Below are 57,671 nucleotides of genomic sequence, written 5' to 3'. Positions count from 1 at the left end.
CATATTCGGCCTTTAACTTGTTCAGGTCGCGTTTGAGCGTATTACTGGCCTGGCGAAGTTCGGAAATCTCGGACTCGGTCAGTTTAAGATCTTTATTGAGCAGGTTAATTTGCTGCGATTGCGCGTTAATCTGCTGATTAAGTGCTTTGAGCTGCCCCAGGCCTACCTGTTTTTCGGATGCGGTCTGATTGAGAATGGTTCGAATCTGCCCCATTTTCTCCAGGTTTTGCTTCTTCTCTTTTTCCAGTGTCTGCCGATTCCGTTGGGTTAGCTGTGCCATTCCAGGTATTGCCAACAAATATAGGCTTACCAGTAAGCCCAGGCTCAGTTGGAAAGAAACAGGCATCGAAAACGCTTTAGATTGCATAAGGGCTAAGAAACAAAATTACTTACGGCCGACGTTGATAACTGGCTGGAATCGTGAATGGAAATCCTGGAGCTTTATCAACCAGTTCAACTTTATTGTGTTTAATCCGTAGCAATGTCTGGTAAAACTGACCATCTGTTCTCGATTGGTAATCAAGCGTTACCAGGCTTGTATACGGAAACAGAAAGTTATTCAGCGACGTAAAATCTTCATAATCCAGCCGCAAGGTGTTTTTTGTTGGCTGTTCGGTTACCATCAGTTTTTTTAGTTTCCGATCCTGCTCACCAATGTAGTTTTCGACCAGTACTTTACCCTCGCTCTGGCGTAACAGTAAATAATCCCGTTCGTTTTTGATTTTCTGAGCCGGGCGTTTGGGCAACGGTAAATTACCAACGATCAGTGCCTGTAATAATTCGAAATTCATGGCGAAATTGAATTGCTTGCTCAGAGTCGGAAAATCATAAACGGAGTACTCTTTATGAATTTTATTGATAATTGTGATCGAGTCGCGGGTAATCAGTCCGCGCACTGCTTCGATTCCTAATTTGGATACTGACAGCCAGATCAGACTGTCTTTGCGGACCCGGATGTTGATGTTGGCGTTATCAATATCCTGATTGGGGCTTTTGAATGAAATTTTTGATTTGGCCGTCAGAAAGCGAAAGTCGATCTCGGCCACGTTAGCCCGTGCTTCTTCAATGCCTGGACGTGTTGGGCGAGGTGTTGTGGCTATTGAATCGACCGGTCGAACTGGTGTTGGGTGATCCGCCACCGAAGAGTCGGGCGTTATGGTAGTCGATGAGGTTGGTGTTGAAATGGTGGCAGTTGGTTGAGAGCTGCTCGAATGAGATAGATGCCGACGTCGACAGCTTTCCGAGTTTACCAACACGCCCAGAAGAAGAACAATTAACAGGTATTTATTCATTTGGGTGGTTTTCGGCATTCAGTATTTGACTTTCGGTCTTCAGTTTTGGAGGGCTTTGGGGTTATTTACTAACCGTCAGCAGCCTTAATCGTAAACTATAAACCGTAAACCATACGTCAGAAACCGTTTTACAACTTTCCGGTGGCAATTTTCTTTTCTAAATCGGGACTGCCACCACCTTTTGTTTTCGCAAGTTTCCATTGCTCGGCCGCCTTGTCGGGTTGGCCAAGCTGATAGAGAACATCGCCATAGTGTTCGATAATCGTTCCGCTTACACCCGCCGGATCGGCCACTGCTTTTTCCAGATATTGCTTTGCCTTGGCATAATCTTTCGAAATATAGAGCACCCAGGCGTAGGTATCCAGGTAGGTTGCATTGGTTGGATTCCGTTCTACGAGCTTTTGAGCCAGCTGCAAAGCCCGTGGCAAATTTGCTTTCCGCAATGACAGAAAGTAGCTATAGTTATTGAGAACGTGATCGTTCAATGGGTCTACTTTCAGCACCGCTTCGTAGGCTTCGTCGGATTTTGCGTGATCGCCAAGGCCATTATAGGCATCGCCTAATTGGGCTTCAATGCCTTTCTTGAGTTCGTTGTTCGAGGTAGCAGCCAGCAATTTTTTACTTTCTTCCAACGCATCGACAGCTTCCTGATACTTCCGCTTATAGAGATTGGCCGATCCATTCGAATACCAGAAAAGCCCTTGTGTCGGAAACACTTCGAGCGCTTTTTGGGAGTGATCGAGCAAACTATCTACCTGATTCAATTCACCATCTAATTGCAATAAGGCGCCCCAAACCTCATAGATTGATCCATCTAAACGAGCCGCTTTGGCGTAGGCGTCACGCGCTTCAACTTTCTTGCCCTGCTGCATCAGTAAATCCGCAACCATCACCTGTGTTTTGGGGTCGTTTGGCGAGGTTTTAGCTAAATTCTGCGCCATACTGAGCGCATCCTGTTGGGCCGTAGGGTTTTCTCCGGTCATGCCAACGTAACTCGACAGAATGCGGGCTTTTAACCCCGCTTCCAGATTCGGATTGGAAAGGACCTGATTCAGTTCTTTGCTAACGCGGGCCATATCGCCCTTTTTTCGATAAATATCGGCCAGCAGAACGTGTGCCTGAGGTAGATCTGAATTAAGTTTCAGCGCTTTATCGATCCAGGTGATGGCCTGGTCAGTACGGTCGTTGGCGATGAGTAGTTCGGCACCTTCGAGAAGATAATCAGGATCACCTGGCTCCGAAGCAACTAATTTCTCGGCCTCTTCAACCGCTTTGTCAATTTTATTCTGCTTAAGGTAGATTCGCTGTTTCTGACGCGTAATTTCTTCATTCAGTCCCAACTCCCGTTCTACCTTGTTATAGGTATCGAGGGCTTTATCAGGTTTTTCGTCGAAAAGGTAAATCGCGGCCAGTTCAACGCCATACTCTACATTTTCGGTGCCTTTTTTTAGCAGCGTTTCATAGAGCTCTTCGGCTTCAACATAGCGTTTCTGTTTGACATAAAGTTCTGCCAGCAGGAGGGCGTAAAATTTATTCTCTTTATCCAGCGAATAGGCTTTAGAAGCATAAGGAATGGCTTCGGTGGTTTTGCCGGTTTTTATCAGGGCATTCGCCGTTGAGTATTGTGCAGCTGCATTGTTGGGGTATTTCTGCAGGATTTTGCCAAACTGGGCAATGGCTTTTGCCGGTTCATCGGTCATCATAAACCGCATTCCTTCAGCAAATAGCGTTTCTTCTTCCATCCGAACCGTGGTTGTTGAACCTGATCCGGGTTTGGCAATGGTCGAGTCAGCTTTGATGCGTTTACGTTGCGCTACTGCAGGCGATGCCGTAAGCCATAGCACCATACTCAGGCAACCAACTAACCCGATAAGTCGATGATTAAGAAGAAATCTGTATGATGTATTCATGTTGGTCTGCGTGTCGTAGTGCATCATTAACGAAAAACGCGGCTCAACCCGTTCTATTGCGCTTTTAGTTTAAATAAAGCCCTAAGGCAAAGGTAGTTCAAAATGATTGAATGTTGGCAACCCATGGATGAACTGAACGGGTAAGAGCCCAATTAGGTGTTGGTATGTTTACATAAATCCCAGCAAATTCTTTGCCTTTATGACCAGAACCGTTTCGCCGTTTTTTAGAAATATACAATCTGGTTCTGGCTAAACAGAACATTATGTGATAGACGGGCCTATTAATTACTGAATAGGCCATTGCCAGGCTATTCCCGGAGGGAAAGTCATTGATATAATTAACCTTTCTGGACAGGTACGGTTAATCATTTGCTACGTAAAAGCAATAAATTAAAAACTCAACGAATGGAAACGCTGTATACAGCCACCGTCAGCAATGTCGGCGGGCGCGAGGGGGATGTTAAATCGCTTGATGGTATTCTGGAAATGGATATCCGTCGGCCAGTTGAAATGCATGGAGAAGGTGGAAAACCTAACCCGGAAATGTTGTTTGCTGCGGCCTATAGCTCCTGCTACAACGGTGCACTAATGGGCATTGCCAAAAGGAAGAAAGTTATCCTGCCCGAACATGCTGTTGAGGTTAGTATCTCACTCAATAAAGACGGAGAGAGTATGTTTCTGTCGGGTAAGATTGTTGTGAAAGCACCCGGTATGGATCACGACGAACTTCAGCAGCTGGCCGAAACGGCACACGCTGTTTGTCCCTACTCCAAGGCCGTAAAAGGAAATATGGATATAAAAGTAGAAGTATTGGTCTAAAAGCGAGGAGCAGGGAAAATCGATGGTGTTCGTTCTCCCTGCTCCTGTGCTTAACTTACACCATCATACACCTGCACGCGCTCCCACAGGTGAGAACAACTGGCCACAAATGCCTCGTGAATCGGATGCACCTGATACGCATCATGAGCTGCTTTGTCGGTAAAGACAAACGTTAGCGTGAAATCGTAGGAGTGATCAATTACGGGTCGGCGGGTTTCGGCGGGCGTACCGATGTAGGCAGCCGAAATTTCCTGTACAGCTTTCAGTGATTCCAGACCAGCCCGGAGAGCATCATGGTCATCCCGGTTTTCGGGATGTTTAAGCCAGAAGAAAACGGTATGAACGAACATTTGGGTTTATAGTTATCGGTTTACAATTTATAGCTTTTGTAGGCCGGTGCGAAACTACCATAAACAGTAAACCGAAAGCCATAAACGACTCAACTAAATTTTTCCAACTGCTTCACCAGTACGCCAAAATCTTTAGGATAGGGGGCTATAAATGTCTTCTCTTCGCCGTCCAACAGGCTGAATGTCAATGAATGAGCGTGGAGCGCAACACGATGAATTAACGGTTGCTCTTCGGTGCCCTGCTTAAGATTAAACTTACGCTTCACATCCGACAGAAAGACGGGTTCACCTCCATAGGTCGGATCGTTGACAATTGGCGCTTTCAGACACATCAGATGGACCCGAATCTGGTGCATTCGCCCCGTAATGGGCATGCACTCGACCAGCGTGGTCGTACGATAGGCTTGTAGCGTATTGAAAATTGTTTCAGCAACCTTGCCTTTCTCTCGGTCAATTCGGACAGCCGTTCCGTCCTTGATGGGCGAAATGGGCAAATAGACCGAAATGCCGTCGAAATCGTGTACACCATTCGTAACGGCATGATAGCGTTTCGTAACCTCACGGTGCTCAAACTGCATTGCCAGATGCCGATAAGCCTCCGGATTTTTGGCGATGGCCAGAATTCCCGATGTTTCCTTGTCCAGCCGATGGCCGAGTTGTGCATCAGCATGGTAGGCTTTTGCCATGCGCACAATACTTTGACCACCCCGGTCAACCGTGCGTTCGTCGAGCGAGGCTACGTGAGGTGGTTTATTGATCAGTATATAATCATCGTTTTCGAAAACGATGAGGTCTTCAAAGTTCAGTTTCATGAAAAACCGTTTTTGGTTTTACGATTGTCAATTTAGTGAAGCCGGCCTAGTAGGGCCGAATACCGTAAACTCAAAACCGTAATTACAAACACAAAAAGCCTCCTCCGTAGCGGAAGAGGCTCACTGATAAATATCTTGCGAAAGACTATACCGACAGCGTACCGCGCTCGTATGCCTTGCGGAGCGTTGCTTCCAGACCGTTTTTGTTGATGGTCTTAATGGCCGATGTAGCCACTTTCAGCGTAACCCACTCGCCGGTTGATTCGACGAAGAACCGCTTCTTTTGCAGGTTCGGGAAAAATTTACGCTTGGTTTTATTATTGGCGTGAGAAACATTGTTTCCCGTACGCGTGCGCTTTCCTGTTATTTGACAAACTCTGGCCATTACCGTACTCGTTTTCCGTATGAGGGCGCAAAATTACCTAATCTATTCATAATCTGCAACTCATTACTCCTTTTTTTTGAATCCATAGGGGCAATGACGGCAACCATTTTTGCAGCAATGACCTCGTTTGAGATGATAGGCGGCAGTAAAAACAACAAAACCTTCGGGTGTATAGTAATAATCAGTTTCGTCTAAACCTGCAATTTTTTTCTTCTCTGGCTGCGATGACATGCTTTTGGGCATATGCCTGAATAACTGTATTTTTGAAGCAAGCGGCCTGTTTGATTTTGGGTATTGAGTTTTGGCATTGACTACTGGTTAGGCACAGTATCAATCGACCAACGGCTAAAATCCAGCATCTGGCGCCTAAATATATTAAACTTATTTCACAGCGAGCTATGGAAACGACAACACCGATTTCAGCCGCCGATCAGGCCATGCAACTGGAATGGCACTACGGTGCACATAATTACCATCCGATTCCGGCCGTATTGACGCGGGGCGAAGGTGTCTTTGTGTGGGATGTGGAGGAGAAACGTTACTTTGATTTTCTGTCGGCTTATAGTGCGGTTAGCCAGGGTCATTGCCATCCACGGATCATTAATGCAATGATTCAGCAGGCGCAACGGCTAACGCTTACATCGAGGGCATTTTATAACGATAAAACGGGTCTGTGCGAAAAATTCCTCTGCGAATATTTTGGCTATGATAAAGCGCTGCTCATGAATTCAGGAGCTGAAGGGGGCGAAACTGCTCTTAAGTTAACCCGCAAATGGGCCTATAAAGTGAAAGGCATCCCGCAGAACCAGGCTAAAACCGTCTATGCTGCCGGAAATTTCTGGGGGCGTACCCTGGCTGCCATTTCATCATCGACAGATCCCAGCAGTACAAACGACTTTGGGCCGCTGGTTCCCGGCTACATTATCATTCCCTACAACGACCTGAATGCATTGGAGGATACCTTTAAAAGCGATCCGAATATTGCAGGATTTATGGTTGAGCCTATTCAGGGCGAAGCTGGCGTTGTTGTACCTGACGAAGGCTATCTGCGTGGTGTTCGCGATTTGTGCACAAAATACAATGTCCTGTTTATTGCCGATGAAGTGCAAACCGGAATTGGCCGAACGGGTAAGCGGGTTGCCTGCGATCATGAAAACGTAAAGCCTGATCTGCTGGTATTGGGTAAAGCCCTGTCTGGTGGAACAATGCCCGTATCGGCGGTGATGACGTCTGACGAGGTAATGCTGACTATTAAACCTGGCGAACACGGCAGCACCTATGGAGGCAACCCGCTGGCATGTGCTGTTACGATGGAAGCGCTTCAGGTCGTTGAAGACGAGAAACTGGCGGAGAACGCAGCTGCGATGGGTGACATTTTCCGGGCTCGTATGACTGCGTTGAGCCATAAAACCGACCTCGTCAAATCTGTTCGTGGGAAAGGCTTGCTCAATGCCATTGTCATTGCCGAACGGCCCGAACTTGGCTCCGAAACGGCCTGGGAAATCTGTCTTAAACTAAAAGACAACGGTCTGTTGACCAAGCCAACTCACGGCGATAAAATACGGTTTGCTCCTCCGCTCGTCATTAACGAAGACCAGATGCACGAGGCATGCGACATTATTGAAAAGACGGCGCTGGCATTTTAGCCAATAGCCTGGAGCAAAGTAAAGCGGTAGGCGATGGGAGCCTGGGTCAGTAGTACCCATTTCTCCTGTTCGCCCACCGCTTTGCCTTACTAGTTGTTTATTCCGCTTTCGTACCGTCGGCATTATAAAAAACGCCACCTCCCATTGGCTGACCATTTTTGAAGGTTGCCACCAAACGGCCGCCATCTGCGAAATAGTAGGTCCCTTTGCCATTCGGTACGTTTTTCTGAAACCAGCCCGCATACTTATCGCCGTTCAGGAAGAAATAAACGCCGTAATCCGAACGAAGGTTATCCCGGAAGTTACCTTTGTACTTTACCTTACCATCGGCGTAATACTCGACTCCTTCGCCGTGTTTATCGCCTTCTTCAAATTCACCGGCATAGCGTTCGCGGGTGGGATACACGAAGGTTCCTGTTCCATCCTGGCAGTCGCCGGAAACACAGCCTACTGTTGCGCGGGCGGTGGAAGTGGGCGCAACAACGGGTCGCGATGGGGCAGCTGTTGTATTGGTGTTCGTAGCGATAGGCTTGGGAGCCATCGCTGTTGGGGTCTTAACGGCTGTCCGATTTTTGGGGTACATCGCTTCAGCTTCCAGCCAGCCTTTTCGGATCGCTTCGATGCGGACAGGTTTGGCCGGGTGCGTTGATGTGGCATGTTCGTCGCCGAGTGCCCTGACGGCTACGGTCGCTTCATCGAGCGATGCACCCAGCTGATGCAGAACAAATCCCGAAAACTTATCGGCTTCAATTTCCTTGAGCGGCTGACCGCCCCGTCCATCAATCGTGTGCCCCTGAAGGTGATGGCCGATTTCGTGTGCCATGATACTGATGGCCGACCAGTCGGTTTCGGTTTCTTCTTCGATACCTTGCATGAAAGCCGCATCATAAATTATAAAACGCTGGCCTTTAACAACTGTGGCAAAGCAATTGTCGGTATTGGCACATTCCATAACCTTGAAGTTGCGCACCAGGCCAATTGGTTTTAATATTCGGTCTACCACACGTTCGGCGTGGCCGATAGAGGGCGCGTTCGTGTTTGCACAGATAACCTGCGGACCATTGTTTCCGCCCGTGTATTTGCAGATGAATGTTTCCTGTGCTGGCGTTTGAGCCATCAGGGGGCCGCATAGGGCCATACTTACTAAAATAGTGGGTAGTGATAAAGCCGTTTTTACAGGCATAACCGAGCAGCGTTAATCGTTCAACACGGCAGAATAACGAACAAGTACGGGCTGCTATTTTAGGGCATATGAGTAAAGTGTCAAGATAGGAATCGACGAATGCCTTTACTGGTTTCATCTGTAAATCTCTCATTCGCTACACGGGAGAGATTTACAGATGAAAACCTTTGTGAACCAATTGCTTACCTTAAAAAAATCAATTTTTAAGGTAAGCAATTGCAGAATATCCATTGAACCACTGCCATTTACCTTAGCTAAAGGTTCACCGATTGGCTCAACGGGTGACCAGCATTACTTCAGACTAATCGTTGACTCTACCAGAATCTCATCAATAAAATAGTGGTCATGTGAAATGACGACTACAGAACCGTTAAAACTCTTCACCGCCGTTGTCAGTATTTCCTGACTAAGCACATCCAGATTATTGGTAGGTTCATCCAGAATGAGTAAGTCGGGCGTATTATTGCTGATTTCTAAACAGCAAAGTACCAGTTTCATCTTTTCCCCTCCGCTGAGTCCAGCGCATTTCCTGTCCCAACTCTCCCTGGGAAATTGATGCTGGTGCAACATCATTTTCAGGTCATGCTCCAGCAGCGGTCGCGTATTGAATTTTTGTGCCTGCTCAATAACCGAAAGCTGGTTGTCAATGATCGAATAGTCCTGGTCGATGTAGGCATGCTGGAAATCAGCCCTGAAAAGTACTCCGGCCGACGGCTGTAAATTACCTGTCATTAGTTTCAGAAGCGTCGTCTTGCCGGAACCATTATTTCCGGCTATCCTGATTCGATCGCCAGAACGAATTTGAAAGGTCAAAGGAGATTGCCAAAGGTACTGGTCGTTATAGGAGAAATTTATAGCCCTGGCATCGATCAGCACCTTCCCTTTGTGTAAATCAGATTTTCGTAAATCGAGCTTTAAGACCTGATTTTCCTGAATTTGGGACCTGATTTGTTTAAGGTTATCCGCAATGCCATTTATTTTCTCGGATTGAACATCTTTCAATTTAGCGGTACTTTGCTCGGCTTTGCGTTGAAGTCCACCGGCAATAATGCGGGGTAACGATTGTTTTTGTCCCTGTGCCTTTCCCCGGACTTCTTTCTTCTGACGTTGTTCTGCAATATCTCTGGCTTTCTGCTGGGCTTGTTTCAGCGTTTTCGCCTGCTCGTCCAGTTGATCGTGCAGCGCATTTAATTTGCCAGCTTTCTGGTCCTTATAGAACTCATAATTTCCGCCATAGACCTCAATTCCACTTTTACTCAGTTCCAGTGTTTTGTCCAGTAGATTTAACAGTGTACGGTCATGGCTAACCACAAGAATGGTTTCCTTGCTCTTTATGATGAACTCATAGAGTAAATCACGGCTTTCTGAATCCAAATGATTAGAGGGCTCGTCAAGGAGGATGATGGCAGGAGAATGAATGACTATTCCCGCCAGAAAAACCTTTGTTTTCTCTCCTCCGCTCAATGAATTCATGGTCTGAGAAAGATCCAGATGCTGTAAATGCCAATAAGCCAGTGCGGTAGTTACACGTTCTTCAATCTCCCAGTCATCATCGAGAGCGGTAAAATTTTGAGAAGATGCATCACCGTCGAGAATGGCCTGTAAGGCGTTCAGCTTCTCCTGTATTCCTAATGCTTTTGCTACTGAATAATCATCGAATTGACCTACATGCTGGGGTACGTAATAGGGTTTTCCCGAAAGAATAATTTCGCCTTCGAGCGGTAGAATACTGCCTGCAATTAGTTGCAGAAAAGTTGATTTGCCTGCGCCATTATTGCCTACTAAAGCTGCTTTTTCGCCAGTAAGTATGGATACGTTAATGCGTTGAAACAGCACCTCTCCATCGGGATGTATATAGGAAAGTGACTTAGCTACAATACTCATGATTGTACTAAATTGAATGTGATAAACGAATGGGAAGAATAGAAATACGGATAGCCAAACAAGCCCGTGATGGCGTTTGCTATCTTATTGACTGAGCAATTCGACATTGCCCCTTATGGAAGGAGAATTACATGAGATCTAAGTAATTGCCACTACACAGAGGGGCTGTGTAAGTAGCCTATTGACAATTTTTTGCCAAAACGTTCCGCTGAGCCGGAACAGATGATGGTAGATAACCATCGATCTTACTTAAATCCTACATGGAAAGAGTGATTCGTCTTTAACGATGCAAAGATAATGCTGGTAAGGCATAAAACAACCATCCTCGTGGTGATGTGGTGTCGGTTTCTTAAAACCGACACCACATCACCACGAGGAAAAACGGCGGCAACGAGCTTCCTGATACTTAAAATAAGCAAGTTTTTACGCGATTGGCCGGGCCGGTCGATAAGTCAATTCCCTGAATAGGAGTTGCTCCTGTGGATTTTTGAACATCCGCCTAAAGGGTCCGTTCTACCATTCATCTGATTAACTATTGCTTAATAGACAGTATGCAGACGACACTCTTACCTCCTGAGATCCTTCAGAATGAGGTTTCGTTGCCAGTCAAACGATTGGTTACGTTATCCGTAAACGGCGAGGAAAAACAACTCGAACTAGCTCCCTGGACAACCTTACTCGACGCGCTACGAGAGTATATGAACCTGACCGGCACCAAAAAAGGCTGCGATCATGGACAGTGTGGTGCCTGCACTGTGCTGGTTGATGGGAAGCGGATTAATTCGTGTCTGACGCTGGCGATCATGAAAGAAGGGGCCGAAATAACGACTATCGAAGGAATTGCCAGTGAAGGCGACAGTTCTTCTATTCAATTACATCCGCTTCAGGCCGCTTTCATTGAGCATGATGCCTACCAATGTGGCTATTGCACGCCGGGCCAGATCTGTTCGGCCGTAGGATTGATCAACGAAGGGCGGGTGCGCACTGCCGACGACATTCGGGAGTTGATGAGTGGTAATATATGCCGCTGTGGTGCATATCCCCACATTGTAGATGCGATTAGTGAGGTAATGCAAATTGATATAAAGCCCTGATGTTATGAATAGCTTTTCTTACGCCCGTCCCGATGCCATTGAGATTGCCGTAGACGATTTGGCAACTCACCATGGGGCTAAATTTATAGCTGGTGGTACGAATCTCCTCGATTTGATGAAGGAGAATGTCGAACGGCCCAATCGACTCATCGACATTAATCGGCTCCCGCTTAGCACAATTGAGGATACTGAAGACGGCGGTCTGCGGCTTGGTGCTTTAGTAACAAACGCTGATACGGCCTATAATGAGCAGGTAGAAAAGCGTTATCCACTCCTGTCGCAGGCTATTCTGGCGGGAGCGTCTCCTCAACTGCGAAATATGGCTACGAACGGTGGAAATCTCTTTCAACGCACACGCTGCTATTATTTCTACGATACGGCAATGCCCTGCAACAAGCGCCAGCCCGGTTCTGGATGTGGTGCCATGAACGGCTACAACCGTATTCATGCTATTCTGGGTACGAGTGAGAGTTGTATCGCGACGCACCCATCGGATATGTGCGTTGCCTTACGTGCGCTCGATGCAGTTGTCCGCGTATCGGGACCATCGGGTGAACGAACCATTCCAATTGCTGATTTTCATCGGTTGCCAGGCCATGAGCCGCAATACGACAATACCATACAGCCCGGCGAATTAGTGGTCGCTATTGATTTACCCGCAAAAGGGTTTCCTGAGTATCATACCTATCTCAAACTTCGCGACCGCGCTTCGTATGCCTTTGCCCTGGTATCGGTAGCTGCGGCTCTCGACATGGAAGATGGCCAGATTACCGATGCCCGAATTGCATTAGGTGGTGTAGCGCATAAGCCCTGGCGAAAGCAGGAAGTAGAGGCTATGCTGATTGGTAAGCCAGCCACTAAAACCAATTTTCAGCCCGTAGCGGAAGCGTTGGTTGAGGGTGCGCGGGGATATGGACATAATTCATTCAAAATTGAACTGGCTAAACGTGCCATCGTGCGGGCGTTAGAGCAGGCCGCTAAACTTGAACCAACCGTATGACTCAATATATCGGAAAGCCACTGAGCCGTGTTGATGGGCTCGATAAAGTGACTGGCAAAGCTAAATATGCCGGTGAGTTCAATGTGCCGGGTTTAGCCTATGGATATGTGGTGTCCAGCGCTATTGCCAAAGGCAAAATAAACCACATCGATACACGTGATGCCCTTCGTCTTGATGGGGTCTTACAGGTCTTTACGCATGAGAACCGGCCTAAACTGGCGTGGTTCGATCTAAATTATAAAGACCAGGATGCACCCCCTGGTTCACCATTCAGGCCACTGCATGATGAGAAAATAAAGTATAGTGGCCAGCCTGTTGCGCTGGTTGTGGCCGAAACCTTTGAACTGGCCCGGTACGCAGCTTCGCTGGTTAAGGTCGATTATACCGTTGAACCGCACGAAACGGATCTGGAAGCAAATCGGGACGAAGCTCGTAAACCCAAGCTGGGTGTAGCGAGCTTATTGAAGCCACCACCGCCTAAACCTCGCGGCCATTTTGAGGAGGCTTTCGCTGAATCGCCCGTGCAGGTGATGGAGGAGTATGTTCATGCTATTGAGCATCACAATCCTATGGAGATGTTTGCCACTACGGTGGTTTATGAGCGGAAAGGGAAGCTGACGATCTATGACAAGACCCAGGGCGCGCCCAATAGTCAGTTATATGTGTCTCAGGTATTTGATATACCCTTTAGTGATGTGCGCGTACTATCGCCTTACGTTGGGGGAGGTTTCGGATCGGGGTTACGTCCTCAGTATCAATTGTTTTTGGCAGTGCTGGCCGCTCGTGAACTGAAACGATCGGTACGGGTGACGCTGACTCGCCAGCAGATGTTCACATTTGGGCATCGTCCGGCTACAATACAGACGGTAGCTTTCGGTAGTTCTTTCGACGGCACGATGAAGGCCATCCGTCACGATGCCATTGCAGAAACCTCACAGTTTGAAGATTATACTGAAATAGTGGTTAATTGGGCGGGCATGCTCTATTCCGCAGAAAACGTCAGGCTTACTTACGAGCTGGTTCCACTGGATGTATACACGCCACTCGACATGCGGGCACCAGGTGGTGTAACGGGCCTGTCGGCGATTGAATGTGCCGTAGATGAACTGGCCTATAAGCTCGGGATGGACCCGCTCGAATTGCGTCTGAAAAATTATACAGACCGGGACATGAACGAAGACCTGCCCTATTCGAGCAAAGAGCTTAAAGAATGTTTTCGTCAGGGTGCCGAGCGATTTGGCTGGGCTAAGCGTAACCCCGAACCCCGATCAATGCGAAACAATCATACGCTCATTGGCTGGGGAATGGCAACTGGTATTTGGGATGCTATGCAGATGCCCGCTCGGGCAGAGGCCGTTCTGATGGTCAACGGAAAATTGCGCGTAAGCAGTGCTACAGCTGATATCGGAACCGGAACATACACTGTTATGACGCAGATTGGCGCTGATGTGCTTGGGATTCCGGTGGAGGATGTGCTGTTTAAACTGGGCGATTCTGATCTGCCCTTAGCGCCCATTCAGGGTGGTTCCTGGACGGTGGCAACGGTCGGCTCTGCTGTAAAGGTAGTTTGTGAAGATCTGCGTAAAACGCTATTCAAACTGGCGAAGAAGATACCGGGCTCTCCGTTTGCGAAAAAAAGCCTTGACGAAGTCGAGTTCATCAACAAATCCATTCGTCTGAAAAGCGATCCGACCCAATCTGTTTCATTGCAGGCTGTAGTCGATTCAAACGGAGGCCGGGCAGTTCGGGAGATCTCGACTTCGTTTCCGAATATGCTGGAACAACGAAAATACGCCCGAAATACCCATTCAGCAGTATTTGTCGAAGTACAGGTCGATGAAGAACTGGGAACGGTTCAGGTAACGCGGGCTGTGAGCGCCATTGCGGGTGGCCGAATTATGAACCCCAAAACTGCCCGTTCCCAAATTATTGGTGGCATGGTTTGGGGGATTAGTAAAGCACTTGAAGAAGAAAGTGTGATGGATCACAATTTTGGTCGATTCATGAATCATAATCTGGCCGAATACCATGTAGCCGTTAACGCTGATATTCATGATCTTGACGTAATTTTTGTTGAAGAACAGGATACAATCGTGAATCCTCTCGGAGCGAAGGGCCTTGGCGAGATCGGCATTGTAGGTATGCCAGCCGCCATTGCCAATGCCGTTTTTCACGCTACTGGTAAACGAATTCGGGACTTGCCGATTACATTGGATAAACTCCTGTAAATAAGTGGATTTAGTAAGGGGAAGCTTAGGCGATTCCCACAGCCTTCCCCTTACTAAATCCACTTATTTAAATCGTTGTACGGCTATTTTTCCTTTGGCTCCTACAGCATAGCAGGTACCTTTTGCACAGGCGAGGGAGTGGAATCCGTCCGTATCGAGTTTTTGCCACGTTTGGCCCTGATCGGCCGATAAACTCGTGCCCGATGGCCCTACTGTAAGCAAACGATCACCAGGAATAAGCGCAATAGCTTCTTTAAGACCAGGCGGGTCGGTTTGGGCAACGAGTTGCCAGGTGTCACCACCGTCGCGGGTGATGGCTGCATTGGGGCCGGTTTGTTGCTCCTGTTTGTAGTTACCACCAACAACCATTCCTACTTTCTCGGTAAAAAACTGCATTCCGAACAAACCCGTAGCATCGCCAGCTGGTAACGGCGTATTGCTGACGCTCCAGGTCCGGCCCCGGTCATTGGAGCGAAATACGCGTGAATTGATGGCTCCACCCGAGGCAATCCATACGTTTCGTTTGCCCTGTATGGCAAGGCTGGTGCCACTGGCTGCAAAGGCAGCTTCATTAGGGTGCATCAGGGGTATATTGCCGGGAGGCACAGGTTGCCACGTTTTTCCACCGTCGTCGGTCGTGAGGATGAACCATCTGTTATCGACTGGATCGCTGAAAATAATGCCATGCTGTTTATCCCAGAAATCCATTCCGTCGAAGAAAATACCGGGTTGCTGCGTTCTGTACAGGAGCGCCCATGTTTTTCCGCCGTCAGTTGTTTTGTAGATGCGAGCCTGATCTTTTTCGGCTGGGCCAGCACTCATTAAGTAAGCGGTTTGCCCATCAATGGCCTGTACATCGCGAAAATCGCATGACTGGGCGTTCGGAACACTACCCGTTTGCCAGGTTTGACCGCCATCTGCTGTGCGAACAAAGTTGCCTTGCGTGCCGCCAATCCAGGCAACATTAGACCCTGAGACGCTCACTGATCGAAAGCTGGCAGTAGTTTGAACTGGTTGTAATTGCCATTGGGCAATGGCAGGAACGAAAGAAGAGAAATAGGCTAAAACAATAACTATACGTTGCTTCATGGGAAAGAGATTGTCTGTAAACGGGCAATTCGTTTGCCTTATGACAGTCAATCAACCCAAATGTAACCTAAGGTGTTACACCAGATGGCAGTGGGGATGTTTGCTGAGAGGCTGCTTTAAGCCGGATAATTTCCTGTTCGAGACTGTTTGTTTTGAAATAATAGTAAAGTCCGAGGATCAAAAAAATCTTGGATAGAATAAACACGGCAATAAAAGCCGGGCGCCAGTATTTATGCACCCGAATGTGGGTATCATCTACCTCAACATCGATGTAATTGGGCTTTGTGGGCTCGTCTGATGAATCTGGTTTGAAACGGGTGTACTCTTCCGGATCGCGCTTTTTGAGCTCGTTCTTATTGATTTTTTCCAGAATTGCCTTCCTGACGGCCGGTGGCGGAGGAACAGCGTTACGCAAAAAATACTGCTCCATTTCTGTTTCCAACTCATTCAAATGAGATAATATTTCCGGATCAGTAGTCAACAAACGTTCTACCTCCTGCTTCTCATCGTCAGACACCAGGCCTAATAGATATGATTCTAAAACGCCATTTGTCAAATAGTTATAATTCTTCAAGGCGAGGACAGTTAAGATGTACGAAGATACTTAAAATAATCGCGAATGGACTTCATAACATCTGCATATGGCATTTGCAATCGTTCGGCAATCGCTCCGAGCGCATAGCCCTGACGAAACGATAGATCAAAAATAAGCTTCTCTGTATTGTCGTTCCCGGATTGTTGTGATTCAGAGGGTAATGGATTGGCTGAGGTTGCGATCCTATTGGCTTCGAGCGCTTTGGTACGGGCTAGCCGAATTATATTACAGGCCAGACTTGTCGGCGCTTTCAGGCACTGATCCATTTCAGGAGAGGCAAATAAATCGACTAAAACCTGCTGTGCCAGCTCAGGTTGGGGAATTATCTGTAGGATAACGCCATACGCCATAGCCCCAAATTTTTCGTACAACGCAAGTCGCTCAGTATCCGCAGAACTGCCCTCGGAAGCAGACGTTCCGTCTAATCGTTTTAACGCACCCATACCGGTCAATTAATTACACCTGTTCCATCAAAGGATCACTGGTTAGTATAATTCTCAATATTGTTTGAGAATAGGTTGCTCAATAAAGTACTAACAATCCGAAATATACGCAAATGAGTTAGTTACATGAGCAGTAGGTATATCAAATTTGTTTAAAAATAAAGTAAAACTATATCATTTGTTGATTCTGCCCAAGTATTTGGTAAATTATTAAATGTGACTTAGGTAAAGGTAAAACCAAGTTACCAGTGGTACAACAAAAGCTGATTGTTGAAAACCTATACTATTAATTGATTCATCGACCATACTGATGCCTGATACTTTCGGTCATGATCTGATAAATTTCGGCTAGTTGCGGTTGAGATGATAACTGGGATAAATGGCTTTCAATCGTTGTCAGATCACCCCGGCGGGCCGGCCCTGTCTGAACATCGGCGGGATTATTGGCCGCCAGTCCCTTGCGAATCGTTTCGCGGATAATGGGTTGCAGTAACTCGAATTCCAGGCCATCGGCTGTGCTCAGATCATGAGCAATGCTTAACAGGTGATTGGTGAAATTACAGGCAAAGACGGCTGCCAGGTGGAGCGTTTGGCGTTCCGATGATGTAAGCAGGTAAACAATATCACTTAACTCCTGCCCTAGCTTAACGAGAGCGTCTTCCGTTACTTTGTCAGATGCTTCGATGCAGAGGGGTATCCCGCTGAAGTCCATAAAAGACTGACCTCTGGTAAACGTCTGTAATCCATAAAATACACCCGTTTGCACCGGAACATCGCTGTAAATAGTCATCCAGTTTTGAAGGGCACTGAGCGATTTATTGCCTGATGTGTGAACAAGTGTAGCGTTTTCGGGCAATACGAGTCGAGAACAGACCGAGTCAAGGGCGTCGTCAGGAACGGCCAGAACGAATAATTTTGAAGGGCTGTCAGCAAAATTCAGATCTGAATGTGTCCGGGCATCGTAGAGATTACTAACCAACTGACGACTATGCTGAAGCTGCCGACTGTAAACTTCATTGATGTGATGTCCCGCGTTTTCGAGGGCTGGAGCAAGGTGCCAGGCGAGGTTACCCGCACCAATAAAGGATATTTCCATATGTCAAGTATATGACATTTTGATTGAATTTGGCATCCTATCTTTGGGATGGATAAATGAGCGAATCGATAATTGGGATAAAGCAATACTAAACCAGGCCCTTGCTATTCGCCTTACTAAACCAATTTCTTGCTCACACAAACTGCTCAGCTATATTTTGTATTCTATTCTCGTTATCATTCCTGCCTTCAATGAAGAAAACTCAGTTGGCAACGTCATCCGTGAAATTCCGGTAGGTCTGGTGGATGAAGTTGTCGTGGTCAACAACAATTCGAATGACCAAACGGCGGTTGAAGCAGCCCGTGCTGGTGCCACCGTATTGAACGAGCCAATTCAGGGATACGGACGGGCTTGTTTGACCGGAATTACCTACGCTCACAATCGACAACAAAAGCCAGATGTTGTTGTTTTCATTGATGCTGACTATTCGGATTTTCCCAACGAAATGACACAGGTGGTAGCCCCCATTCTAAACGGTGAAGCAGATATGGTGATTGGGTCGCGGGCACTGGGTAACCGGCAACGGGGCTCGATGACACCACAGCAATTGGTTGGTAACTGGCTGGCGACAACGTTGCTCCGGTGGCTGTATGGGGTTCGTTATACGGATCTGGGTCCGTTTCGGGCGATTCGATTTGATAAACTGCTGGCTTTGAACATGCGGGATACAACGTACGGATGGACTGTTGAGATGCAACTGAAGGCAGCAAAGCAAGGGCTACGGGTTACAGAGGTTCCGGTTAACTATCGGAAGCGAATTGGTTTCTCAAAAATTTCAGGAACGGTGAAAGGCACGGTTCTGGCAGGTTACAAGATTATTACGACGATTTTCAAGTACTGGTAATTAATGACCGGGCAATTTCTGATAATTGCCCGGCAACGAACTCAACGTTAGATCAATTTTGTTTTTTCGACAATATGGAAATTTCAGTCCTGATTCTGTATGGGCTGGCTTTAGGGCTATTGTTTCTCTACAACTGTGGCCAGTTAAGCCTGATTATCATCTACCTGCGTTCTGAACGAAAACGCAGGGAAGCTATTCTGTCGGTTGGTACACTAGAGCCAGATAGATTTCCCCGCGTAACCGTACAGTTGCCAGTCTATAACGAACTCTACGTCATTGAGCGATTAATCGACGCCGTGATGCAGATGCATTACCCTAAAGATAAGCTCGATATTCAGGTACTCGATGACTCTACCGACGAAACCGTACAGATCATTGCCAATAAAGTGAAAGCGTATCAACGGCAAGGCTTTGCCATCGAGCATGTCCAGCGGCCGGAACGCAAAGGGTTTAAGGCCGGTGCGCTGGCTTATGGACTGGCGTTTGCGAAAGGTGAATTTATCGCGATTTTCGATGCTGATTTTGTGCCCGATGCCGATTTTCTGCTCAAAACGATACCCCATTTCAGCGACCCGAAAGTAGCTATTGTGCAAACTCGCTGGGAGCATCTTAACGAAGATTTCTCGCTGATGACCCAGCTACAGGCGTTTGGACTAAATGCTCATTTTACCATTGAGCAAAGTGGGCGGTATGCTGCCGGTTTTCTGGCTAACTTCAATGGTACCGGGGGCGTTTGGCGTAAGTCCGCCATTGCCGATGCTGGTGGCTGGCAGAGCGATACCCTCACTGAAGACCTCGATTTAAGCTACCGGGCTCAACTGCGCGGCTGGAAATTCGTTTATCGGGAAGATGTTGGTTCGCCTGCTGAATTGCCCGTAGCGATGAATGCGCTAAAGTCACAGCAATACCGCTGGATGAAGGGTGCCGCCGAATGTGCCCGCAAACTGTTCGTAAAAGTTCTGAAGGCATCAGATATCTCGTTTGTTAGCAAGCTCCATGCGTTTTTTCACTTATTCAGTAGTGCTACGTTTATTCTGGTATTGCTGCTTGGTGTGTTGAGCGTGCCACTCATTTATATTCGTCATCGACATCCGGAGTGGGAAAACGTGTTTTTTGTGATCAATCTGTTTCAGGTTAATCTGCTTATTCTGATCTCGTTCTATGGCATTCCGTTCTGGTTACTGAAACAGGGGAGCAAGTCAAAATTAGTCTGGTATTTTACCATGTACTCGTCGCTGATGATGGGCTTATCGCTGCACAATACAATTGCCGTCATTGAAGGGTATATCGGGCGAAAAACACCGTTCATTCGCACCCCTAAATTCAATGTAAAAACAGCTGCTGATCGTTGGGATGCCAATAAGTATGTTAGCCGTCAGCTGAGCTGGTTGACACTGGCCGAAGGGGCTTTAGCCATCTATTTTTTCGGAGGGTTGATGCTGGCTGTCTACATTCATGATTTCCGGATGTTCTTCCTGCATTGTATGCTGATGGTTGGGTTTGGAATGGTCGCTGTATATTCGCTCATCCAATCGGGACGCCGACCGGCCAGCCCTGCTGTGCGGTTGGCTCGCCCGGTGCCGGTGAGCGTATGATCGTAACCCCGCTTCGTTTTCTCTGGTTGATTTTATCGGCCACTTCGTACGTTATACTGGCCTATTTCGTTCCCCGTCAGGAATTCGGATGGTTGATTGGTTTATTCACTATCTTATTTCTGGGGTATGCATGGGCGATTCGCCGGATTGACAGGCAGCGCGAAGAGCCGATTGATCGTGTGCTGTTTGCCTCGGCAATCGGCTTTAGACTCTTATTGCTCTTTGCCGTTCCCTGCCTTTCCGACGATGTGTATCGATTCGTTTGGGATGGGCGTCTGCTGACACATGGATTTAATCCGTATCTGTATCTGCCATCCAGACTTGTTGAAACCGATTTAGCTGCCACGGCCAGTTTAGACCGGGTGTTGTTTCAGCAACTTAATTCTCCAGATTATTTCACCGTCTATCCGCCTTTAAATCAGGCTATATTCGGACTGGCTGCATGGCTATCACCACATAGTTTATTGGGTAGTATTGTCTGGTTACGTTTGCCAATTCTTCTCAGTGAAATAGGGTCGCTCTGGCTAATGACCAGGCTACTTCGCCGGTTGAACCGTAACCCCAATCTGGCTTTATTTTATGGCCTGAATCCGTTGGTTATCCTTGAACTGACAGGTAATCTGCATTTTGAGGCCGTTATGCTCTTTTTTACGCTACTGGCTGGCTGGTGGCTTTTGACAGAACGCTGGATACGCTCCGCGGGCGCATTGGCGCTGGCCATTGGTACAAAATTGTTGCCCTTGTTGTTGTTGCCACTGATAGTTCGATGGCTGGGCTGGCGAAAGGGAATGGTTTATGCCACGCTAGCGGGTGTTTTCACTATTCTTCAGTTTTTGCCATTCGCTAGTCTGGAACTGGTTCAAAATGTAGGATCGAGTGTAAATCTGTATTTTCAGAAATTCGAATTTAATGCCAGTGTGTATTATGTTCTGCGGTCTATTGGTTATTGGATGAAGGGATATAATGCCATTCAAACCATTGGCTTCTGGCTGTCGATTACGACAACGCTAAGCATTTTGTGGATTTCGTTCCGGTGGCGTAACGTATCTGTTCCAGCGCAGGTATTGGCGATACTGACGCTCTATTTCGGCTTTGCAACGACGGTACATCCCTGGTATATCACCACAGTCGTTGCCGCTTCGGTCTTCACCCGATTTTGGTATCCGTTGATTTGGTCTGCGCTAATTCCTGTTTCGTACTTTACCTATCGGACAATACCCTATCATGAAAATCTGTGGCTGACATCGGTAGAATACGGTATTGTGGCGGTTGTAATATTACTTGATGTGATCAAAGCAAGACAAAAAATGCCTGTGTACTGACTGGCAATAGGCTCTATATTTGTAAATAGTCCTACCAATCATCAGCTATGCACATCCGTTACAAACTCACCTTTCTGATTCTCTTTTGCTTCCGTCAACTTGCTACGGCTCAGAATGGTATTGTCGTTTTTCAATCTGATTTTGGTCTGAAAGATGGAGCCGTATCAGCCATGAAAGGTGTGGCCATGGGCGTCTCAGCAGATCTAAAGCTGTTTGATCTCACGCATGAAATACCCGCTTACGATATCTGGGAAGCTGCTTACCGACTCCATCAGACGGTCCCTTATTATCCGAAAGGAACTGTTTTTGTTTCGGTCTGTGACCCTGGCGTTGGTACAGATCGGCACTCGGTTGTATTGCTCACAAAATCAGGCCACTATATTGTGACACCTGATAACGGTACTCTGACATTAATTGCGGAGCATTTGGGCATTGGCGAGATCCGGGAAATTGACGAAGCTGTCAATCGGCTGAAAAATTCGAATGAATCCTATACCTTTCACGGACGTGATGTGTATGCATACACGGCTGCCCGACTTGCATCCCGCACCATTACATTTCAACAAGTCGGTTCAACCATTCGTAAAGACGTGGTTCGTTTGCCGTATCAGAAAGCCGAGTTTTCAAACGGTGTGCTGAAAGGAAACATTCCGGCTCTTGATATTCAGTATGGTAATGTCTGGACTAATATTCCCAAAGCGATGCTGGTACAACTCGGTTCTAAGTCCGGCGAGATGCTACGTGTGCAGATTATGCATAAAAATGAAACGCTGTACGATAAACCCATTCGGCTCGTCAATACGTTTGGTGAAGCACCAGTTGGCGATGATGTGGCCTATATCAATAGTCTACTGAACTTTTCGGTTGCCGTTAATCAGGGCAATTTTTCGGAGAAGTATAAGGTATTCAGTGGTGCCGACTGGAAAGTTGTTGTGAGCAGGCAGCCCTAATGTAAACAAGGCTTCGATCTGGATTAGCTGAAAAACATATCCGTATCATCGGCCTTCCGAATTTTATAAGACTTGAGCCAGGCTTTCAGAATGGCAGGGTCGGAGAGGTCTTTTACATCTTTCTTTGTGGCTTTAATGTCCTTTTTTAACTCACGGATGTCGTTGTTAAAGCTGAATTCAAGTCCTAAGACTGAGTTGACCATCATGAACGGTTTGCCAAGCATGCCCGATAGTTGACTTTGCAGACCAAATAGTTCGTCACTGAGCTCATCGGCCTGTTGCTTCAGAATTTTATTATAGTACTTCAACTGGGTTTCGGCCAGTGATTCCAGATGTTGCTGGTCGATCCGGTTGAATTCGAGCTGGAGCCGAAGCAGGGCAAGAAGGTCGCTTTTTTCGTAGGCTTTGGTCACACGCTGCATAATTTCGGTTTTGCGTGTCTTCTCTGCTTCGTCGGGTTCACGGTCGGGGTGAAAAGCCTTTACCAGGTCCATGTAGAGGGTTCGTACCGCTTTCGTGATGTTACGTTCTTCAAGCTGTTTTTTTGCTTCACGCTCCTGTTGCTTCGCTGATTTTGGCTTTTTTGCCCGTTTCTCTTCCGCTTCCCGCTGATCGTCGGCCTGTCGGGCCTGCAGCTGTTCTTCTATGTACGCCATGAATTTTTCCTGAGTACTGATATCCGCGTTCTCGTCGAACTTGATTCCGTACATCGAACTGACCATTTCTTTCATTACCTCTGAAACCTGTTGGTCGGCTTCGGCATCGGTAGCATCGAAGCCATCGGTATCGTACTTGTCGAAGATCGGTTTGAGTTCGTCCAGGCCGTGTTCACTAATCAGATTATACGTCAGATTGACGATCAGGTCTACCAGTTTTTTCTTCTCCACTTTGGTTGTTTCAGGCCGTTCGTATGCCCGGTCGAACACGCGTACTAGGTTGGCCCGCAGTTGATTGAACTCGTTCAATAAGGGCTCATACTCGGTATAGATGCGGTGCTGAATTTTAGTAGCGGCTGATCGGAAGAGACTTAGATTATCCTCCAACTCGCCAATTTTACTGGTCAGCCGATTAAACTCTTTCTGGGCTTTCGAGAGTGGAGCTTTGTCTTTGCCGGGCGTCGGAATAAGAACGAGCTGGGGATTAGACATAATGTAGAGGTTGTTTAATAAGGCAAAACAAAACCAAGTAACGCAACAAGACTTAAACTTGAATGCTAAGCATTCAGAAAAGTAGCTCAAAGGGTAAGCAAGAAACACGCCCTTTGAGCTATCGTTATTACCTATACCCTACTGCTTCTCGCCAACCAGATTCAGCATGAAAGCATACTCCAGCGCAATTTCCCTGAGCGCCTGAAATCGGCCCGATGCGCCACCGTGGCCCGCTTCCATGTTAGTATGGAGCAGAAGCTGATTGTTATTGGTTTTCATTGCCCGTAGTTTGGCGACCCATTTCGCTGGTTCCCAGTATTGCACCTGCGAATCGTGCAGACCCGTGGTTACGAGCAGGTTCGGATAGGCTTTCTTTTCAACATTATCGTAGGGCGAATACGACAGCATGTAGTCGTAATACTGTTTTTGCTTTGGATTACCCCACTCCTCAAATTCACCCGTTGTGAGCGGAATGCTTTCGTCGAGCATGGTTGTGACCACATCCACAAACGGCACAGCCGCCACTACCCCCCGATACAGTTGCGGAGCCTGATTGATTATGGCTCCCATCAGCAAACCGCCCGCGCTGCCACCCATCGCAAACAGCTTATCGGAGCTGGTATACTTGTTTTTGATGAGGTATTCCGATACATCTACGAAGTCGTTAAACGTATTTTTCTTCTTCAGCATCTTGCCATCTTCGTACCATCGACGACCCATTTCCTGGCCGCCCCGGATGTGTGAGATGGCATAGATAAAGCCCCGGTCGAGCAGGCTCAGGCGCGTAGAGCCAAAGCCTGGATCGGTAGAGTACCCATAGGAACCGTAGGAATACTGGAGGAGAGGAGCCGAGCCATCTTTGGGCGTGTCTTTCCGATAAACAAGGGAAACCGGAACCTGCGCACCGTCGCGGGCCGTCACGTAAAACCGCTCCGAGACATAGTTATTTTTATCGAAACCACCCAGTACCTCCTGCTGTTTCATCAGCTTTTTCTCATGGGTGTCCATGTTATAATCGAAGGTTGAATTGGGCGTTGTCAGGGATGCATAACTATAACGCAGCACATTCGTGTTGAAATCCGGGTTATAACCAATGCCCGCAACATAAGCCGGTTCGCCAAAGTCGAGGTATTCGTCGGTTTTGGTTTTTTGGTTAATAACCCGAATGTTGGTCAGGCCCGCTTTCCGTTCACCCAATACCAGGTGATTGACAAATACGTCCATATTGTCGAGATAAACGTCGGGCCGATGGGCAATTACTTCTTTCCAGGCAGTACGGTCGGTAGTTTTGCCTTCCGGCACTTCCATTAACCGGAAATTCTCAGCCTTCCAGTTCGTTCGGACATAGAATTTGTTCTGATAGTGAACGATATCGTATTCATGACCCTTCTCCCGCGGCAGAAAAACCTTGAATTCGCCCGTTGGATTGCTGGCTTCCAGAAGGCGATATTCCGTAGAAGTGCCGTTGTGATCAGATCCAATCGTGATGTATTTCTTGGATTTTGATCGACCCAGCCCCATGTAAAATTGGTTATCCTGCTCTTCGTAAACCAGCACATCGGTTTTGGGATCTGTGCCCAGTACATGCCGATATACCTGATAACCCAGTAGCGTCTGTGGGTCTTTCTTGATGTAAAACAAGGTCTTGTTGTCGGTCGCCCAGGCGAAACTGCCGCCTTCGGTATCCGGAATGACTTCGGGATAAATCTGACCCGTTTTCAGGTTTTTTATCCGTAGCGTATAGAGCCGTCGGCTAACGGTATCTTCGGCGAAAATGGCCAGTTCGTCATTATCCGACACTTCATACCCACCGATCTGGTAGTAATTGTGTCCCTTGGCCATGGCGTTACCGTCGAACATTACCTCTTCGATACCTTCCAGAGAGCCCTTTTTACGGCAATAAATCGGGTACTCGCCCCCAGTTATGAATCGGGTGTAATAATAATACGGCCCTTCTTTATACGGAACGGATTCATCCTGTTGCTTGATGCGGCCTTTCATCTCCTCAAAGAGCTTTTCCTGTAGACCCTTAACGGGCGCCAGTACCTGATCGAGGTAAGCGTTTTCGGCTTTCAGATACTTGATAACCTCCGGATTTTCCCGCTCATTGAGGTAATAATAATTGTCGATTCGCTTGTGGCCGTTCGTGATTAATTCTTTCGGTTTAATCGCGGCCTTGGGAGCCTTAAGTGTTTGTGCCTGTGTCATGCTATACAGCGTGAGCGTGGTAATGAGAGTAAAACAAGTTCGTTTCATAACAGTCCGTCAGGGCAGTTCGTTTCGGAAGCTTGCTCGTAAAAATAAGCTACAGATTGACGAAACCTATACGCTTTCGGAAACCTTATAGGTTCGTTATGCTCGAACTCGTCGTTGCTCATTACACGGAAAATCTTAACTGGCTCCGCAACCTGCCCGCCGGAATTCGCCTGACTGTTTACGATAAAAGTCCGGATCAATCAGCCGGATCTGATGCGATTTTGCTGCCTAACATTGGCCGGGAAGCGCATACGTATTTATACCACATAGTTAGTCGATATGATTCGCTGGCCGACTGGACACTTTTCGCCCAGGGAAAGCCTTTCGATCATGCGTTTGATTTTAAGAAAACCGTAAAATCATTTGTCGATAAGTCTGGCGACGTAAACGATCCGGTTCAAAAGCCATTTCACTGGCTGGGCCATCTGATCGACACCGATGATAACCGGGGTGAACGCCTTTTTCAACCGTGGAGCAAAAACGAGGATGGGCGGGGACTTGATTTGCGGGGCTTTCACCAGGCGCTGTTTGATACGGCTGGGCCAGCGTTATACACGTTTGTGTTGGGTGCTCAGTTTGCCATCCATCGCGATGCCATTCGGCAACAATCACTTGCTTTTTATGAACGGGCTCTGGCTGTGTCCATCACATTTCCTGATGCGGCCCATTGTTTCGAACGGAGCTGGGACCGCGTTTTTGGTCTGATCGGTATCGACCCCGACTGGCTTGCCGGTCGACAAACCGTCTACCTGAAGCCGATGAAACACCAATTGCCCGCAAAATCGTAGCCAATTTCCAACGTGATGTGTTGTTCGTTTCCAATGTGATGTGGTGTCAGTTTTGAGAAACTGACACCACATCACATTGGAAACGAACAACACAGACAAATTACTTTTCAGTTTTTTTATCATCTGACCGAACGCTTTTACCGTATAAAGTGTCTGACTAGTTGGCCCCAAAATCAGCGGTCTTTTTTGTATATTTAGCGAAGAATTAACCAACCCTCTATGCACCGAACGTTTTACGTGCCCCACTTCCGGCTCGTCCTGTTCTGTATTGGCACTGCCGGTTTCCTGACCGCTTTTTACTCCAACACTATTTCGCTCGAAAAAGCCTTCACACGTATCAATGAGGAGGTTATGCAGCACAGTCGAGCCTATGAAACGCTCTCCGATGCAACGCAGCAGGTAGGTCATCGGCTTACGGGTAGTCCCAACGGCACCCGCGCCGAAACGTATGCTTTTGATCTCCTGTCGTCTTATGGCTTCAAGGAAGTTCGTTACGAGCCTTTTGAGGTCGAAGCCTGGACACGCGACACCGTTACTTTATCGGTTGTGCCGAACCGGAGCGATAATTTTCGGGAAGTAAAGGTTGTGTCGCTGGCACACTCACCCGTTGAGGCCCACGTGAAAGGTGAAATCGTGGATGTCGGCAATGGACTGGAAGGCGATTTTGCGGCCTTAAAAGATAAATTGAAAGGTAAAGTTGCGCTGGTAAACATTGGCCTGGCCGCTCCCACAAAAGGTGCCCGCAACTTACATCGCTCCGAAAAAACAGCACTAGCCATTCAGTATGGGGCTTCGGGGGTGATCATGGTCAACCTTGTTCCGGGAAATGTATTACTGACCGGAACGGCCTCGGTTACGGGTAAACTGATTTCGATCCCATCTGTCTGTATCTCTTACGAAAGCGGACAATCGTTGCGTTCATGGATGCAGGAAGAGGCTAATCCGCTGCATGCTGTTATCGACATGACCAACACGAGTCGTAAGATTCGGGCCCGAAATGTCATTGCTACACTCAAAGGCTCGAAGTATCCTGACGAAAAGATCATTGTCGGTGGACATCTGGACTCCTGGGATCTGGCAACGGGGGCCATTGATAACGGCATCGGTTCATTCGCGATCATGGACATTGCCCGGACGTTCAAAGCACTGAAACTGAAACCCAAGCGTACCATTGAATTTGTTCTCTTTATGGGTGAAGAGCAGGGCCTGCTTGGGTCGCGGGCGATGGTCGAAAATCTAAAAAAAAGCGGGCAACTCGATAAAGTCCGCTATATGTTGAACCTCGATATGACCAATGATCCGACGGGGCTGAATGCGTTTGGTCGTTCCGATATGGTATCGTTTTTGAATACGGTCGGCGAAACGATCAAGCGTGCTGAACCGGCATTTGCCAACGAGATGCAAAATCAGGCCGGACTTCATTCCGATCATCAGCCGTTCATGCTCGAAGGCGTTCCGGTCGTTGGTATGAATGGTCATCTTGCCCGCGAAGTACTGGATTGCTATCATGCTAACTGCGATCGCATTACGCTTGTCAATGCCGACCAGCTGAAAAACACCGTCCGCTACTCAACCATGCTGCTTTTTGCCCTTGCCGATGCCGATGATATTCCGACTCGTCGCCAAACGGATACGCAAACTCGTGATTATCTGGTAACACAGGGCTTACGAACACCCTTGCAGATTGCCAATGAGTGGCGCTGGAAAGAGTAACCACTTCTTTAGCTATTAAGAAACGATGACACTTTGCCAAAAAGTTGTCATCGTTTCTTATTTATAGGCTACGGGTGGCGTAGTGTTTTTCGTTACTTTGTGGACGCGAATCCTGACCCATCATGGCTAAGAATACATTCCGGGAACCCGAACGGGTTGCTAAACAGAAAAAGCAACGTCGCCGACTCAGAATGGCCTCGTGGCTCAATGATTTCATCGGCTTAGACCGGCTCTTTGGTGAAGACAACTCCTGGCCAATTCGCCATATCGACCGTATTTTATGGGTTACTTTTCTGCTCGTTGTTTATATTGGCTTAAACCATAATGCAGAACGTCTTGTGCGCCGAATTCAGCGTACCAAAACGCAGGTAGATGAATTACGGTCGCAGTATACTGTTTTGCAGGCCGATTTTATGAAGAGCGGAAAACAGTCTGAACTTAGCAAGCGTGTGGCCGAAATAGGATTATCCGACAGCCAAAATCCACCCCATAAAATCGTCGTCAAGAGCAATGAACATTAAACAAGACATCATTCAACGGGCCAACCACGTTTATTACGTTGTGGTTGTTCTTTCCCTGAGCGTTATTTTTCGGCTCGTCTACGTACAGTATTTTCAGACATTTAAAGGCAAATTCTGGCGCGAACGGGTAGCGGCAACGCTTATTCAGCGCGATACCATACGGGCCATGCGCGGCAATATTTATGCGAACGATGGCAGAAGTCTGCTGGCTACCTCATTGCCTACGTATGTTGTCGGGCTGGACCCAACGATGGCCAAGCAGGATTACTTCGACAAGAAAAAAGACTCGTTGGGCTTGCTATTGTCACGAATTTATGGTGATCGTTCAGCCCAGGATTATACCGGGCTCGTTATCGATGCCCGAGCTCACAAACGCCGGTATGTGCTGCTGAATCGTAAACGCGTTACCTTTCAGCAACGGCAGTATATGCTGAAGTGGCCGTTTTTTCGGTCATCGCCAAAGGTGGCTGCCAGGGGCGGGGTGTTACGTCCATATTATGAGCGCTATCATCCATTCGACCATATGGCCGAACGAACCATTGGCAATCTTGATGCCAAAACGGGTCGGGGGCTAATTGGGCTGGAAGCCAGTTTTCAGCCTGCTTTGGCGGGTAAAAATGCCGTTGGGCTGGTTGAAGTACTGTCTGGCGGAGTTCGTAAACCCGTTGAGGATGGCCCTGATATGAAGCCAGAACCAGGAATGGATCTGTATACGACCATCGACGTCAACTATCAGGATATGGCCGAAACGGCTTTGCGGTCGGCTCTCCAAAAATACAATGCGGCCAAAGGGTGCGTCATCGTAATGGAAGTAGCAACGGGCGAAATCCGGGCAATGGCTAATCTGACCAAGCAGGGAGATCGGTACGTTGAGAATTTTAACCATGCACTGGCTGGCCGTACGGACCCTGGCTCTACCTTCAAATTAGCCACAATGATGGCTCTTCTTGAAGATAAAGCTATTTCGCTTGAGCAATCTGTTGCAACAGGAGGGGGCTCGATGCAGTATCATGGTCTGGGCATTCATGATGCTAAACGGGGAGGTTCTGGTACAATTACGGCCCGGCAAGTCTTTGAAAAGTCGTCGAATGTCGGGATTCACCTGCTGATGCGGAGTCATTTCTATAGTAGGGCCGACCGCTATTGTGACTACCTGCGCCGATTTCATCTCGATAAGGCAACCGGTATTCACATGAAAGGTGAGGCCATTCCGGTGGTTCGTAATCCTGACATGAAAGGCTGGAGTAAAGTCTCGCTGACCTCCATGTCTTACGGCTATGAAATGCAGATTACTCCGCTGCAAATGCTGACGTTCTATAATGCCGTGGCCAATAATGGTCGATGGGTTCGCCCGATGATCGTTAAACAGATCAAGCTTGCCGATGAGATCATAGAAGACAATACGCCCTATGTGCTTCCCGAACCGATCTGCTCGCCACAAACTGCTCGCAGAGCCCAGGAGTTATTGCGCGGAGTCGTAGAACATGGTACGGCTCGCCACATTAACAATCCGAACTATGCCATTGCAGGTAAGACGGGTACGGCTCAGAAGGTGATCAATGGGCGGTATCAGGTCGGTAAATACTATACCTCATTCATTGGCTATTTCCCCGCCGATAGGCCCAAGTATAGCATGATTACGGTCGTAGATACACCGCAGGGTGACAATATAGATTTACTGTATGCAGGAGCTGTAGCAGCGCCAGTCTTTAAAGAAGTTGCCGACCGAATTGTTGCTTATGATATTCGTATGCATGCGCCTATTCGGGCAAGGGCATCGCAACCACGCTCTACGACTGGCTTGCTGGCAGGCTATTCCGATGATCTGCATACGATCAGTACAGCCTTAAAAATTAGAAACGAGCCGTCAACAGAAGGTTGGGTTGAAGCTACACCGAGTGGCCGCTGGAAATCACGCCCGACGCGACCCGGCCACGTTCCCGATGTGCGCGGTCTGACGCTTCGCGATGCGGTTTATCTGTTGGAAAATCGCGGATTTAAGGTTGTGGTTGAAGGAAGGGGCAAGGTTAAAGAACAGTCGATTACGCCCGGCTCCGGTGACGACCAAGTGGGCGCAAAGGTGATTACTCTGAAAATGGGATGAAATACCCTATCGTACGGTTATCTGAAAATTAGGTAGAACGGGGCCCATGCCGTTTTTTTGCACTCGCGAAAACGGCATGAGGCCCGTTCTATACGTATGCAACTGAAAGATCTTTTTTATAAAATTTCGCTGCTGGCTACATCTGGCAGTATGAGCACCGACATCACGAATCTTACCATGGACTCCCGTAAGGTAGGTCCCGGTAGTTTGTTTGTGGCCGTTCGTGGCACAGTTACCGATGGACATAATTTCATTGCAACTGCGGTTAAACAGGGCGCTTCGGCCGTGTTGTGCGAAGAATTTCCTGTCGAGACCGACCCTTCAGTGGCTTATGTGCGCGTGCTGGATTCTGCCCGAACAATGGGGCTTGTAGCCGCTAATTTTTATGGCCAACCCTCACAAAAGCTGAAACTTATTGGGGTAACGGGTACAAATGGTAAAACGTCCGTTGCTACACTGCTCTTTCGGTTATTTAGGGGGTTAGGATACCGCTGCGGCCTTCTGTCAACCGTTCAGAATCAGATTGATGATCAGGTTATTCCGGCTACGCATACCACTCCCGATGTAATCACTACCAATCAGCTGTTAACGCAGATGTTGACGTATGGCTGCACCCATGTATTTATGGAAGTGAGCTCACATGCGGTGGTGCAGGAGCGTATCGCGGGGTTAACTTTCGCCGGAGGGATTTTTACAAATATTACCCACGATCATCTGGATTTTCATGGAACGTTCGACAACTATATACGGGCAAAAAAGGGTTTTTTCGACCAGTTACCAGCTTCTGCTTTTGCACTAACCAACGTAGATGACAAACGTGGGCTGGTGATGCTACAAAATACGGCAGCCAGAAAGGAAACCTATTCGCTGCAAACATTAGCAACCTTTAAAGGGAAAATTATTGCCGACAGCCTGTTTGGCCTTAATATGCTGGTTGACGACAAAGAAGTCTGGTTTAAACTTATCGGCCGGTTTAACGGCTACAATCTGCTCAGTGTTTATGGCACGGCCGTGCTGCTGGGCGAAGATCCTGCCGAGGTATTGACATTATTGTCTGGAATTACGCCACCACCAGGTCGATTTGAGCAGGTTGTTTCCGATGATAAAATTGTTGGTATTGTCGATTATGCCCATACACCTGATGCGTTACAAAACGTACTGGAAACAATTAACGAAATACTCCAAGATGACGAGCAGGGACGCCAGCCGCAGATTATAACGGTTGTGGGCTGTGGCGGCAATCGTGATGCTGCAAAGCGACCCATTATGGCCGACATTGCCTGCCGGTTCAGCAATCGCGTCATTCTGACGTCCGACAATCCGCGGAACGAAGATCCGATGGCAATTCTGGAACAGATGCAGGCTGGTGTTTCGCCCGTTGATTACAAAAAAACGGTAACGATAGAAGACCGCCGTGATGCCATAAAACGAGCCGTTTCTATAGCCAGGCCGCACGATATTATTCTTGTAGCGGGCAAAGGGCATGAAACCTATCAGGAAATTAAGGGAATTAAATACGATTTTGATGACCATGCCGTGTTACAGGAAGCTTTCTCGGAACGCGGAAATCAGTAACTTTGGCCTGTACAAAGAGCGGAAGAATAGAAGGCGAAAAAGCGAATAACTAATTGCTCCTGCCTTTTTACTCGTTCACTCTTTCACTCTTTCGCTCTTTTAAAATGCTCTATTACCTATTCCATTTACTGGACGAACGCTACAATTTCCCTGGAGCCGGGGTTTTTCAATATATATCGTTCCGGGCGCTTGGTGCTGTCATAACCTCCCTGCTCATTGCCGCTATCTTTGGTCGTCGCATTATCGATATACTCCGCAATCTTCAGATTGGAGAATCTATTCGCGATCTGGGTTTGGAAGGGCAGATGCAAAAGCGGGGTACGCCAACCATGGGTGGATTTATTATTCTGGCATCGCTGCTGATTCCTGCACTGCTTTTTGCGAAACTGTCCAATGTATATGTCGTTCTTGCGCTTGTGTCGACCGTATGGACAGGATTAATTGGGTTTCTAGATGACTATATCAAGGTTTTCAAGAAAAATAAAGAGGGACTACAAGGTAAGTTTAAGGTTGTTGGACAGGTTGGTCTGGGGTTGATTGTTGGTCTCACATTATCCTTCAACGACTATGTTAAAATCCGCAAATACGCTCCCCGACTGCTGAGCACATCGACGGTGCCTGATATTTATACTGATATCAAGTCAACACTCACGACGGTTCCATTCGTTAAGAACAACGAATTTGATTACAGCTCACTGCTATTCGGCGTCGTGCCCGATAGTTATACCTGGATTGTCTATGTCCTGATCTGCATTTTTATTATTACGGCGGTTTCCAATGGGGCCAATATCACCGATGGTATCGACGGTTTGGCCGCTGGTACGTCCGTCATTATTGGGTTGACAATTGGTGTTCTGGCCTACCTGTCGGGTAATAAAGTTTTCTCGCAGTACCTGAATATCATGTACATCCCCAATGCGGGCGAACTGGTAATTTTCTGTGCAGCCTTCGTTGGCGCCTGCGTCGGTTTTTTGTGGTACAACTCTTATCCTGCGCAGGTATTCATGGGCGATACCGGTAGCCTGATGCTGGGAGGGGTGATAGCCGTATTATTTCTGGCTATTCGAAAAGAGCTGATGATTCCCATTATCTGTGGCATTTTTCTGGTCGAGCTGGTGTCGGTAATTATGCAGGTGAGCTATTTTAAATACACCAAACGCAAGTATGGTGAAGGTAGGCGAATCTTCCTGATGTCGCCCCTACACCATCATTTTCAGAAGAAAGGCTACCATGAAGCTAAACTGGTAACACGCTTCTGGATTATCGGAATTATCCTGGCCGTTCTGGCCTTAGCGACATTGAAACTGCGGTAAGACCTAAAGAGCAGTGATACTTATTCCCGGCTCTTTTTTAATTGCTCAATATCGTTCAAGTCTCGCGCACGTCCTGCTGCTTGTTTGGCACGAATAAGGTCATTATAATGAATAAGTCGTATTGTTAACCCATCTACCTCTGCGTCAAAAGCCTGTAAAAAAACCTCCTCAAAAGCCACTCCTTTCATGGTGGTTAAAATATCGATAGCCACAGGAGGGCGGCCAAATGTGAACACATCGAAAGCAGGGTTATTCAAGTAGTTATCAGCAGTCATATCAAAAGTTGGCATTCCGAAGTCATGGAAAGCCCTGACTAGTCGTGCATAGTTTTCGGCAGACTTTTCTACAAGAATGTCCATATCACCAGTTGTTCGATTGTAGCCATGCAGGATAACCGAGTAACCGCCAACTAACACATATCGGACGTCTTGTCTTCGTAAAGCTTCCACAAAATCCTGAAAATCAGGATTAAATAAGTTAGCCATTTTCGTGTTTTCGAGCCGAAAATGCTGTTCGGTCTAATCGGGGCGGATTATTGATATCATACCGAAACGCAATACTATTTAAGTAGGTAGCTGCTTGTAAGCGTTCGGTAAAGGTTTTAGGCTGATTACGGGCATGATAATATTCTGTTTCCTCGTGTGTACCCATGTGAAACGCAGTACGATCAAGTCGAAAAGAATCAGCCATGTTGCATCATCAGGTTAGCCGTTCCAAAATTACCGATTTTTGGCTATATTCTAGCCATACCTTTGTTTTTCAGCGTCATACCGCGTATATTTGCACTCCCGTTTCGAAAGCGGGAGTGCTTTTTTGTAGGCAAATCATTAGAAATCAATTAATTAGTCTCCATAACAGTGAATACGCTCAGTTACAAAACCATCTCTGCCAACAAAGAAACGGTGCAGAAGGAGTGGATTGTGGTTGACGCTCAGGGTGAAGTGCTTGGTCGGCTGGCCAGCCAAATCGCACGCCTGATTCGCGGCAAACACAAAACAAACTTCACGCCACACGTTGATTGCGGGGATAACGTGATCGTCATCAATGCCGACAAGGTTCGCCTGACCGGCTCGAAGTTGACCGACAAAGTTTATGTCCGCCACACGGGTTATCCCGGTGGTCAACGGTTCGCAACGCCCCGGCTGCTGCTTGAAAAGCACCCCGAGCGTATCATCGAACACGCCGTAAAAGGCATGTTGCCTAAAAATCGGCTTGGTCGTCGGTTGTATACCAACCTGTACGTTTATGCTGGTGACCAACATCCGCACGAGGCTCAGCAACCCAAAGCAGTTAAATTCTAAGTCATAATGGATCGTATTAACACCATTGGCCGGCGTAAAACTGCCATCTCCCGCATTTATTTGTCGGCGGGCAGCGGGGCCATCTCGGTAAACGGGAAAGATTACAAACAATATTTCCCAACCGAAGTACTGCAAATCATTTTGAACCAACCGTTTTCGACTGTTAACGGTGTTGGTGGCTACGACGTAAAAGTTAACGTTCGTGGTGGCGGAGTGGCTGGTCAGGCCGAAGCAACCCGTATGGCAATTGCCCGTGCGCTGGTTGAGCTGAACGCTGATTTCCGTCCTGCCCTCAAGAAAGAAGGCTTCCTGACTCGGGATTCGCGTATGGTTGAACGTAAGAAATACGGTCGCCGGAAAGCTCGTCGTCGGTTCCAGTTCTCGAAACGCTAGCCAATGCATAATGACCGATGTGATCTGTATAATGAACATTTTGGCCATCGTACGTTCTTCATTACTCATTATCCATTAACTCAAGTCCAGACTGCGCTTAGATGATGCCGATGCGCGGTGCTGCGTATTTTTTCATTATTCATTTTTTATTGTTCATTTTTAGAAATGGCACAAATCGAATATAAAGACCTCCTGGACGCTGGTGTGCACTTTGGCCACCTTACGCGTAAGTGGGACCCCCGGATGGCTCCGTATATCTTCATGGAGAAGAACGGCATCCATATTATTGACCTCAATAAAACATTGGCCGCTCTCGACGAAGCCTGCAATTCGATTAAAGGAATTGTTCGCTCGGGCCGGAAGGTAATGTTTGTCGCAACGAAAAAACAGGCACAGGAGATTGTTTCTGAAGAAGCACGTCGTCTGAAAATGCCTTACGTAACAGATCGCTGGCAGGGCGGTATGTTGACGAACTTCGCTACGATTCGCAAGTCGCTGAAGAAAATGCAAACGCTGGATAAAATGCTGAAAGATGAGGAGACCATCAAGAGCATTGCCAAGCGGGAGCGTTTGACCCGTACCCGCGACAAAGAGAAACTGGAACGCGTATTAGGCGGTATTGCCGACCTGACCCGTTTGCCAGCTGCTTTGTTCGTTGTTGACGTAAAGCGTGAGCACATTGCTGTTGCAGAAGCACATCGCCTGGGCATTCCCGTATTTGCTATGTGCGATACGAACTCGAATCCGGAAGATGTTGATTTTGCAATCCCGGCTAATGACGATGCTTATAAGTCTATTTCGCTGATTACGCTCGCTATCGGTAAAGCTATTGAAGAAGGCCTGATGGAGCGGAAACAGGATAAAGATGATCAGCGCGTTCAGGAAGAAGAAGATGCTAAGCGTGCCGAAGACCTTGCGCAAGCTAAGGCCGAAGGCGCCACTGCTGAACAACCTGAAGCAGAATCAGCACCAGCTGCTGTGGCTGAAGACGAGACGGAAGCATAAAAAGTTATAAAACTGTATAGTCAGCTGGTTGTATGGTTGGGTCCGAAGTGGGCCATTGCGTAATAACTTGTTAACTATAAAACCGCTACGACGGATCGTTTTATGACTTAAGGAAATAGCCCGTAGCCAGCCGCTATGGGCTATTCCATTTCAGACACGACTTGCTGAGTACCAAATAATTTTTGGAAATTTAAATCGACAATCACCTATTACTATGGCAATTACTGCTGCTGACGTAAACAAACTTCGGCAAGAGACCGGAGCTGGCATGATGGACTGTAAAAAAGCCCTCACCGAAGCCGATGGCGATTTTGAAAAAGCAAAAGAGATTCTGCGGAAGCAGGGTCAGAAAATAGCCGACAAACGTGCTGACAACGCAACGGCTGAAGGTATTGTACTGGCACACGTTAGCCAGGATGGCAAAAGTGGGAAAGTGATTGCGTTGGCTTGCGAAACAGAACCCGTTTCGAAAGTTGCTGACTTTCAGAACCTGGCAATGGCCATCATGAGCACTGCTGTTGCAACCGATGCAACTGACAAAGCTGCTTTATTGGCAACACCTCAAGCCGATGGCCGTGCTCTTCAGGATCATATCACTGATCTGATGGGTAAAATCGGTGAAAAAATTGATGTCGCTTCATTCGAAACTGTTTCGGGTGATAAAGTTGTGTCTTACATTCACTCGAACGGTAAATTAGGTGTACTGGTTGGCCTGTCGAATACGAATGGTACGGATGTGACCGAAGTCGGTAAAGACATCGCGATGCAGATTGCTGCTATGAAACCGGTTGCTCTGGATAAAGATGGTGTTGATGCCACTATTGTTCAGCGTGAAATTGAAATTGGTAAAGAGCAGGCTCGTCAGGAAGGCAAACCCGAAGCAATGCTTGAAAAAATTGCTCTGGGTAAACTAAATAAGTTCTATAAAGAGAATACGTTGCTCAATCAGGAGTTTGTTAAAGACAACTCATTAACGATTGCACAACTGCTCGATAAAACCAGTAAAGGATTAACCGTATCGGCGTTCAAACGCGTGGCTATCGGTTAATTTCTTGGTGTTACCTACCGTTTAATAAAACCTGGCAAATTTGCCAGGTTTTATACTTTTTAATGAAATCGAAAACTAGTTGTTATTCGTAGGTAGAGGAAATAGTATTAACTCCCTCTACCTACGAACAGAATGGAAAATTTTACGGATGAAGACCTCGTAAAACTGTACATTAAAACACGTAAGAATAGCTATTTTAATGCATTGTATGAGCGTTACTGCCCTAAAGTTCGGCGCAGATGTTTACTATTTATTAAAGACGAAATACAAGCAGAAGATTTAACGCAGGATATTTTCATAAAGTTACTTAATAAGATAAATAGTTATAAACAGGAGTCTCGATTCTCTACCTGGCTTTATTCAGTTACCCGCAATCATTGTACCGATCAAATCCGAACGCCCCGTATAAAACAGGGGTTGGCGCTGGATGAATGCTACGACATTACTGCTTTATTTACAAGTGATCCAGATCAGCTAACAGAAAATCAATTCGCTGAGATAACTGAGCGGCAAATGAAACTGGCCATGACTCGTCTGGAGCCCGAAGAACAAGGGCTGTTACGGATGAAATATATGGATGAAGTTAGTGTTAAAGAAATTGCTGATCAATTTTCTTTAACACATAGTGCCGTTAAAATGCGGCTCAAACGTTCCCGCGATCGGTTACGTCAATTTTATGGAGAAGTGCTTATTGATGATACGTTGCCTTATGAGTTAATGTATAGTTAATTATCTATCAAAAAAAGAATTAAGTATTTATTTTAGTCAACACTTCAATACACCTACTAATTGGTAGGTATTTTGCTATGCTTTATAGTGTGATCGAAACCTTTCATTAGTTTAATGAACGAAATCCGTTACTTTGATTGTTTTTCGGGTCTTAACGAGCACTACCGAATCAAATGAAGCACTTTTCGGACGAAGAATTGGTCCGGTTATATATCGAAACGCAGAAGAACGCTTATTTCGAGCGTTTATACGAACGCTACTGCGATAAAGTATACCGAAAATGCCTATCATTTACCAAGGATCCGCTACAGGCCGAAGATTTGACACATGACATATTTTTGAAGCTTGTTATTAAGCTTGGAGGCTTTAAGGAACAGGCCAAATTTTCTACCTGGTTGTATTCGATTACCTATAATCACTGCACTGATCATATGCGGTCGCCACAACGGCGTACAGAAGTGTATATGGATGAAGGGTGGGAGCGGTTAGATCTGGGAGCTGATGACGGATTGGCTGAATTAGCCGAGATGGAAGCGCAAAAACTTAAGCTGGCCCTGGAACAGCTTGATCCAACAGAGCAAAGCCTGTTATTAATGAAGTACCAGGATAATATCAGCATTCGTGAGCTTGCAGATTTAAACGGAATAACCGAGAGTGCGGTGAAAATGCGTTTGAAGCGTAGCCGTGATAAACTCCGCAAGTATTACCTCGAAGCCGCTTTGTTTTGGCTACTGTTGGCCATTAAAGCTGCTTTATCGATTCGATGGCCATTTCGATAATTACCCTGCTTATAACCTATGGAAACTCCTAATCCATTCCAAGAAATGGAGCCGGACGCAGAATGTCCCCCCCATTTAAAAACCGAACTAATTTCGGAAATAGACATGATTCGAGATGTTACTACTGTCATAGAGCTATACGTTGGCGACCTGTTTGGCGTAGTTTCTGTACTGGCTAATCCCCCTCATTAATCCAGAATAGGCTGAATATGAACGCCGTAACTCTATGAAACAACTCCCGAATATAACAGAAATTTTACGCAACACCTTTCAAACCCTCATTGACCAATTTGTCGAATTTGTACCTCGTATACTAGGCGCACTCGTTATTTTATTGATTGGCATTGGTGTTGCCCGACTAATTGCGTTCATCGTCCGGCGAATTCTGGCGCAAGTGGGCTTTGATAAAATTGGTAGTCGACTAAACGAAATCAGTATTATTAAACAGCTTAATACGGAGATAAAACTGAGCGAAATAGTCAGTAAGGTTCTGTATTACTTCGTTCTACTGGTTTTTATAACAGCAGCTACTGAAACGCTGGGCGTAGCCGCTATTACTGAAATGGTTTCATCGCTGGTTAATTTCATTCCGAAAGTAATTGCAGCCGCTATCATGTTACAAGTAGGTGTTTTACTGGCTGATACGCTCAGGACCACAGTATTGAATGTATGCCAGTCATTTAACATTTCTTCTGGACGGCTACTGAGTACGATTGTGTTTGTTTTCTTCCTGGTTATTACCATCATCAGCGCACTGGGTCAGGCAGGAATTAATACGGAACTGCTTGAATCAAGTTTTAATCTGGTCATTGGAGGAGGGATCTTCGCGTTTGCAATAGGATACGGAATCGCTTCACGTGATGTGATGGCTAACATACTGTCCTCATTTTATTCCAGAAATAAATACAAAGAAGGCCAGACGATTCAGATTGATGATATAAAGGGCGAAATCGTTAAAGTAGACACGACTTCCCTGACACTTCAGACTGGTGAGACAACGACTGTGTTTCCATTGCAGGTCCTGCAAACGAAAAAGGTGGAAATTTTTAGTTAAAAAGTCTCCTTCGTATGTATCTTAATGGAAGTTCGACCGTCTTAGGTAGTATGAAAAACGTTATCTATACGCTCGTCTGCTGGATAAGCCTCACTAACGCATTTGGTCAGGACTCCACAAGAATTACAACCAATTTTAAAGATACGGTAGCTGTTAAGCCCGACACCTCCTACTGGCAAAAGTCGTTTAGTGGGGGTGTTAACTTTAACCAGGCATCATTTAGCAACTGGTCGGGTGGGGGTGTTAATTCCATTGCAATAGGAGCAGTCGTTGCCGCCCGCGCTTTATACGACAAAGGGAAAATATCCTGGGATAACACGGCTGATCTTCAGCTGGGGTATGTTCGGCAGATTGGCAATACGCGTAAGGCAGCCGATCAGATTATCCTGATTTCGGTTCTGGGACGTCAAATTGCACCGAAATGGGACTTGTTTATTTCGGGAACCTTCAATACGTTTTTTGCCCCTGGTTATCGGTATGATAAGATCCCTGCTGATCAAACCCGGTTGAAGGTGTCGAATTTTTTTGCACCGGCTCAATTCACGTTTGCGGCCGGAATCGCTTACAAGCCTAACGATTGGTTTTCGCTTCGGATGAGCCCAATTGCGCCCCGGTTTACGTTTCTGGCCGACGATGCTGTTCGGGTACGTGAGTTAGCAGATGGCTCATTTGTAGCCGATCCGACTCAAGTCGCGTATGGAGTTCAACCGGGCAAGAGCGTGCGAACAGAATGGCTTGCTTTTCAATTACAGGCGGCCCTAAATCGTAATTTGAGTGAAAACGTCTCGATAAATGCCCGTTATCAGCTGTTTACAAACTATGCAGAATTAGACAACATCAATCATCGGCTCGATCTGATTTTAACCGCTAAAGTAAGCCGCTATTTGAGCACAACCTTTGGCTTAATTGCCCTTTATAATAAAGATTTTGGCCCTGATCTACAGATTCAGCAAACACTGGCTATTGGCTTGTCGTACAATATCAGCTCGTTCCGTAAGAAAAAAGATCCAATCAAAGCAACTGACCCGTTGCCTGGGCGATTTTGATTTGACTGCAGTATTATATAGCTTGACAAGTGCATAGTAGTAAACAAATTCTAACCTAAAACCAAGGAGTCTTATGCTAAGTGAATTTCGTGCATTCATTGCCCAGGGTAATGTGCTTGATCTGGCCGTCGGTATTATTATCGGCGCGGCTTTTGGTAAAATCACTACATCTTTGGTGGAGGATATCATTAATCCGATCTTAGGATTAGTAATTGGTGGTATTGACTTTAGCCAGTTGAAAATTGTTTTGAAGGAAGCCGTAGGTACAACGCCCGAAGTAGCGATCCGGTATGGTAATTTCCTGAACGTATTGATCCAGTTTTTAGTCATTGCCTGGGTTGTTTTCCTGATTGTAAAAGCGGCAAACCGTGCTCGTTTCTCAAACTCTATACCTCCTAAGGAATAAAGTGTATTTTGAAAAAAATGAACGAAAAGCCCTGGTCAATGACCGGGGCTTCTTCATTTATGCGTTATTTTGCCAATCGTTTGATTGACTATGGTAACGAAGAAAATTGCAATTCTGGGTGGTGGCGAAAGCGGTGTAGGGGCAGCTTTGCTGGCTCAGGCAAAAGGTTTTGAGGTTTTTTTGTCAGACAAAGGAGCTTTGAAGGAAAGCTACAGAGCAACTTTGCGAGCCGCCAATATTTCATTTGAAGAAGGAAAGCACACTGAAGAACATATTCTTGATGCTGTTGAAGTAATTAAAAGTCCAGGTATCCCGGAAACAGTGCCGTTAGTGCTAAAGTTGAAAGAGCAGCAAACACCTGTTATTTCGGAAATTGAATTTGCTGCCCGTTACACGAAAGCAAAACTAATTGGTATTACAGGTAGTAATGGAAAAACGACAACAACACTCCTGATTTATCATTTGCTTAAAACTGCCGGGCTTAATGTTGGGCTGGCAGGTAATGTGGGGGATAGTTTTGCCGCCCAGGTAATCGACGATTCATTCGATTATTACGTGCTGGAGCTAAGTAGTTTTCAACTGGATGATATGTATGATACGCACCTCGACGTGATGGTGCTGCTCAACATTACGCCCGACCATCTTGATCGATATAACTATAATTTCCAGAACTACACTGATTCAAAATTCCGGATTATTCAAAACGCCCAACCCGAAGATACATTTATCTATTTTCAGGAAAGCCTACCCATTCAGAACGAACTGGCAAAGCGCAGTCCGGTTGTAAACCAACTGCCCATTTCACTCGAAACATCGGTGGCTCCCGGTGGCTATCTGACAAATGGAGAGTTAGTCGCAACCTATGGTTCGTCGATTTTTCGACTGGCCATGGCTGACACAACGCTTCGTGGGCCCCACAATGCCATTAATACGTTGGCTGCTGTGCTGGCCGCTCAGTCGGTAGGCATTGCTATTGAGTCAATTGCAGAAGGACTTAAGACATTTCAGAATGCGGCCCACCGTCTCGAACCGGCTGGAACCGTTAATGGCGTTCAGTTTATTAATGACTCCAAAGCAACGAATGTCGATTCGGTATTTTATGCCTTATCGAGTATGGAGGTTCCAACAATCTGGATTGCGGGAGGCCAGGATAAAGGGAATGATTACAGCCAGCTCGACGAAGTTGTACGCCAGAAAGTAAAAGCGCTGATTTGTTTAGGGATTGATAACCACAAATTAGTAAGTTACTTCGGCAATAAGGTAGCGACGATCTACGAAACCCAGAGTGTGACAGACGCAGTGGCAAAAGGCCTCGAATGGGGGCAACCGGGCGATGCTGTTTTACTGTCACCAGCCTGCGCCAGTTTTGATTTGTTTAAAAATTATGAAGATCGCGGTAATCAATTCAAAGCTGCCGTTAAAGACTTAATGATGAATACATAAATGCAAAATCATTCATCACTCCTAATTCATCAGTAAAACATGGCCCTTCGCGACTGGATTCGAACTCATCTTAAAGGCGACCGCCAAATCTGGTGGATTGTCCTCTATTTATCAATTATGAGCGTACTGGTTGTGTATAGCGCAACCGGTACAAAGGCGTTCCGGGAACTGGACGGTAATACCGAGATCTTTCTGCTTAAACACGGATCTCTCTTAATGCTGGGCCTGGTTTGCACCTATTTCGCTCACCGGATCAACTACATTTATTATGCCAGGTTGGCTAAATTTGGTTTGTGGTTATCAATACCATTGCTTCTATGGGCGTTCTTCAAAGGATCGACCCTAAATGATGCGTCGCGCTGGGTCACGATTCCAATTATTAATCAGACGTTTCAGCCATCAGATTTGGCGAAACTGGCGCTGATCTCGAGTCTTGCGGCCATGCTGGCCAAGCGGCAACGGTTCATGAGCGATCCTAGTGTGTTGATCAACATGATTTTCTGGATTGCGCTTATCTGCTCCCTAATCGTACTCTCCAATACATCAACGGCCCTCTTATTAGGTGCAACCTGCTTCCTGCTCATGTATATTGGTCGGGTTCCGGTTCGATATCTGGCTATCATGGTCGGGGCTTGCATTGTATTTGGTGGAATTGGATTATACCTGGGGCAACGGTTTGGAACGGCTACAAACCGGATTAAAAGCTTCATGGATTCCGATACAGTACTCTATCAGGTCGAACAATCCTACATCGCGCTCGCCAATGGTGGACTAACAGGCCAGGGGCCGGGTAATAGCCACCAGCGAAACACGCTGCCAAATCCCTTCTCCGACTTTATTTATGCCATTATCGTTGAAGAGTATGGCCTCTTACTGGGCGGCATTCCAGTTGTGCTGGCGTATATCTGGTTTCTTTGGCGAGGCATTAAAGCAATTCAAAAAACAACACGACCGTTCGGCGGACTTCTGTCCGCAGGCTTAACATTCAGCATTGTTTTTCAGGCTTTTGCCAGTATATGTGTGGCCATTGGTCTGGCTCCCGTTACAGGTCAGCCATTACCCTTACTCAGTATGGGAGGTACATCCTTAATATTTACTGGACTAGCCATTGGCATTGTGTTGAGCGTCAGCCGTGACGAAGCCGATGAAAGTAAAATATAAGTAGTCGGTTTTGGGTTACTAGTAGCGGCTCAAAGGTATAAGAGGTGCCGCTTACTGAAATCCCAAAACTGCAAACGGAACACTATGAGAATAATCATCAGCGGGGGCGGAACAGGCGGACACATTTATCCGGCTATTGCCATTGCCAACGAATTGAAAGCAATAGATCCGGCTACCGAGATTTTGTTTGTAGGAGCCGAAGGGAAGATGGAGATGGAAAAAGTTCCACGAGCCGGCTATAAGATCGTAGGATTACCTGTTGTCGGTATCAAGCGCGAACTGACGCTGGCTAACCTGGCTTTCCCGTTCAAGCTAGGCCAGAGTTTCCTGCGTGCACAGCAAATTGTCCGCGATTTTCGCCCCGATGCAGCTGTTGGCGTTGGTGGCTATGCCAGCGGCCCCTTACTACTGGTGGCATCAATGAAAGGTATTCCAACGCTAATTCAGGAGCAGAATTCCTATGCCGGGTTAACGAACAAAGCACTGGCACGATGGGCAAAACGAATTTGCGTCGCCTATCCGGGCATGGATGCTTTTTTTCCGGCCGACAAAATCAAATTGACTGGTAATCCGGTACGTAGCGATATTCAATCTGCCGACCAGCAAACTGACGCCGGGCGTATATTATTTAGCCTGGAATCTACCCGGCCAACTCTATTGGTTATTGGCGGTAGTCAGGGCGCGAGAACCCTAAACGAAAGTCTGGAAGCAGGTCTTCAGCGATTTGTTGATGCCGGTGTTCAGGTCGTTTGGCAAACAGGCCCCGCTTTCATCGAACGGGCGCGAACGGCCATTGCAGCCACCGGATCGCCACTGATCAAAGCTTATGATTTCATTTATGAGATGGATAAAGCCTACGCAGTTGCTGATGCGGTGGTGTCAAGAGCGGGTGCTTTGTCCGTATCAGAACTTTGTTTAGTAGGCAGACCGGCTATTCTAGTACCTTTGCCCACGGCTGCTGAAGATCACCAGACAAAAAATGCAATGAGTCTGGTCGAACAGAATGCGGCCTTACTGGTCAATGACCGTACTGCTCGCGAAGAACTCATAACGGCAGCCTTGAATTTATTGAACAATCCAGTGCAACGTCAACAACTGAGTACTGAAATTAAGACACTGGCGAAACCAAATGCTGCCCGTGACATTGCAGAAGAAGTAATAAAACTTACCAAATAAGGGGAGTGACAATATAGAAAAGGAAGCTATAACCCTTTCTATATTTCTTTTCCGCACGAATAGAATGACATTAGATCAGTTTAAGTACATTTATTTTCTTGGTATTGGCGGTATCGGCATGAGTGCGCTGGCCCGCTGGTTCGGCGTGAACGGGTATGGTGTAGCCGGTTATGACAAAACCCCTACTGCGCTTACGACCGCACTACAAACCGAAGGTATGGCCATCCATTTTTTGGAGGACGTTGAACAGATACCGGTTTCGTTCCGCCAGAACCCAGCCGAGACGCTTGTCATCTATACGCCAGCCGTGCCAAAAACGCATCAGGAGTACATCTACCTGACCGAAAATGGCTTCACCTTACAGAAACGTTCGCAGGTCCTGGGCCTGTTGGCGGGTCAGATGAAAACTGTCGGGGTAGCAGGAACGCACGGTAAAACGACAACGTCGTCGATGGTGGCTCATATCCTGCGTCATTCGGGCGTAAATTGTGCTGCTTTTCTGGGAGGAATCACCAATAACTACGGTACGAATTTTCTGCTCAATGAACCGGCCAGTGACCTTCGCTCGGTTGTTTGCGTGGTTGAAGCGGATGAGTTCGACCGATCATTTCTGACATTGTTTCCGCATCTGGCAATTGTGACCTCTACCGATGCCGACCATCTGGACATCTACGGTGCGCATGATGCTGTGCTTGAATCATTTGGCAAATTTGTTGGTCAGATTGAGCCGGCCGGAATGTTGTTCATGAAGAAAGGGCTATCGTTAGCTGATAAAACAAAAGCAACGGTTCGGCAGTATTCTCTTCAGGAGGGCGATTATTATAGCCAGAATCTTAAGATCGAAAATGCATCGTTTATATTCGATTTAGTGCATCCCGAAGGCGTTATTTCTGGTATTGAACTGATCGTGCCAGGATTCCATAATGTGGAGAATGCTGTAGCCGCCGGCGCTGTGGCGCTAAAGTTGGGTGTATCGTCAGAGGCAATTCGAGATGCACTGAACAGTTACTTAGGCGTACGTCGGCGGTTTGAGTATGTGCTTAAAACGGATGATGCTGTCCTGATCGATGATTATGCCCACCATCCGGAGGAAGTTAAAGCCTTTTTATCATCGGTTAAAGCATTGTATCCGGATCGCGAGCTAACAGCAATATTTCAGCCACATTTGTTCAGCCGGACCCGCGATTTTGCTGCCGGTTTTGCCGAAAGTTTGTCATTGGCCGATAATGTGATCCTGCTGGATATTTATCCTGCTCGCGAATTACCGATCGAAGGCGTGTCCTCAGAATTGATTTTTCGCGATATTCGGTCTAAAAATAAACGATCAAGTACCAAAGCCGACCTACTCGACGTTGTGCGGGAAATGAAGCCTCCGTTACTTGTTACTATTGGTGCTGGCGATATTGATCAAATGTTACCAGCCTTGAAAAGTGTCTTAAAAGACCAATAGATAAAAATATCTGGATAACGACTTAGCTTATACACAGATGTTTTCTACCTTTAAATCAATCAAGAAGTGGTTGTTCGCAATCGGGGGGCTTTTTGTTCTATTTATCTTGATTGCTTTTACCGAAATTCGGCATAAGCAGAAACGAGTTAAAGCGGTTGTTGTTCATATCGATCAGGTCGATGGGCATTCCTTCCTGACACGACGGGATGTGACGGGTTATCTGACCAATGGCGGAGCAGATCCGGTTATCGGTAAAGAATACACGGAGCTTGACTTCCATCAATTGGAAGAGCGGTTGCGGCAACATGGTTTAGTTAGAGATTGCCAGGTTTTTCGTGATCTCACGGGCGACCTGCTCGTCTCGATCGAACAACCTAGGCCAGTAGCCCGTTTGATGGCTTCGGGTGAGGGAGTGCGAACGGTATCGGGGCAATATGTAAGCGAAGAAGGACGGTTTTTTCCAGTTTCGATGAATTATTCGGCCCGCGTACCTATGTTAACCGGCAAATATTTTGCCAAAAATCGTTCGCTGGCGAGCGAACGGAATCGGCCCCTGCTGGAATTGCTGAAACGAATCCATGACGATCCGTTTTGGCGAGCTCAAATCGCTGAATTATCGGTAGATGAGCAGGGGGAGGTGACAATGTGGCCGCAGATGGGCAACCACCAGATTGAAGTAGGACCACCAACCGATCTGGAGGCCAAGCTGAAGAAACTGAAATTATTTTATACGGACGTTCTACCGGCAAAAGGGTGGGACCGATACCGCAGGGTGAGCGTCCAATACAGAAATCAAATCGTGTGCGAATGACGACGACAAGCATTGGCGACAAAATTGTAGTAGGCCTTGACATCGGTAGCACAAAAGTATGTGCAGTGGCAGGCCGGGTAGTCCGAAATAACAAAGATCAGGAAACGCTCGAAGTGCTGGGCGTCGGAGAAACACCACTGGCAGATGGTGTTACCAAAGGATCGGTGGTGAATGTTAATAATACGGTGAGTGCTATTCGGCGGGCTGTAGCAGAAGCATCGAACCAATCGAATCTGAATATCCACCTGGTCAATGTAAGTTTTAGTGGAGCTCACGTTTTATCTGTCAAATCGAGCGGCAGCATCACTCGTTCGTCGTCGGGCGATGAAATTCAGGTCGAAGATATTGATCACCTGCTGAGCGATATGTATCGCACATCGATTCCGGCCGATAAAGAGATCATTCACGTGTTGCCAATGGATTTTGTGGTCGATGGCGAAACAAACGTCAATCAACCCGTTGGTCGGAATGGTGTTAAGCTGGGCGCTGATTTTCAATTGATTACAGCTCAGGCAAATGCGGCCCGGAATGTTCGCAAGTGCATCATGCGGAATAATCTTCAGCAGGAAACAATGATGCTGTCTCCGTTAGCTTCGGGGCTGGCAGTACTGACTGATGAAGAGAAAGATGCGGGTGTTGCGCTGGTCGATATTGGGGGAGGAACTACCGAACTGGCTATTTATTACCGGGGCGTGTTACGGCATGTTGCCGTATTCCCGTGGGCAGGTAACAGCCTGACTGCCGATATTCAGTCGGGATGTAAAATCATGCCTGACCAGGCCGAACAGCTGAAAAAGCGATTCGGTAATGCCGATCCATCTGAATACAACATTAATGAAGTAGTGGCTGTGCCTGGTTTGAGTAATCGCAAACCGAAAGATGTTCTATTAAAGAATGTAGCCGTCATTATTGAAGACCGGTTGCGCGAAATTGCGGCTCTGGTGCAGGCTGAGGTCATTCGTGCCGGGTATGAAGGTAAATTGCTGGCCGGTATTGTACTGACTGGCGGAACTGCTCTTGTGCCGGGTGTCGAACATATTTTCAGTCGTGTAACCGGTACAGAAGCAAAGGTCGGCTATCCAGAACATCTTGAGCCTAACGGACGAGCCGATTTAGTGGGTGATCCCGCTTATGCGACGGCCGTTGGTCTGGTATGGGCAGGCTATAAAACTATTGACAACCGCATCTCGTTCATCAGCGATCCGGCACGGGCAGCTTATATCGAAGAACAAACACCTGCACCTGTCCGGCCACCTTATCACAATCCAGTACTAAGCGGTCGTGATAAACCACTCGAGAAAGAGCCGCCTAAAAAGGAAAAAGGAGGATTCTTGAGTTGGCTTAAGGAAGCGCTTCAGCCAATTCGGGGTAGCGAAACCGATCCTTATTAGCGGGTTAGGGCTTAACCGGTGTCAGGCCGGTTTAATCGTATACAGGCAGTTTTGTTAATTTACACAAAAAGACACCACCGAATAAGATGCTTAGTCAGGGCTATAGATTCGAAATACCAGACGATAATCCAACAATAATCAAGGTTGTGGGCGTAGGAGGCATGGGAGGTAATGCCGTCAAGCACATGTACAACCTGGAAATGAAGGATGTAAACTTTGCTGTTTGTAACACGGACCGGCAGGCGCTTATGAGCAACCCTGTGCCAACCAAGTTACAACTGGGCGATGGGCTGGGCGCGGGAACGGAGGCTAAGGCTGGTGAAGATGCTGCTCGTGCTAGTATCGAAGAAATTCGAAACCTGCTGGCTCCGCCTACCAAGATGGTGTTCATCACGGCGGGTATGGGTGGTGGTACGGGTACGGGTGCGGCTCCCGTTGTGGCCGAAGTGGCCCGCGAAATGGGCTTGTTAACAGTAGCCGTTGTAACCGCTCCATACTACTTTGAAGGCACAGACAAGAAGGAGCAGGCTCGTGAAGGTATTGAGAAACTCAAGAAAAGTTGTGATACCGTGCTGGTTGTTCTGAATGATAAGCTGGCTGAATTGTATAGCGAACTTACCTGGACGGATGCCTACGCCCATGCTGATGATGTATTGGCTAATGCGGTGAAAAGTATCGCTGAAATCATCACAACACAGGGTGATATCAACGCAGATTTTGCCGATGTCAAGAAAGTCCTTGAAGGAGCCGGTCAGTCGGTGATGGGGTCTGCTGAAGCAGGTGGCGAAGATCGGGCGCTCAATGCTATTGAAGCAGCCTTAAATTCTCCCTTGCTCAATGACCACGACATTCGCGGAGCGAAGCGTATTCTGCTTACAATTTCGTCGAGCCGGGAACATGCCATGAAGCTGAAAGAGCAAATGGCTATTTCAGAACATGTTGCTAAAAAGATTCAGGCCGAAGCCCGAATGTTTAAGTTTGGCGCTATTACGGATAAAAATCTTGGCGATAGTTTGCGGGTAACAATTATTGCGGCTGGTTTCGATAGTACGAATGCGCTGATGGAGCAGCTTAAAGGCCCAACGAGTCCTGAAGCCGAGCAACAGCCTGAAGTCGAAGAAGTATCGGAGCCCGACACAACCCTTGTCGACGTTCTGCATCAGGAGTTGCCAGCAGACGAATTAGTGCCTGTTGAGAGCGAACCAGAGGAGACTACACCCGAACCGATAGGTATTACCACGAAAGTTGATGAACGTCAATTGACGCCTACAGGGCTCAATGGGGCAACTATCGTTCGCCCTGAACAGATAAATGGTTTCCGGCCAACCCATGATGACAATGGGGGTACGCTGGTTATGGATGACGAAGAACGGCATGACGATGCTGACCTGATTAAACGCACGATTGACGCGTTTGTGAAAGGGCAGTATTCGGCTTCTGATCTTGATCGGCCCGCGTTCGAACGAAACAAAACAGTGCTTTACTCAACGCCTATGTTGCCCGAAAATGAATTCGTGCGCTCGAAGTTGAATGATTAAGCAACTTTATCTTTATACAAAAAGGGCTTTCCTGGTGGAAGCCCTTTTTCTTTGCTATACTTGATCAAGACAGCGTAAGACAATCTGTGACCTATAGGGACGTAAAAACTAACTTACTGGCCCATGCTGACCCTGAACGGGCCAAAGTTTCAGCCTGGTTTTTTAAAACAAAGCCCGGTCAATATGGAGAAGGTGATCAATTTCTGGGGCTTTCCATGCCGCAGCAACACAGTATAGCCAAACAATACCTGCGTCTTCCAATGGAGGATGTGGAACAATTACTCCGTGAACCGTTTCACGAAATGCGAATGACTGGGCTCTTGATCTGGGTTTATCAGGCTAGAAAAACAAGTTCGATAGAACGGGAGGCCCTAATGGATCGATATGTAGCGAATCGACGTTACATCAACAACTGGGATCTGGTTGATGTCACTTGCCCGCATCTTGTTGGTCGGCCCTTGCTCCAGAATGATCGGTCTGTATTGTATGAACTGGCTCAGGAAGATCATTTGTGGAGCCAGCGGATTGCTATTGTTTCGACAATGGCTTTCATTCGGGCAGGTCAATTTGCCGACACATTCGCTATTTCGGAGGCCTTACTGACCCATAAACACGATCTGATTCACAAAGCAGTGGGCTGGATGCTTCGTGAAATTGGTAAGCGTAACGTGGATGCACTTGAGGAATTTTTGCATGATCATATCCACCAAATGCCTCGTACGGCGCTACGCTATGCCATCGAAAAATTTGAACCAGCTCGACGAAAGTATTATCTGACACTATAGATGGGAGATTGGCCAATGGTCTTCGTATCTTTACGCCCCATATTGGCACTGTCAACTAAAAACCGGCCTGTCTGACAGCAGGCTATCAACTGTAAACTTAGACTATGTCTTGGTTCGTCCGAAAAGATAAGGGTATTCAAACCCCGACCGAAATGAAACGGGAGGCTCCCGACGGTCTGTGGTATCAATGCCCAAACTGCAAAAAAGCAATGCATACACGTGAGCATAAGCTCAATGCCTACACCTGTGTTCATTGTAATTATCACGAAAAAATTGGCTCAGAGGCCTATTTTTCTATCCTGTTCGATGATAACGAATTCACCGAACTCGATGCAAACATGACGTCTGCCGATCCACTGAAATTTGTCGATACAAAAGCCTATCCGGATCGGGTAAAGTCAACGATCGCCAAAACCGGACTGAAAGATGCTGTTCGAACGGCCTATGGCCTAATGAATGGTACTACGGTAACGATGGCGGTTATGGATTTTAACTTTATTGGCGGTTCGATGGGATCGGTCGTTGGCGAAAAAATTGCCCGTGCCATCGATTATGCCATTAAAAATAAGACACCTTTCCTGATGATATCCCGATCGGGTGGTGCAAGGATGATGGAAGCTGGTTTTTCGCTCATGCAAATGGCCAAGACCTCAGCAAAACTAGCCCTGTTATCGGAAGCTAAAATACCTTACGTATCGCTACTAACTGATCCTACAACGGGTGGAGTGACTGCGTCCTATGCGATGCTTGGCGATTTTAATATTGCCGAGCCAGAAGCGTTGATTGGTTTTGCCGGTCCCCGCGTTATTCGCGAAACCATTGGTAAAGATTTGCCCAAAGGTTTCCAAAGCGCCGAATTTGTTCTGGATCATGGCTTTCTCGATTTTATCGTTGATCGGAAAGATTTGAAAGATAAATTGACGAACCTGTTCAGAATGCTTCAATAGCGTAGAGCGAGGAGCACGGGGCAGACCGAGTTATTCCGCCCCGTGCCCCATGTTCCTCGCTCTCTGCTTATGCGCCTAGTCTCCCATCCGGTTTTGTGTAACTACTATGTGACGTACCGCTGTAACGCCACATGTAGTTTTTGTGATATCTGGGAGCGGCCTTCGCCTTACGTTACACTGGAGAATGCACGTGACAATCTGCGTGATCTGAAGAAACTGGGCGTTCGGGTAGTTGATTTTACGGGTGGCGAACCTTTGCTACACCGCCAGTTACCCGAACTACTCCAGGAAGCGAAGCAGCTTGGTTTCATCACAACCGTAACGACCAACGCACTCCTGTATCCAAAATATGCCGAACGGTTGCGGGGCTTGGTCGATATGCTCCATTTCTCGCTCGATTCTCCCGTGGCTGAAGAGCACGATCAGTCGCGGGGAGTGCGGTGTTTCGACAAGGTGATGGAATCGATTGCGCTGGCCCGTCAACTGGGTGAACGACCTGATATTCTGTTTACGGTATTTGATCGAAACATTCAGCAAATCAGGCAGATGCACGAGGAAATTTGCCTGCCTAACAAGCTGGTACTGATCCTGAATCCTGTTTTTGAGTATAATACCGTTGAGACTGGTGCCCGTTTGTCTGATCAGGCGCTGAGCGAGTTATCGTGGTGGGGCAAACAGAAGAACGTTTACCTCAATGAAGCGTTTATCCAGCTTCGGCTCGATGGGGGCAACCACATTGATGACCCAATTTGTAAAGCGGCCAGCACGACGATCGTTATTTCTCCTGAAAATAAATTAGTGCTGCCCTGTTATCACTTAGGCCTGAAAGACTTCGCCATCGATGGTCGTTTGCATGACCTTTACCGTTCCGAGGAAGTTCAGAAGTTAGTAGCGCTGGAAGGCCGGTTGCCTGGTTGTGAGGGTTGTGTGATCAACTGCTATATGCAGCCGTCATTTGCCGTCGAGATGAATAAATACTGGTGGAAGGCTTTGCCCAGTACACTCAAATACAATTGGGTAAAAGGGACCTGGAAACAGTTAGTCTAGTTGTTTTTTCAGGATCTTTCGGATCCTGGATCGCCCATCAACGTCGGCTCGCAGTAGATAAAATCCGGGCAAGACCCCCATTCCAATGGCTAAGTAACAGGCATAAAATCGTAAACGGTAATTCACTACTTTTCGCCCATGTTTTACACCGCCGATCAAACCGCTCAGCTACCTACCAACGGCTTTCGTTATCTGCTGACATCGCTCGACGACCATGTGCTGACGATAACACTTAACCGGCCCGAAAAGAAGAATGCCCTGAACCCGGTTATGCTGAACGAACTGGCTTTTGCGCTTACCCATGCCCATTATAATACATCGGTTTGGCAAGTTGTTCTGGCGGCAGCGGGCGACACGTTTTGCGCCGGTATGGATCTGAAATCGTTATCGGTGGGAGAGCTGGAAGAGACTACCGTTCCTGAACCGTCGGGGCCGATTCGGTTAGGGGAGCTACTGGCCGACCTGTACAAGCCATGCATTGCCTGCATACAGGGACCGGTTTATGCGGGTGGTTTTTTGCTCGTAGGAGGTAGTACGTACGCGATTGCGGCTGAGTCGGTTACGTTTAGTTTGCCGGAGGTAAAACGCGGATTATTTCCATTTCAGGTACTGGCTGTTCTGCTTGAGATTATACCTGCCCGAACGGCTATCGATTTGTGTTTACGAGCCAGAACACTGTCGGCTACGGATGCGCAGGCGTTGGGTCTGGTAACTCGCGTAGTGCCATTCACCAGTTTGGACGCTGCAATTAAAGATCTGACGGATGAACTGATGCAATTCTCTCCAACGGCTATGCAGTTTGGGCTGCGGGCCTATCAGCAACTAAAAAACCTGCCGTCAAATGAACAGCAGGCCTATCTGTACGAACAATTCCAGCAGCTTCAGCAGACGCCCGATGCCAGAGAAGGAATGGCTGCTTTTCTGGAAAAACGAAAACCCAACTGGCAGCTGTAGACTCGCTTTGAACCTGGTCTATGGACAGCCCTGCTTTCTTCGGGTGTCAATAATATTCTGAATTTTCCAGATGCCTGCCATTTTTACCAGTGTAAACGCATTGACTCCGCAGTGACTTTGCTGCCCATTGTAGTAAAACGAGTAGGGCGTCCAGGCGGTGGCCAGTTCACCATCAATTTTGATATCCATGCCGGATAGCCGCTCGTCGAGAGCACCGGGCTTCGCCTTCCCGACGGATGATATAAATTTACCAATAGCATCGTCCTGTACGGATACTTCACCTTGCTTATTAACAACCGTTTGTAAGCGGGCACCCGGTGTAAAGATGAGCTTTATCATTGTCGAGTCGGCTTTTTTCATACCCTCGAACAATTGATTGACAGAAGCCCGAACAGCCGCTTCATCAGTACTGGATGTTTGGGCAATGGCTGGGCAAAAAGCAAGGGTTATCAGAAGTAGCAGTACAATTTTCATAAGATGAAAGGTAGAGTCATAATGTCAGTCATGAGCTGTGCCACGGTTCCAAACCGTGGCACAGCTATTCTAAAACCTGGTTAAATATACTGATTAAGAATCATTTCGTATAGCTCCTGCTTGCCGCTGAGCTGTTTAGGCTCGCCATTAGCTAAGGCATACGCCCGCAGGTCGTCCAGAGTCAGCTCGCCCTTTTCAAAACGAGCGCCCTCACCGCTGTCATAGCTTGCGTACCGATCGGCCCGCAACTGCTTGTATTTTGACTTGCCCAGAATGGCTTCGGCGGCAATGGCTGCACGGGCAAACGTGTCCATACCGCCAATGTGAGCAATAAAAATATCCTCCAGATCCGTCGAATTTCGGCGTGTCTTGGCGTCAAAATTTACGCCACCTGATTTTAAACCACCTGCTTCCAGAATCACCAGCATGGCTTCGGTCAATTCATAAACATCCACCGGAAACTGGTCAGTATCCCAGCCATTCTGGTAGTCGCCCCGGTTGGCATCGAGCGATCCGAGCATGTTGTTGTCGGCAGCTACCTGCAACTCGTGCGCGAAGGTATGACTGGCTAAAGTGGCATGGTTTGTCTCGATGTTCAACTCAAAATCATCCTGCAGGCCAAAACGGTTCAAAAAGCCTACTACCGTAGCTGCATCAAAGTCATACTGGTGTTTCGTAGGCTCCATCGGTTTTGGCTCGATGTAGAAAGCGCCTTTGAAACCCTGCTTACGGGCATAGTCCCGGCTGATTTGCAGGAACTTACCCAGGTGCTCCTGTTCCCGCTTCATATTGGTATTGAGCAGGGACATGTAGCCTTCACGACCACCCCAGAACGTGTAACCCCGGCCACCTAGCTCAATCGTTGCGTCGATAGCGTTCTTCACCTGCCAGCCTCCGTGCGCCAGTACATGGAAGTCTGGATTGGTAGAAGCACCATTCATGTAGCGTTCGTGAGAGAACAGATTGGCAGTACCCCAGAGCAGTTTAACACCACTAGCGGCTTGTTTCTGTTTGGCATAATCGACAATGGCGCGGAAGTTCTTCTCGAAATCAGCATTGGAGTTGCCTTCGGGAGCCACATCGACATCGTGGAAACAGTAGTATTCCATGCCGATTTTGGTAATAAACTCAAAGGCTGCATCCATTTTATCGTGGGCAGCCGCGAGCCGATCCGCGTTCTGATCCCAGGGAAAGTGTTTAACGCCGGGTCCGAACGGATCAGCGCCAGTTCCGCAGAAGGTATGCCAGTAGGCGGTAGCAAACCGGAACAAATCCTTCATCGGCGTTCCGAGGATGGGCCGGTTAGCGTCGTAAAATTTGAAGGCTAGTGGATTGTCGGATTCGCGACCTTCGTACTGGACTGGTTTTTCCAGAAATGGGAAATACGTTTTTTCGCCAAGGGTTAATTTTGTACCAGACATACTTATAGGGTTTTGAAACAAATAAAGTCCCAAAGGTCAGTAGCTCTTGGGACTATAGCAACTATAGGAAGACTGGACTTTCAGGTTTCTTATCTACTCGCTGAAAGCAGAATCGATAGAAAATAAGACTCTGCCAACGTGCTTTATTCGTCAGAGGTTTTACTCTTTCCGGTATCGGTCATGGCACGGCTGGGCTGACGTGTCATTTTTTTGATATACTCGGCCCGGCGGAAACGTAATGCACTCCAATCGTTGTCAATCGCTATCATCCGAACGCTTTCAAAGCCGAGTTCACCCAATGCAGCCCAACCGGTGTCCCGGTTGAAATCGCACGTATACTTTTTCGATGAGCCTTTCGGATAGGCGAACCATAGCAGGCCATCACCCTGTATTTTGTTCGCTACCTGAGCGCTGATTTGATCAACTTCCTGGTGCGTTTTCACAAAGGCTATAATGAAGCAACCCTGCTGAATTTCCTCAGGATTAGTAATGATGGCCCCGAACGGCCGCATTGTATCAACAACGGTCGCAAACTCTTCCGGAGCGTTGATGACCGTAATTTCGGGTTGGGATTTGTAATTGAGTTTAGCGAAGGTGGGATGCATATATCGTTACGGGTTACAAATGGACAGTACCGTTTTGGTAAATAGCTAAACAGCCATCTAATTCCATGCTATTATCCTGAATAAAGAACTCAATAGTGGCTTTGTAGCGAATGAGGAGTTCTATGATCTGGTCATTCGATAAATTGCCTGTTCGAAACCATACAATTTTAGGAGGAGGACCGTGTAAGATTGTTAAATCAAATAAATCTTCATCGAACGTTACAACTGTGTAGCCGTTTTGACGACAAAAATCCCATATCGCCCGGTCATCTTTGTTGTACAGTCCACATTCGCGAACGCCTTCAACTACAGCGAAATGGCTCTTGAGCTTTTTAGCAACCCGGAAGGAAATATTCTGATCCAGCAAAAGTTTCATGCTGCTATACGCAGTTTATTCTCTTTCGCTGCTGCAAACGCCAACGCGGCATAAATATCGTCTTTTGTTAACTCTGGGAAGTCGCTAATAATCTCATCTATTGTCATTCCCGACGCTAGCCAGCCCAGTATATCGCCAACAGTAATCCGCATCCCCCGGATACAGGGCTTACCTCCCCGTTTTCCGGGCTCAATGGTAATAATTTGCCGAAAATCAACCATACTAACCTGTTTTATACAAACTTAATTAACTAAGTACTCAGACGGAATTAATTATAGAATGATTTTGAGTAAATCGGATAGTGTACTTGGTGCCAAATTCAGCCAGGATAGCCTTGACGGCCTGAGTCAGCGACTCATAACTGGTGTAAGCTGCT

Annotated in this window: 57 protein-coding genes (1 of these 57 running past the window's edge); 35 read left to right on the top strand and 22 right to left on the bottom strand. The window is 47.2% G+C overall.

What is annotated here, in order from left to right; genetic code table 11:
- The 3 genes from GJR95_RS26805 to GJR95_RS26795 all read right to left on the bottom strand — a co-directional run.
- Positions 1–367, bottom strand: partial view of a murein hydrolase activator EnvC family protein gene (locus tag GJR95_RS26805; protein WP_162388781.1) — the 5' end (the start) only. It extends 1,055 nt beyond the left edge of the window; 367 of the gene's 1,422 nt are visible here — the first part of the coding sequence; it begins with the start codon at positions 365–367; its stop codon lies beyond the left edge, outside the window.
- Positions 368–389: 22 nt separating this feature from the next.
- On the bottom strand, positions 390–1,292 hold the full coding sequence (locus GJR95_RS26800; protein WP_162391877.1) for a DUF4292 domain-containing protein: 903 nt from the start codon (positions 1,290–1,292) through the stop codon (positions 390–392).
- A 128-nt stretch (positions 1,293–1,420) separates the two neighbouring features.
- On the bottom strand, positions 1,421–3,202 hold the full coding sequence (locus tag GJR95_RS26795) for a tetratricopeptide repeat protein (protein WP_162391876.1): 1,782 nt from the start codon (positions 3,200–3,202) through the stop codon (positions 1,421–1,423).
- Positions 3,203–3,607: 405 nt separating this feature from the next.
- On the opposite strand from GJR95_RS26795, the gene GJR95_RS26790 reads away from it, so the two are divergent.
- On the top strand, positions 3,608–4,021 hold the full coding sequence (locus tag GJR95_RS26790) for an Ohr family peroxiredoxin (RefSeq protein ID WP_162388780.1): 414 nt from the start codon (positions 3,608–3,610) through the stop codon (positions 4,019–4,021).
- A gap of 50 nt (positions 4,022–4,071) precedes the next feature.
- On the opposite strand, the gene GJR95_RS26785 is transcribed toward GJR95_RS26790, so the two are convergent.
- The 4 genes from GJR95_RS26785 to GJR95_RS26770 form a co-directional block, all read right to left on the bottom strand.
- A complete protein-coding gene (locus GJR95_RS26785; protein ID WP_162388779.1) occupies positions 4,072–4,371 on the bottom strand; it encodes a Dabb family protein in 300 nt (99 codons plus the stop codon).
- An 89-nt stretch (positions 4,372–4,460) separates the two neighbouring features.
- Positions 4,461–5,183 (bottom strand): RluA family pseudouridine synthase, encoded by a 723-nt coding sequence (locus GJR95_RS26780; protein ID WP_162388778.1) that lies wholly within the window; start codon positions 5,181–5,183, stop codon positions 4,461–4,463.
- Positions 5,184–5,328: 145 nt separating this feature from the next.
- Positions 5,329–5,568: a 50S ribosomal protein L28 gene (gene rpmB, locus GJR95_RS26775; RefSeq protein ID WP_162388777.1), complete on the bottom strand. Its 240-nt coding sequence runs from the start codon at positions 5,566–5,568 to the stop codon at positions 5,329–5,331.
- Between the two features lie 63 nt (positions 5,569–5,631).
- Positions 5,632–5,799 (bottom strand): DUF5522 domain-containing protein, encoded by a 168-nt coding sequence (locus GJR95_RS26770; RefSeq protein WP_162391875.1) that lies wholly within the window; start codon positions 5,797–5,799, stop codon positions 5,632–5,634.
- A 167-nt stretch (positions 5,800–5,966) separates the two neighbouring features.
- Between GJR95_RS26770 and rocD the strand changes: the two genes are divergently transcribed.
- Positions 5,967–7,214 (top strand): ornithine--oxo-acid transaminase, encoded by a 1,248-nt coding sequence (gene rocD / locus GJR95_RS26765; protein ID WP_162388776.1) that lies wholly within the window; start codon positions 5,967–5,969, stop codon positions 7,212–7,214.
- A gap of 97 nt (positions 7,215–7,311) precedes the next feature.
- On the opposite strand, the gene GJR95_RS26760 is transcribed toward rocD, so the two are convergent.
- Positions 7,312–8,397 (bottom strand): hypothetical protein, encoded by a 1,086-nt coding sequence (locus GJR95_RS26760; protein WP_162388775.1) that lies wholly within the window; start codon positions 8,395–8,397, stop codon positions 7,312–7,314.
- 291 nt (positions 8,398–8,688) lie between these two features.
- Entirely contained in the window at positions 8,689–10,281 is a 1,593-nt protein-coding gene (locus GJR95_RS26755) for an ABC-F family ATP-binding cassette domain-containing protein (protein WP_162388774.1), read from the bottom strand.
- 551 nt (positions 10,282–10,832) lie between these two features.
- Between GJR95_RS26755 and GJR95_RS26750 the strand changes: the two genes are divergently transcribed.
- Genes GJR95_RS26750 through GJR95_RS26740 form a run of 3 tightly spaced genes read left to right on the top strand, consistent with a single transcriptional unit; the run spans position 10,833 to position 14,603 of the window.
- Complete coding sequence (locus GJR95_RS26750; RefSeq protein ID WP_162388773.1) at positions 10,833–11,375, top strand: (2Fe-2S)-binding protein; 543 nt, start codon at positions 10,833–10,835, stop codon at positions 11,373–11,375.
- Positions 11,376–11,379: 4 nt separating this feature from the next.
- Positions 11,380–12,375: an FAD binding domain-containing protein gene (locus tag GJR95_RS26745; protein ID WP_162388772.1), complete on the top strand. Its 996-nt coding sequence runs from the start codon at positions 11,380–11,382 to the stop codon at positions 12,373–12,375.
- The gene (locus tag GJR95_RS26740) at positions 12,372–14,603 is read left to right on the top strand and encodes a xanthine dehydrogenase family protein molybdopterin-binding subunit (protein WP_162388771.1); all 2,232 of its coding nucleotides are present in this window, start codon (positions 12,372–12,374) and stop codon (positions 14,601–14,603) included. Before GJR95_RS26745 ends, GJR95_RS26740 begins: the two co-directional genes overlap by 4 nt.
- A gap of 63 nt (positions 14,604–14,666) precedes the next feature.
- Here GJR95_RS26740 and GJR95_RS26735 read toward each other — a convergent pair whose 3' ends face one another.
- From GJR95_RS26735 to GJR95_RS26720, 4 genes are all read right to left on the bottom strand, one after another.
- Complete coding sequence (locus GJR95_RS26735) at positions 14,667–15,692, bottom strand: WD40/YVTN/BNR-like repeat-containing protein (protein WP_162388770.1); 1,026 nt, start codon at positions 15,690–15,692, stop codon at positions 14,667–14,669.
- A 67-nt stretch (positions 15,693–15,759) separates the two neighbouring features.
- Positions 15,760–16,266 carry an anti-sigma factor gene (locus GJR95_RS26730; protein ID WP_162388769.1) on the bottom strand — a complete coding sequence of 169 codons (507 nt, stop codon included), beginning with the start codon at positions 16,264–16,266 and terminating at the stop codon, positions 15,760–15,762.
- 11 nt (positions 16,267–16,277) lie between these two features.
- Positions 16,278–16,730 carry a hypothetical protein gene (locus tag GJR95_RS26725; protein WP_162388768.1) on the bottom strand — a complete coding sequence of 151 codons (453 nt, stop codon included), beginning with the start codon at positions 16,728–16,730 and terminating at the stop codon, positions 16,278–16,280.
- A 295-nt stretch (positions 16,731–17,025) separates the two neighbouring features.
- On the bottom strand, positions 17,026–17,826 hold the full coding sequence (locus GJR95_RS26720) for a Rossmann-like and DUF2520 domain-containing protein (RefSeq protein WP_162388767.1): 801 nt from the start codon (positions 17,824–17,826) through the stop codon (positions 17,026–17,028).
- Between the two features lie 157 nt (positions 17,827–17,983).
- Here GJR95_RS26720 and GJR95_RS26715 point away from each other — a divergent pair, with 157 nt between their 5' ends.
- The 4 genes from GJR95_RS26715 to GJR95_RS26700 all read left to right on the top strand — a co-directional run bounded on the left by GJR95_RS26715 (position 17,984) and on the right by GJR95_RS26700 (position 22,537).
- Complete coding sequence (locus GJR95_RS26715; RefSeq protein ID WP_232540873.1) at positions 17,984–18,670, top strand: glycosyltransferase family 2 protein; 687 nt, start codon at positions 17,984–17,986, stop codon at positions 18,668–18,670.
- Between the two features lie 74 nt (positions 18,671–18,744).
- The gene (locus GJR95_RS26710) at positions 18,745–20,265 is read left to right on the top strand and encodes a cellulose synthase family protein (protein WP_162388766.1); all 1,521 of its coding nucleotides are present in this window, start codon (positions 18,745–18,747) and stop codon (positions 20,263–20,265) included.
- On the top strand, positions 20,262–21,587 hold the full coding sequence (gene mptB / locus GJR95_RS26705; RefSeq protein WP_174260234.1) for a polyprenol phosphomannose-dependent alpha 1,6 mannosyltransferase MptB: 1,326 nt from the start codon (positions 20,262–20,264) through the stop codon (positions 21,585–21,587). Before GJR95_RS26710 ends, mptB begins: the two co-directional genes overlap by 4 nt.
- A gap of 47 nt (positions 21,588–21,634) precedes the next feature.
- On the top strand, positions 21,635–22,537 hold the full coding sequence (locus tag GJR95_RS26700; RefSeq protein ID WP_162388765.1) for an SAM hydrolase/SAM-dependent halogenase family protein: 903 nt from the start codon (positions 21,635–21,637) through the stop codon (positions 22,535–22,537).
- A gap of 23 nt (positions 22,538–22,560) precedes the next feature.
- On the opposite strand, the gene GJR95_RS26695 is transcribed toward GJR95_RS26700, so the two are convergent.
- The gene (locus tag GJR95_RS26695; protein WP_162388764.1) at positions 22,561–23,685 is read right to left on the bottom strand and encodes a hypothetical protein; all 1,125 of its coding nucleotides are present in this window, start codon (positions 23,683–23,685) and stop codon (positions 22,561–22,563) included.
- A 138-nt stretch (positions 23,686–23,823) separates the two neighbouring features.
- Positions 23,824–25,941, bottom strand: a complete 2,118-nt coding sequence (locus GJR95_RS26690; RefSeq protein WP_162388763.1) for a S9 family peptidase — start codon at positions 25,939–25,941, stop codon at positions 23,824–23,826.
- Positions 25,942–26,039: 98 nt separating this feature from the next.
- Between GJR95_RS26690 and GJR95_RS26685 the strand changes: the two genes are divergently transcribed.
- The 6 genes from GJR95_RS26685 (at position 26,040) to mraY (ending at position 33,955) form a co-directional block, all read left to right on the top strand.
- The gene (locus tag GJR95_RS26685; RefSeq protein ID WP_162388762.1) at positions 26,040–26,729 is read left to right on the top strand and encodes a DUF3431 domain-containing protein; all 690 of its coding nucleotides are present in this window, start codon (positions 26,040–26,042) and stop codon (positions 26,727–26,729) included.
- Between the two features lie 219 nt (positions 26,730–26,948).
- Positions 26,949–28,442, top strand: coding sequence for a M20/M25/M40 family metallo-hydrolase (locus GJR95_RS26680; protein ID WP_162388761.1), 1,494 nt, complete (start codon positions 26,949–26,951; stop codon positions 28,440–28,442).
- A gap of 122 nt (positions 28,443–28,564) precedes the next feature.
- Positions 28,565–28,963 carry an FtsL-like putative cell division protein gene (locus GJR95_RS26675; RefSeq protein ID WP_162388760.1) on the top strand — a complete coding sequence of 133 codons (399 nt, stop codon included), beginning with the start codon at positions 28,565–28,567 and terminating at the stop codon, positions 28,961–28,963.
- Positions 28,953–31,067 (top strand): penicillin-binding protein, encoded by a 2,115-nt coding sequence (locus GJR95_RS26670; protein ID WP_162388759.1) that lies wholly within the window; start codon positions 28,953–28,955, stop codon positions 31,065–31,067. The genes GJR95_RS26675 and GJR95_RS26670 overlap by 11 nt, the downstream gene beginning before the upstream one ends.
- Before the next feature lie 96 nt (positions 31,068–31,163).
- Positions 31,164–32,642 (top strand): UDP-N-acetylmuramoyl-L-alanyl-D-glutamate--2,6-diaminopimelate ligase, encoded by a 1,479-nt coding sequence (locus GJR95_RS26665; RefSeq protein ID WP_162388758.1) that lies wholly within the window; start codon positions 31,164–31,166, stop codon positions 32,640–32,642.
- A gap of 104 nt (positions 32,643–32,746) precedes the next feature.
- On the top strand, positions 32,747–33,955 hold the full coding sequence (gene mraY / locus GJR95_RS26660) for a phospho-N-acetylmuramoyl-pentapeptide-transferase (RefSeq protein ID WP_162388757.1): 1,209 nt from the start codon (positions 32,747–32,749) through the stop codon (positions 33,953–33,955).
- 20 nt (positions 33,956–33,975) lie between these two features.
- Here mraY and GJR95_RS26655 read toward each other — a convergent pair whose 3' ends face one another.
- Positions 33,976–34,440 carry a nucleotidyltransferase gene (locus GJR95_RS26655; RefSeq protein WP_162388756.1) on the bottom strand — a complete coding sequence of 155 codons (465 nt, stop codon included), beginning with the start codon at positions 34,438–34,440 and terminating at the stop codon, positions 33,976–33,978.
- Complete coding sequence (locus GJR95_RS26650; protein ID WP_162388755.1) at positions 34,433–34,645, bottom strand: hypothetical protein; 213 nt, start codon at positions 34,643–34,645, stop codon at positions 34,433–34,435. The genes GJR95_RS26655 and GJR95_RS26650 overlap by 8 nt, the downstream gene beginning before the upstream one ends.
- A 167-nt stretch (positions 34,646–34,812) precedes the next feature.
- On the opposite strand from GJR95_RS26650, the gene rplM reads away from it, so the two are divergent.
- From rplM to GJR95_RS26550, 20 genes are all read left to right on the top strand, one after another.
- Complete coding sequence (gene rplM, locus GJR95_RS26645; protein ID WP_162388754.1) at positions 34,813–35,256, top strand: 50S ribosomal protein L13; 444 nt, start codon at positions 34,813–34,815, stop codon at positions 35,254–35,256.
- Positions 35,257–35,262: 6 nt separating this feature from the next.
- Positions 35,263–35,649, top strand: coding sequence for a 30S ribosomal protein S9 (rpsI, locus tag GJR95_RS26640; protein ID WP_162388753.1), 387 nt, complete (start codon positions 35,263–35,265; stop codon positions 35,647–35,649).
- A gap of 165 nt (positions 35,650–35,814) precedes the next feature.
- On the top strand, positions 35,815–36,654 hold the full coding sequence (gene rpsB, locus GJR95_RS26635) for a 30S ribosomal protein S2 (protein WP_162388752.1): 840 nt from the start codon (positions 35,815–35,817) through the stop codon (positions 36,652–36,654).
- Positions 36,655–36,868: 214 nt separating this feature from the next.
- Positions 36,869–37,702 (top strand): translation elongation factor Ts, encoded by an 834-nt coding sequence (gene tsf, locus GJR95_RS26630; RefSeq protein ID WP_162388751.1) that lies wholly within the window; start codon positions 36,869–36,871, stop codon positions 37,700–37,702.
- A 132-nt stretch (positions 37,703–37,834) separates the two neighbouring features.
- On the top strand, positions 37,835–38,431 hold the full coding sequence (locus GJR95_RS26625) for an RNA polymerase sigma factor (RefSeq protein WP_162388750.1): 597 nt from the start codon (positions 37,835–37,837) through the stop codon (positions 38,429–38,431).
- Between the two features lie 173 nt (positions 38,432–38,604).
- Complete coding sequence (locus GJR95_RS26620) at positions 38,605–39,210, top strand: RNA polymerase sigma factor (RefSeq protein ID WP_162388749.1); 606 nt, start codon at positions 38,605–38,607, stop codon at positions 39,208–39,210.
- A 226-nt stretch (positions 39,211–39,436) separates the two neighbouring features.
- On the top strand, positions 39,437–40,264 hold the full coding sequence (locus GJR95_RS26615) for a mechanosensitive ion channel family protein (protein ID WP_162388748.1): 828 nt from the start codon (positions 39,437–39,439) through the stop codon (positions 40,262–40,264).
- A gap of 50 nt (positions 40,265–40,314) precedes the next feature.
- On the top strand, positions 40,315–41,310 hold the full coding sequence (locus GJR95_RS26610; protein WP_162388747.1) for a DUF3078 domain-containing protein: 996 nt from the start codon (positions 40,315–40,317) through the stop codon (positions 41,308–41,310).
- 73 nt (positions 41,311–41,383) lie between these two features.
- Positions 41,384–41,716, top strand: a complete 333-nt coding sequence (gene mscL / locus GJR95_RS26605; RefSeq protein ID WP_162388746.1) for a large-conductance mechanosensitive channel protein MscL — start codon at positions 41,384–41,386, stop codon at positions 41,714–41,716.
- A 90-nt stretch (positions 41,717–41,806) separates the two neighbouring features.
- A complete protein-coding gene (gene murD / locus GJR95_RS26600; RefSeq protein ID WP_162388745.1) occupies positions 41,807–43,159 on the top strand; it encodes a UDP-N-acetylmuramoyl-L-alanine--D-glutamate ligase in 1,353 nt (450 codons plus the stop codon).
- Between the two features lie 39 nt (positions 43,160–43,198).
- Positions 43,199–44,320 (top strand): FtsW/RodA/SpoVE family cell cycle protein, encoded by a 1,122-nt coding sequence (locus GJR95_RS26595; RefSeq protein WP_162388744.1) that lies wholly within the window; start codon positions 43,199–43,201, stop codon positions 44,318–44,320.
- Positions 44,321–44,404: 84 nt separating this feature from the next.
- The gene (gene murG / locus GJR95_RS26590) at positions 44,405–45,496 is read left to right on the top strand and encodes an undecaprenyldiphospho-muramoylpentapeptide beta-N-acetylglucosaminyltransferase (protein WP_162388743.1); all 1,092 of its coding nucleotides are present in this window, start codon (positions 44,405–44,407) and stop codon (positions 45,494–45,496) included.
- Between the two features lie 64 nt (positions 45,497–45,560).
- Complete coding sequence (gene murC, locus GJR95_RS26585) at positions 45,561–46,946, top strand: UDP-N-acetylmuramate--L-alanine ligase (RefSeq protein ID WP_162388742.1); 1,386 nt, start codon at positions 45,561–45,563, stop codon at positions 46,944–46,946.
- 37 nt (positions 46,947–46,983) lie between these two features.
- Entirely contained in the window at positions 46,984–47,757 is a 774-nt protein-coding gene (locus tag GJR95_RS26580; protein WP_162388741.1) for a cell division protein FtsQ/DivIB, read from the top strand.
- Positions 47,754–49,148 carry a cell division protein FtsA gene (gene ftsA / locus GJR95_RS26575; protein WP_174260233.1) on the top strand — a complete coding sequence of 465 codons (1,395 nt, stop codon included), beginning with the start codon at positions 47,754–47,756 and terminating at the stop codon, positions 49,146–49,148. Before GJR95_RS26580 ends, ftsA begins: the two co-directional genes overlap by 4 nt.
- Before the next feature lie 86 nt (positions 49,149–49,234).
- A complete protein-coding gene (gene ftsZ / locus GJR95_RS26570; RefSeq protein ID WP_162388740.1) occupies positions 49,235–50,686 on the top strand; it encodes a cell division protein FtsZ in 1,452 nt (483 codons plus the stop codon).
- Positions 50,687–50,772: 86 nt separating this feature from the next.
- A complete protein-coding gene (locus GJR95_RS26565) occupies positions 50,773–51,471 on the top strand; it encodes a DNA alkylation repair protein (protein WP_162388739.1) in 699 nt (232 codons plus the stop codon).
- 104 nt (positions 51,472–51,575) lie between these two features.
- Positions 51,576–52,418: an acetyl-CoA carboxylase, carboxyltransferase subunit beta gene (accD, locus tag GJR95_RS26560; RefSeq protein WP_162388738.1), complete on the top strand. Its 843-nt coding sequence runs from the start codon at positions 51,576–51,578 to the stop codon at positions 52,416–52,418.
- 69 nt (positions 52,419–52,487) lie between these two features.
- Positions 52,488–53,465 carry a radical SAM protein gene (locus GJR95_RS26555; RefSeq protein WP_162388737.1) on the top strand — a complete coding sequence of 326 codons (978 nt, stop codon included), beginning with the start codon at positions 52,488–52,490 and terminating at the stop codon, positions 53,463–53,465.
- Between the two features lie 138 nt (positions 53,466–53,603).
- On the top strand, positions 53,604–54,419 hold the full coding sequence (locus GJR95_RS26550; protein WP_162388736.1) for an enoyl-CoA hydratase-related protein: 816 nt from the start codon (positions 53,604–53,606) through the stop codon (positions 54,417–54,419).
- An 18-nt stretch (positions 54,420–54,437) separates the two neighbouring features.
- Here GJR95_RS26550 and GJR95_RS26545 read toward each other — a convergent pair whose 3' ends face one another.
- The 5 genes from GJR95_RS26545 to GJR95_RS26525 form a co-directional block, all read right to left on the bottom strand.
- Positions 54,438–54,893 carry a nuclear transport factor 2 family protein gene (locus GJR95_RS26545; RefSeq protein ID WP_162388735.1) on the bottom strand — a complete coding sequence of 152 codons (456 nt, stop codon included), beginning with the start codon at positions 54,891–54,893 and terminating at the stop codon, positions 54,438–54,440.
- Between the two features lie 80 nt (positions 54,894–54,973).
- Positions 54,974–56,314 (bottom strand): xylose isomerase, encoded by a 1,341-nt coding sequence (gene xylA / locus GJR95_RS26540; protein ID WP_162388734.1) that lies wholly within the window; start codon positions 56,312–56,314, stop codon positions 54,974–54,976.
- Between the two features lie 143 nt (positions 56,315–56,457).
- Entirely contained in the window at positions 56,458–56,919 is a 462-nt protein-coding gene (locus tag GJR95_RS26535) for a hypothetical protein (protein ID WP_162388733.1), read from the bottom strand.
- A gap of 13 nt (positions 56,920–56,932) precedes the next feature.
- Positions 56,933–57,295 (bottom strand): DUF5615 family PIN-like protein, encoded by a 363-nt coding sequence (locus GJR95_RS26530; protein ID WP_162388732.1) that lies wholly within the window; start codon positions 57,293–57,295, stop codon positions 56,933–56,935.
- Positions 57,292–57,516 (bottom strand): DUF433 domain-containing protein, encoded by a 225-nt coding sequence (locus GJR95_RS26525; protein ID WP_162388731.1) that lies wholly within the window; start codon positions 57,514–57,516, stop codon positions 57,292–57,294. The genes GJR95_RS26530 and GJR95_RS26525 overlap by 4 nt, the downstream gene beginning before the upstream one ends.
- Positions 57,517–57,671 lie beyond the last annotated feature (155 nt).

It is taken from the genome of Spirosoma endbachense (assembly GCF_010233585.1).
Lineage (GTDB): Bacteria > Bacteroidota > Bacteroidia > Cytophagales > Spirosomataceae > Spirosoma > Spirosoma endbachense.
The sequence above is the reverse complement of the archived record's forward strand: the minus strand, read 5'-3'. Positions and strand labels throughout refer to the sequence as shown.

Coding starts and splice junctions, on each gene's coding strand:
- GJR95_RS26595 (WP_162388744.1), top strand. CDS start 43,199: ATGGCCCTTCGCGACTGGATTCGAACTCATCTTAAAGGCGACCGCCAA.
- GJR95_RS26620 (WP_162388749.1), top strand. CDS start 38,605: ATGAAGCACTTTTCGGACGAAGAATTGGTCCGGTTATATATCGAAACG.
- GJR95_RS26750 (WP_162388773.1), top strand. CDS start 10,833: ATGCAGACGACACTCTTACCTCCTGAGATCCTTCAGAATGAGGTTTCG.
- GJR95_RS26745 (WP_162388772.1), top strand. CDS start 11,380: ATGAATAGCTTTTCTTACGCCCGTCCCGATGCCATTGAGATTGCCGTA.
- GJR95_RS26530 (WP_162388732.1), bottom strand. CDS start 57,295: ATGAAACTTTTGCTGGATCAGAATATTTCCTTCCGGGTTGCTAAAAAG.
- rpmB (WP_162388777.1), bottom strand. CDS start 5,568: ATGGCCAGAGTTTGTCAAATAACAGGAAAGCGCACGCGTACGGGAAAC.
- accD (WP_162388738.1), top strand. CDS start 51,576: ATGTCTTGGTTCGTCCGAAAAGATAAGGGTATTCAAACCCCGACCGAA.
- murG (WP_162388743.1), top strand. CDS start 44,405: ATGAGAATAATCATCAGCGGGGGCGGAACAGGCGGACACATTTATCCG.
- GJR95_RS26785 (WP_162388779.1), bottom strand. CDS start 4,371: ATGTTCGTTCATACCGTTTTCTTCTGGCTTAAACATCCCGAAAACCGG.
- GJR95_RS26685 (WP_162388762.1), top strand. CDS start 26,040: ATGCTCGAACTCGTCGTTGCTCATTACACGGAAAATCTTAACTGGCTC.
- GJR95_RS26675 (WP_162388760.1), top strand. CDS start 28,565: ATGGCTAAGAATACATTCCGGGAACCCGAACGGGTTGCTAAACAGAAA.
- GJR95_RS26670 (WP_162388759.1), top strand. CDS start 28,953: ATGAACATTAAACAAGACATCATTCAACGGGCCAACCACGTTTATTAC.
- murD (WP_162388745.1), top strand. CDS start 41,807: ATGGTAACGAAGAAAATTGCAATTCTGGGTGGTGGCGAAAGCGGTGTA.
- GJR95_RS26790 (WP_162388780.1), top strand. CDS start 3,608: ATGGAAACGCTGTATACAGCCACCGTCAGCAATGTCGGCGGGCGCGAG.
- GJR95_RS26680 (WP_162388761.1), top strand. CDS start 26,949: ATGCACCGAACGTTTTACGTGCCCCACTTCCGGCTCGTCCTGTTCTGT.
- rpsI (WP_162388753.1), top strand. CDS start 35,263: ATGGATCGTATTAACACCATTGGCCGGCGTAAAACTGCCATCTCCCGC.
- GJR95_RS26760 (WP_162388775.1), bottom strand. CDS start 8,397: ATGCCTGTAAAAACGGCTTTATCACTACCCACTATTTTAGTAAGTATG.
- GJR95_RS26770 (WP_162391875.1), bottom strand. CDS start 5,799: ATGTCATCGCAGCCAGAGAAGAAAAAAATTGCAGGTTTAGACGAAACT.
- mscL (WP_162388746.1), top strand. CDS start 41,384: ATGCTAAGTGAATTTCGTGCATTCATTGCCCAGGGTAATGTGCTTGAT.
- GJR95_RS26525 (WP_162388731.1), bottom strand. CDS start 57,516: ATGGTTGATTTTCGGCAAATTATTACCATTGAGCCCGGAAAACGGGGA.
- rocD (WP_162388776.1), top strand. CDS start 5,967: ATGGAAACGACAACACCGATTTCAGCCGCCGATCAGGCCATGCAACTG.
- GJR95_RS26610 (WP_162388747.1), top strand. CDS start 40,315: ATGAAAAACGTTATCTATACGCTCGTCTGCTGGATAAGCCTCACTAAC.
- xylA (WP_162388734.1), bottom strand. CDS start 56,314: ATGTCTGGTACAAAATTAACCCTTGGCGAAAAAACGTATTTCCCATTT.
- GJR95_RS26795 (WP_162391876.1), bottom strand. CDS start 3,202: ATGAATACATCATACAGATTTCTTCTTAATCATCGACTTATCGGGTTA.
- mptB (WP_174260234.1), top strand. CDS start 20,262: ATGATCGTAACCCCGCTTCGTTTTCTCTGGTTGATTTTATCGGCCACT.
- GJR95_RS26665 (WP_162388758.1), top strand. CDS start 31,164: ATGCAACTGAAAGATCTTTTTTATAAAATTTCGCTGCTGGCTACATCT.
- GJR95_RS26720 (WP_162388767.1), bottom strand. CDS start 17,826: ATGGAAATATCCTTTATTGGTGCGGGTAACCTCGCCTGGCACCTTGCT.
- GJR95_RS26725 (WP_162388768.1), bottom strand. CDS start 16,730: ATGGGTGCGTTAAAACGATTAGACGGAACGTCTGCTTCCGAGGGCAGT.
- ftsZ (WP_162388740.1), top strand. CDS start 49,235: ATGCTTAGTCAGGGCTATAGATTCGAAATACCAGACGATAATCCAACA.
- GJR95_RS26655 (WP_162388756.1), bottom strand. CDS start 34,440: ATGGCTAACTTATTTAATCCTGATTTTCAGGATTTTGTGGAAGCTTTA.
- rpsB (WP_162388752.1), top strand. CDS start 35,815: ATGGCACAAATCGAATATAAAGACCTCCTGGACGCTGGTGTGCACTTT.
- GJR95_RS26755 (WP_162388774.1), bottom strand. CDS start 10,281: ATGAGTATTGTAGCTAAGTCACTTTCCTATATACATCCCGATGGAGAG.
- mraY (WP_162388757.1), top strand. CDS start 32,747: ATGCTCTATTACCTATTCCATTTACTGGACGAACGCTACAATTTCCCT.
- murC (WP_162388742.1), top strand. CDS start 45,561: ATGACATTAGATCAGTTTAAGTACATTTATTTTCTTGGTATTGGCGGT.
- GJR95_RS26555 (WP_162388737.1), top strand. CDS start 52,488: ATGCGCCTAGTCTCCCATCCGGTTTTGTGTAACTACTATGTGACGTAC.
- GJR95_RS26650 (WP_162388755.1), bottom strand. CDS start 34,645: ATGGCTGATTCTTTTCGACTTGATCGTACTGCGTTTCACATGGGTACA.
- GJR95_RS26700 (WP_162388765.1), top strand. CDS start 21,635: ATGCACATCCGTTACAAACTCACCTTTCTGATTCTCTTTTGCTTCCGT.
- GJR95_RS26625 (WP_162388750.1), top strand. CDS start 37,835: ATGGAAAATTTTACGGATGAAGACCTCGTAAAACTGTACATTAAAACA.
- GJR95_RS26800 (WP_162391877.1), bottom strand. CDS start 1,292: ATGAATAAATACCTGTTAATTGTTCTTCTTCTGGGCGTGTTGGTAAAC.
- ftsA (WP_174260233.1), top strand. CDS start 47,754: ATGACGACGACAAGCATTGGCGACAAAATTGTAGTAGGCCTTGACATC.
- GJR95_RS26710 (WP_162388766.1), top strand. CDS start 18,745: ATGGAAATTTCAGTCCTGATTCTGTATGGGCTGGCTTTAGGGCTATTG.
- GJR95_RS26580 (WP_162388741.1), top strand. CDS start 46,984: ATGTTTTCTACCTTTAAATCAATCAAGAAGTGGTTGTTCGCAATCGGG.
- GJR95_RS26690 (WP_162388763.1), bottom strand. CDS start 25,941: ATGAAACGAACTTGTTTTACTCTCATTACCACGCTCACGCTGTATAGC.
- GJR95_RS26545 (WP_162388735.1), bottom strand. CDS start 54,893: ATGAAAATTGTACTGCTACTTCTGATAACCCTTGCTTTTTGCCCAGCC.
- GJR95_RS26740 (WP_162388771.1), top strand. CDS start 12,372: ATGACTCAATATATCGGAAAGCCACTGAGCCGTGTTGATGGGCTCGAT.
- GJR95_RS26535 (WP_162388733.1), bottom strand. CDS start 56,919: ATGCATCCCACCTTCGCTAAACTCAATTACAAATCCCAACCCGAAATT.
- GJR95_RS26780 (WP_162388778.1), bottom strand. CDS start 5,183: ATGAAACTGAACTTTGAAGACCTCATCGTTTTCGAAAACGATGATTAT.
- tsf (WP_162388751.1), top strand. CDS start 36,869: ATGGCAATTACTGCTGCTGACGTAAACAAACTTCGGCAAGAGACCGGA.
- GJR95_RS26735 (WP_162388770.1), bottom strand. CDS start 15,692: ATGAAGCAACGTATAGTTATTGTTTTAGCCTATTTCTCTTCTTTCGTT.
- GJR95_RS26615 (WP_162388748.1), top strand. CDS start 39,437: ATGAAACAACTCCCGAATATAACAGAAATTTTACGCAACACCTTTCAA.
- GJR95_RS26695 (WP_162388764.1), bottom strand. CDS start 23,685: ATGTCTAATCCCCAGCTCGTTCTTATTCCGACGCCCGGCAAAGACAAA.
- GJR95_RS26550 (WP_162388736.1), top strand. CDS start 53,604: ATGTTTTACACCGCCGATCAAACCGCTCAGCTACCTACCAACGGCTTT.